We start from the raw sequence: 53237 nt of genomic DNA on the forward strand, positions 1-53237 counted from the left end.
CAGGGTCTCCGTCATCCCGTACCGCTCGATCACCCGGCGCCCCGTCGCCTCCGCGATGCGGGCGTGGTCGGGCAGCGGCAGGGCGGCCGAACCGGCCGAACAGCTCACGCACCCGCCGGCCGGATCGCTCCGCGCGGCCGCGCCCTTCCGCATCCGGTCGCGCCCACCGCTCAGCCGCGCCCCAGCGCGTCACGTACCGCTTCCTCCGAGCGTCCCACCACCGCGGACCCGTCGTCCGCCGTGATGATCGGGCGCTGGATGAGCTTCGGGTGCTGCGAGAGCGCCGCGACCCAGCGGTCACGGGAAGCGGCGTCCCGGGGCCAGTCGGCGATGCCCAGCTCCTTGGCGACGGCCTCGCCCGTGCGCGTGATGTCCCATGGCTCCAGGCCCAGACGTTCGAGGACGGCGCGGATCTCGTCCTCGGTCGGTACGTCCTCCAGGTAGCGGCGCACGGTGTACTCGGCGCCCTCCGCGTCGAGCAGGTCCACGGCGCTGCGGCACTTGGAACAGGCGGGGTTGATCCAGATCTCCATGAGCTCCACGGTACCGCTCGTGGGCCCCTCAAACGCCGTCTGGCCAGGGGAAATTGTCAGTGCCCGCCGGTAGAATGAACAGTAGTTCGGGATGGTCCCGCCACCGCGCCAGGAGGTTGCCGATGGCCGTAGCCACACTCACGACGAAGCCCCTGACCCCGCCCAGCAAGAAGCCGCTCCCGGCCGGACAGCCGCGCGAGTGGTACGTGTCCCACAACCGCCGGCTGAAGGCCATGCGCCTCGCGATCGCCCTGCTCGACTCCGGCGTCTACCACCCGGCGACCGCCGACAACCGGCGGATCCGGTCGACGGCGGAGCGCATCGGCGTCCATGTCCCGTCCGACACGACATGCCGGATGGTCAGGGCCCTGATCCGCTACGGGCGCTGAGCCGGCCGGTTCACGAGGAGGCGGGGTGCCGGGGATCCGGCGCCCCGTTCCCGTACCGTTCCACCAGCACCGGGTCCCCGACCGACAGCGTGCCCTCGCGCACCACGGCCGCCTTCGCGCCGAAGCTCACCTTGTTGTCGTAGGCGGGCTCCCGTCGGTACGTGGCGAGCGTGCGCACCGGTTCGGGGCCGGCCCGCAGTCCCGTGCGCTGGTCCACCAGCGGCACGGAGCAGCGCAACGCCCGTACGGAGTGGGCGAGTCGCACCCCGCCGGCCTCCAACCGCCGCATGACGTCCTCGTCGTGGGGCTCCGCGCACCCGTCCAGCACGATGTTGGCGCGGAAGCGGTCCATCGGCACCGGCTCCCCGCCGGCGGCCACGATCCGCGCGTTCAGCCCGTCCAGCGACGCCTGGGACACGACGAGGACGGCATGGGCGTCCGCGAAGGCGACCTTGCCCGGCGTCTCGCCCCACCCGTCCCGGTCGAACCCACTGGGCACCCGCACCAGCCGCGACTTGGCGCCGAGCACCTGGGAGAACCACTCGGCGGCGTCCTCACCCTGGTCGGGGCAGTGCCCGACCGGCTTGTCGAACAGGCTCACCGGCCGCGGCTCCCCCTCGGGATCGACCGCCACGACCACGCTCTCGATCCCGTGGGCGCTCAGCCGCATCGTCCGCCCGCCGTCGAGGAGTTCCGGCCGGACCGCGGCCATGGCCGGGGTCCTGCGCTGACTCCGGAACGACCCGTCGACGGCGTCGACGACCATGAACGTCCGGTCGTGCTCCAGCCCCATGGCGCCGACCCGAGCCGACCCCACGGCCGTGCCGGCACAGCCCTTGACCGGGTAGTACGTCAGCGACTGCACGGTGATCCCCATGTCACCCGATCGTAGCCGCGTACGCCCCCGCGGCCCGCCGCTCACAGGCGGGCCTCCAGCCGCTCCTTAGCGGCCGGCCACTCGTCGGCCAGCATCGAGAAGTACACGCTGTCGCGCCACGTCCCGTCCGGCCGCCGCCGGTGCCGCCGCAGCACACCCTCCCGCTGCGCCCCGAGGCGCGCGATGGCCTCCTGCGAGCGCCGGTTCATGTGGTCGGTCTTCAACTGGACGCGCCCCATGCCGAGTTCCTCGAAGGCATGGCCCAGCAACAGCAGCTTCGCCTCGCTGTTCACGGCGGTCCGCCAGTGCGCCCGCCCGTACCAGGTCCAGCCGATCTCCAGGCGTTCGTCCCGCACGTCGACGTCCGAGAACGTGGTCCAGCCGACGGCCCGCCCGGACCCGAGGTGGATCACGGCGAACGGCACGTACCTGCCCCGCTCCGCCTCTGCCAGCAGCTCGCGGAGTGTGTCACCGAGTTCGGCCTCGCTCTGCGGGGCCGGCCCGCCCTGCCAGCGCCAGACCTCTTCGTCCTTCCCGCCGGCGGCGAAAAGATCGGGGAGATGGCCCTCCGTGAGCGGTTCGAGGCGCACATGGCGGCCGGTGAGCGTGACGGGGGAGGGTGCCTTGGCGGTCATGCCCAGAACTTAGACCGATCCTGCACTAGAAGCAACCATATTATGCACTAGTGCATAAGTCGGTGATGGCTGTCATTCGCCGTTGCGGAAGGGTGACCCTCCTGCCACAGGCGCGGAACCGGAACCTGGCCGCGAACGACCGCCGGCCGCGCCTTCCCGTGAGGGAAGAGCGCGGCCGGCGGCCCCTGAAACCCGGGACCTCTCCCACCGGTGCGACCGGTGGAGATGATCTTTAGAGGTCGAAGTAGAGCTCGAACTCGTGCGGGTGCGGACGCAGCTGGATCGGCGCGATCTCGTTCGTGCGCTTGTAGTCGATCCACGTCTCGATCAGGTCGGACGTGAAGACACCGCCGGCGAGCAGGTACTCGTTGTCCGCCTCGAGGGCGTCCAGCACGGCCGGGAGGGAGGTCGGGACCTGCGGGACGCCCGCGTGCTCCTCGGGAGCCAGCTCGTAGAGGTCCTTGTCGATCGGCTCGGCCGGCTCGATCTTGTTCTTGACGCCGTCGAGGCCCGCGAGCAGCAGCGCGGAGAACGCCAGGTACGGGTTGGACGACGGGTCCGGCGCGCGGAATTCGACGCGCTTGGCCTTCGGGTTCGAGCCCGTGATCGGGATACGCATCGCGGCGGAACGGTTGCGCTGCGAGTAGACCAGGTTGACCGGGGCCTCGAAGCCGGGGACCAGGCGGTGGTAGGAGTTCACCGTCGGGTTGGTGAAGGCCAGCAGCGACGGGGCGTGCTTGAGGATGCCGCCGATGTAGTACCGGGCGGTGTCGGACAGGCCCGCGTAGCCCTGCTCGTCGTAGAACAGCGGGGCGCCGCCCTGCCACAGCGACTGGTGGACGTGCATGCCGGAGCCGTTGTCACCGAAGATCGGCTTGGGCATGAAGGTCGCGGTCTTGCCGTTGCGCCAGGCGACGTTCTTCACGATGTACTTGAAGAGCATCAGGTCGTCGGCCGCGGCGAGCAGCGTGTTGAACTTGTAGTTGATCTCGGCCTGGCCGGCGGTGCCGACCTCGTGGTGCTGGCGCTCGACCTGGAGGCCGTTCTTGTCCAGCTCCAGGGAGATCTCCGCGCGCAGGTCGGCGAAGTGGTCGACCGGCGGGGCCGGGAAGTAGCCGCCCTTGTAGCGGACCTTGTAACCACGGTTGTTCTCGATGGCGCCGGTGTTCCAGGCGCCCGCCTCGGAGTCGATGTGGTAGAAGGACTCGTTCGCCGAGGTCTGGAAGCGCACGTTGTCGAACACGTAGAACTCGGCCTCGGGGCCGAAGTACGCGGTGTCGGCGATGCCGGTGGAGGCGAGGTACGCCTCGGCCTTCTTGGCCACGTTCCGCGGGTCACGGCTGTACTGCTCGCCGGTGATCGGGTCGTGGATGAAGAAGTTGATGTTGACCGTCTTGTCGCGGCGGAAGGGGTCGACACGGGCCGTCGACAGGTCGGCACGCAGCGCCATGTCGGACTCGTGGATCGCCTGGAAGCCGCGGATCGACGAGCCGTCGAAGGCGAGCTCCTCGGCCGGGTCGAACGCCGCTGCCGGGATCGTGAAGTGCTGCATCACGCCAGGCAGGTCGCAGAACCGGACATCGATGAACTTGACGTCCTCGTCCGCGATGAACTTCTTGACGTCATCGGCGTTCTGGAACATCCAACTCCTCCTACTCCCACCCGGGAGGGGCGGGGTTGCAGCTCGTCCGTGCGGCCAGTGCGGTGGCACACGCTGGTATCGACCGTAGGCGGACGGGATTTCTCCAGCATGACCCATTTGTTTCGACGAAGTTAACCGGACGAGGGTCACAGTGCGGGAACGGCCCCGGGCGCATGAGGGTGAAACGGGGCCCAGTACCGTGGACGGGTGGACAACAGGCAAGCAATCGGATCGTGGCTTTCCGGGCCCCGCGCGGCCGCGGAGGACATGGGTGTCGACTTCGGGTACCGGGGTCAGCGGCTGGGCCTGCCGGAGCACGGCCCGGGCTCCGTCGCCCCCCTCGGGCGCCGCTTCGGGGCCCTCTTCATCGACTGGGGACTCTGTTTCCTGATCGCATACGGACTGTTCGCGGGCGGTGACCAGCAGGCCGCCGGAAACTGGGCCCTCGGCATCTTCCTCGTCCTCGGCGTCCTGACGGTGGGCACCGTCGGCTTCACGCCGGGTAAGCGCCTCCTCGGGCTGCGGGTCGCCTCCGAGAACGGCGGACGCCTCGCCTTCGGATGGGCCGTGGTCCGGACGCTGCTGCTCTGCCTCGCGATCCCCGCGCTCGTCTGGGACCGCGACGGCCGCGGCCTTCACGACCGGCTCTCCCGCGCGGTGCAGGTGCGGCTCTAACCGTCCGCGGGCTGCTGCGTCCGGTTCACTCGGGCCACGGCCCGGACGTCAGGCACGGCCCCCCGGCTGACACGCACCCGGACGCCAGCCGCAAGGGCCCGCGGCACACGAGGCACCGGCCACGGCCGACGTGAGGCAGCCACGGGCGGGACGCCCCGCCACCGCCGGCCCGCAGCCGGCACCGGGCATCCGCAACGGTGGCACCAGGCACCCGCCGGGCAGACCAGCGGCACCGGCCCCGCCGGCCCTCGCGCACCAGCCCCGTCCGGCACTGCGCCTCGTGCAGCGTCACCGTCGGCCCCTGGCCGCGGACAACCGCCAGAACCGGTCACGGGGGCACCAGCCCCCGCCGGGCACCCGCCAGACACGCGGGGGCACCAGCACCAGGCAGCCGGGCTTGGCCGACAGGGACCGGTACCAGGCACGCGGGCACCTGCCCCGTCGGCAACCGCTGGCACCAGGCCCTGGGCAACCGCCATGACCGGGTATCCGGGCACCGGCTCCGCCGGCACCCGTGCACGAGCCCGCTGGGCACCGGCACCGCGCACGCGGGCATCGGCTCTGCCAGCACCCGCGCACGAGCCCCGCTGGGCACCGGTACCGGCCGGGCGGCGGTCCCGCCGGTACCCGCACCGCGGGTACCGGCCCCGCCGCACCAGGCCCCGGCCACCGCCGGCACCAGCGCCGCGCACCGGCATCAGGGCTGCCGACCTGGGCCCGGCGCCGTCGGCACCCGTCGGCACGGTGCACCGGCACCGGCAACCCCGGGCACCAGCGCCGTCGGCACCCGTCGGCACGGTGCACCGGCACCGGCAACCCCGGGCACCAGCGCCACCGACCTGGGCCCGCCGCCTGCCCCCGTCGGCAGGGTTCACCGGCACCAGGCCAGTCAGGCCCGGCCGACAAGGACCGGCACCGGCGCAGACGTGAGGCGGGGCCCGGACGTCGTCCGGGCCCCGCCTCACGTGTGTCGGTACAGCGCGCGTCAGCGCGTCAGCGCATCTTTCCGCCGCGCGGCATCCGCATGCCCTTGGGCATCGGGCCCTTCGGCAGCGGCATGTTGCTCATCAGGTCGCCCATCGCCCGCAGCCGGTCGTTGGCCGCCGTCACCTGCGGGCCGGTGAGCACCCGCGGAAGCTTGAGCATCGTGGTGCGCACCTTCTTCAGCGGCACCTGGCCCTCGCCGTTGCCGACCAGGATGTCGTGCACGGGGACGTCCACGACGATGCGGTTCATCTTCTTCTTCTCGGCCGCGAGCAGTGCCTTCAGCCGGTTCGGGTTGCCCTCGGCCACCAGCACGATGCCGGCCTTGCCGACGGCCCGGTGCACCACGTCCTGGTTGCGGTTCATCGCCACGGCCGGGGTGGTGGTCCAGCCGCGTCCCACGTTCTGCAGGACCGCGGCCGCCGCCCCCGGCTGGCCTTCCATCTGTCCGAAGGCCGCGCGCTCGGCACGCCGCCCGAAGATGATCGCCATCGCCAGGAAAGCCAGCACGAAGCCGAGGATCCCCAGATAGACCGGGTGACCGATCAGGAAGCCGATCCCGAGGAAGACACCGAAGGTGACGATTCCCACACCCGCGACGACAAGACCGACCTTCGGGTCGGCCTTCCGGGTCATCTTGTACGTCAGGGCGATCTGCTTCAGTCGCCCCGGGTTCGCAGCAGCGTCAGCGCTGTCTGAATTTGCCTTCCTCGCCATACCCGAAGTTTACGTGGCCTATGACGTGCGGGTCGCCACGGCCTCCAGTACGTGCTGAGCCTCCACCCGGTCCTTGGCGCGGCGGCGGTCCTCGAGGACCGCGGTCCAGGCGTTGCGGCGGGCGGTGCGCTGGCCGGCGCCGAGGATGAGGGACTCCATGGCGCGCAGTGCGCCGGTGACGGACGGGATCGGGTTGGCACTGACGTGGCGTGCCGGCACGGCCTGCATGGTGGCGATTCCCCCTCGGGGTGAACGGCGGTGAGTGGGAGCTGTGCGTGAGTCGAGCGTCACTGACTGGTGTTACCAGGGCATGACCGGCCGGTCAAACGCTGATGAAGGGCGGATTCGCGGGTCGTGGAGATCCGGGAACGAGAACGCGGCCCGTACCCCGCCCCCGACCTGCGGGGAGGGTGCGGACCGCGTCCAATCGGCCATTACCGGCCGGTAATCACTTGTGCCTGAATTCACACAGCCTGGGCGGCGTCGACATCGGCAGTGGCGGTGCCACGGGCCTCCATCGCCTGCTGGAACAGACGGCCGGCCCGGTACGAGGAACGGACCAGCGGGCCCGACATCACGCCGGAGAAGCCGATCTCGTCGGCCTCCTCCTTGAGCTCCACGAACTCGTGCGGCTTCACCCAGCGCTCCACCGGGTGGTGGCGCACCGACGGGCGCAGGTACTGGGTGATCGTGATCAGCTCGCACCCGGCGTCGTGCAGGTGCTGGAGCGCCTCGCTGACCTCTTCGCGGGTCTCGCCCATGCCGAGGATCAGGTTCGACTTGGTCACCAGCCCCGCTTCACGGGCACGCGTGATGACTTCGAGCGAACGCTCGTAGCGGAAGCCGGGGCGGATCCGCTTGAAGATGCGCGGCACGGTCTCGACGTTGTGAGCGAGCACCTCGGGACGCGAGGAGAAGACCTCGGCCAGCTGCTCGGGCACCGCGTTGAAGTCGGGGATCAGCAGCTCGACCTTGGTGTGGCCGCCTTCGCGGTCCGCGGTCATCGCGTGGATCTGGCGCACGGTCTCCGCGTACAGCCAGGCGCCGCCGTCGTCGAGGTCGTCGCGGGCGACGCCGGTGATGGTGGCGTAGTTCAGGTCCATCGTGACGACGGACTCGCCGACGCGGCGCGGCTCGTCACGGTCGAGGGCCTGCGGCTTGCCGGTGTCGATCTGGCAGAAGTCGCAGCGCCGGGTGCACTGGTCACCACCGATGAGGAAGGTGGCCTCGCGGTCCTCCCAGCACTCGAAGATGTTGGGACAGCCCGCCTCCTGGCAGACCGTGTGCAGCCCCTCGCTCTTGACCAGTTTCTGCAGCTGGTTGTACTCGGGGCCCATCTTCGCCCGGGTCTTGATCCACTCGGGCTTGCGCTCGATGGGGGTCTGGCTGTTGCGGACCTCCAGGCGCAGCATCTTGCGTCCGTCGGGTGCGACTGCGGACACGACCGGCTCCCTACAGCTTCGATTCTTCGGCGAACACCAGGGTACGCCCGTTAAAAGTGCGGCCTTACGTTCGGCCAACCTGTGGCCACAGGACCGCATTCCCGCCCGCCTTCCGGGCCGGGGTGCCCGGCCCCGCGGGACGGGGCCGGTTCTCCGGCTCAGACGGGCGTCTTCTCCGCCTCGGGCGCCGTCGAGGGCACCGCGTCACGCACGATCTCCCGGGGCCGCGGCTCCGCGTTCTCCAGCACCTCCCGCAGGTGCCGCTCCAGGACGGGCAGCACCTCGGCGATGGTGATGTCGCGGCCCAGCTCGTTCGCGAGCGAGGCCACTCCCGCGTCCCGGATGCCGCACGGCACGATCTTGTCGAACCAGGTGTTGTCCGGGTTCACGTTCAGGGCGAAGCCGTGCATCGACACGCCCTTGGCGATACGGATGCCGATCGCCGCGAGCTTGCGGTCCTCGCGGCGCTGGCCGGCGTTGGAGGGCGCGTACTCGGGGCCGTTGAGCCGCGGGTCGAACTCCTCGTCCGTCAGCCGCGGGTCGAAGTCCAGCGAGAGGCCGCCGACGGCCGGGCGCTGCTCCACAGGGTCGCCCAGCACCCAGACACCGCTGCGGCCCTCGACCCGGCTGGTCCCGACGCCGAACTCGGCGCAGGTGCGGATCAGCGCGTCCTCGAGACGGCGTACGTGCGCGATGACGTCCACGGGGCGCGGCAGCTTGAGGATCGGGTAGCCCACCAGCTGGCCGGGGCCGTGCCAGGTGATCTTCCCGCCGCGGTCCACGTCGACGACGGGGGTGCCGTCCAGCGGCCGCTCACTGTCCTCGGTGCGCCGACCCGCGGTGTAGACGGGCGGGTGCTCCAGCAGCAGGCATGTGTCGGGGATCTCGTCGGCGAAGCGGGCGGCGTGGACGTCACGCTGCTTCTGCCATGCCTCCTGGTACTCGACGGCTTCGTCGCCGAATCCCAGTCGGACGAACCGCAGGTCACTCACGGCTGTGCCTCCCTCGAACCTCCGCCCGGTGATGACCGGACCCAGCCACTGTACGGCGGGCGGGAACCGGGCGGCCGGGCAGGGCGGACCGTCAGCTCCCCGGTCCGGTGAGCCGTCAATCCTCACACGATCGGATGAATCTGGGGCGAAGGTGGCGGAACAGCTGTGGATGGCCGCTAAATTCGCGCCGTTCCTCCCCCAGGGCTTCTCCCCCCAGAGCTACGCCTGGGGGGACCCCCAGGAGGTACCCCCATGGGCTGCTCCCGGCCCGGAAGGCAGGAGACGCCACAACCGATGACGGAACGGACCACCCCGCGCACCCCCAACCGGCAGCTCGCCGCGCTCATCGCGGAGGCCGGATTCTCCCACGCCGGCCTCGCCCGCCGGGTGGATCAGCTGGGCCTCGAGCACGGCCTCGACCTTCGCTACGACAAGACCTCCGTGACCCGCTGGCTGCGGGGGCAGCAACCGCGCGGAACGACGCCCGCGCTGATCGCGGAGGTGTTCACCCGCAGACTCGGCCGCCGGCTGTCCGCCCAGGACCTGGGGCTCGACGCCTGCGCCCCCGTCTACGCGGGGCTGGAGTTCGCCGCCACCCCGGAGGAGGCCGTGGACATCGTCAGCGGCCTGTGGCGCAAGGACTCCGGCAGCCACGCGGAGCTTCGCAAGATCGCTTTCACACCGGCCGGACTGGTCGTGCCCAGCCGGGACTGGCTGATCGGCGGCGCCGACGAGCGCGTGGGCCGGGGCGAGGCGCACCCGGGCTCAGGCCGGGTGCCCCAGCAGGGACCGAGGGTGGCCGTTCCACGGCAGCGCGCCGCCGGCGACCGGGGGCCCGGGCAGAAGGTCTCCGGTGGTGACATCGCGGCGCTGCGCGCCGTCGGCGAACTCTTCCGCGCCCTCGACCACGCCTACGGCGGCGGCCACGCCCGGCAGGCTCTGGTGCGCTACCTGGAGCACGAGGCCGAGCCGATGCTGCGCGGCACGTACGGCGAGACGACCGGGCGGCGCCTGTTCGCCGCGGCCGCCGACCTCACCAGGCTGGCCGGCTGGACCTCGTACGACATCGCGGCCCACGGACTCGCCCAGCGGTACTTCGTCCAGGCGCTGCGGCTCTCCCAGGCGGCGGGGGACCGGGCGTACGGGTCGTACGTGCTCGTCACCATGAGCCGGCAGGCCGTCTACCTCGGACACGGCCGGGAGGCCGTGCAGCTGACCAGGGTCGCCCAGCAGGGGGTGGGGCCGTCGGCCCCACCACCGGTCCAGGCGCTGCTGCACTGCGCGGAGGCCCGCGGGCACGCGGTGCTCGGCGAGACGCGGGCGTGCACCGCCGCGCTCGTGCGGGCGGAGCGCGCCCTGGAGGCCGCCCGGCCCGGGGACGACGTGCCGCACTGGGCGCGCACCTTCGACGAGGCACAGCTGGCGGACGAGTTCAGCCACTGCCACCGCGACCTGCGGCAGTACCGCAGCGCCGTGCAGCACGCGGAACGCTCCCTCCAGCTGCGCGCCCCCGCGTTCGCCCGCAGCCGGCTCTTCTGCCGGGTCGTCCTGGCCTCCGCCCGGCTCGGTCTGGGCGAGCTGGACCAGGCGTGCGCGCTGGGCGCGGAGGCGGCGCTCCAGGCGTCCGAGATGCGGTCGGTGCGGGCCACGGAGTACGTCCGCGAGTTCGAACGCCGGCTGGAGCCGTATCGCGACGCGGCACCGGTCCGGACCTACCGCGACCGGGTGGCCGCCCTGGGCTGACCTCGGCCGGCGGGCGGGGTGGCGGCCCCGCCCGCCGGCGTTCTCGCGACTCCGTGGGGCCTCAGGCCGCCGCGGTCAGCGCCGTGGCCGCACACCCCGGCCGGATCCCGAAGTCGCTCAGCACCGCGTCCGCCGCCCGCCGCCCGGAGAACAGGGCACCCTGCACCGTGCCCGTGTCGCGGTGGTCGCCGCAGACGTAGAGACCGGACAGCACCCGCACCGGGCGGCGCAGATCGTGCGGCGCCGGCATCGCGGGCACCGCCTCGGGGTCGTGGTGGACGGCGAGGAGCTCCCAGTCGTCCGTCGCCCTGCCGTACAGATTCGCCAGCTGCCGCCGCACCCGGCGGTCCAGGTCGTCCGGCGGTGTACCGAGCAGCGTCGAGGAGATCAGCACCCGGCCGTCGGAGGCGCGCGACGGATCGACCTCGCTCATCACCGCCGTGTGCGACACCGGCCCGCTCCGGTCGGCCGCCAGCACCAGCGACGGCTCCCCGAGCGGGGACTCGGGCGCCGTGTGGTGCACCACCGTCATCGGACGGAACGAGGGCACCCGAAGCCCCGGCAGCAGTCCGGCCGCCGCTCGCGCTCCCGTCGCCAGCAGCACGGAGCGGCAGCGGATCTCGCCGAGCTCCTCGGTGGTCACGGACGTCGTCGCGACATCGGTCACCCGCACGCCGGTCCGTACGGCCCCGGACGGCAGCCCCGCCGCCATCAGCTCCGGCAACGTCGCCGCGCCGCCCGCCGGCACGCACAGACGGCCGCGCGCGTAACCGCGCAGCACGAGGTCCGCGCAACGACTGGAGGTGCCGGTCAGCTCCGGGTCGCCCAGCAGCGCCGACAGCAGCGGACGCAGGAAGCCGTCCACCGTGCGTGCGGGCAGGCCGCGCCCGTACAGCGCCTCGGCGGCGGACCGTTCAGGGCGGGCGAGGAGACGGTCGACGGGTGTCGCGGCGAGCCGCGCCAGGGACGCGCCCAGCCGTGCCTGGTCGAGCTGGCGGGGCCGAGGGGCGCTCGCGAGGGCGCGCGCGACGGAGAATGCGACCCCCGCGCTCTGGGCGGTGTGGGGCGATGCCCGTCCCGCACCCCGCCTCGCGTGGGCGGAGCCCCACCGCCCGGTGGTCCCCACCTCGCCGGTCCGCTGCAGCCGGCCCCCGCTGTGGACCAGCACACCGGGCGAGAACATCCGCAGGTCGGCGTCCTGGAGCACCGCGGTGCGGCGCAGCTCCGGGAACGCGGTACTGAGCAACTGGCCTGTCCGGTCGAGCCGGAAGCCGTCGAGCTGCGTGGTGGCCATCCTGCCGCCCACCACCGGGGCGGCCTCCAGGACGCTGACCGTGACACCCGCACTGGTCAGCCGGTGGGCCGCCGACAGTCCGGCGATCCCGGCCCCGACGATGACGACATCCGCATCATGAGCGGTGCTGAGCACGTGCCCCTCCCCGAGGTCGGCGCGGCTGGTGGGGAGCTCATGCCCCCAACAGGCCCGAGGAATACCCGAGTTCTGTTCGAGACTAAAGAGGTACGCGGCCGCCTGAGGTAGCGCACATCGCGGAGCACCGGAGCGCGGGGGCGCACACCGCGCTCCCCGCCCGCCGGACACGGTCTAGCGCAGCGCCGCCCGGATCGCGTCGTCGATGCGCGGGAAGGCGAACGGGAACCCCGACCCCAGCAGGACACCCGGCAGCACCCGCCCGCTGTTCAGCACGTCCTCCGCCAGCCCGCCGAGTACCACCCGCAGGGCCGGCGCCGGCACCGCGAACGGCGTCGGACGGCGCAGCACCCGGCCCATCGCCGCTGTCGCCTCCCGGTTGGTCACCGGCTCGGGGGCCGTCAGGTTCACCGGGCCGGACAGGGACTCGGAGTCGATGATGTGCCGCAGCGCCGCCACCGCGTCGTGCAGCGCGATGAAGCTCCAGTACTGCCGGCCCCCACCCAGCCGTCCGCCCAGCCCCGCCTTGAAGAGCGGGAACATCCGGCCCCAGGCACCCCCGTGCCGCGCCACCACAAGTCCCGTACGCGCCAGGGCCGTTCGCACACCCGCCTCCTGCGCCGGGGCCGTGGCCTCCTCCCACTCCACGCACACACCGGGCAGGAACCCCTCCCCGGGCGGCGCGCCCTCGTCCACGGGACGGCCACCCGTGTCGCCGTAGTAGCCGACCGCGCTGCCGCTCACCAGTACCCGCGGCGGCACGTCCAGGGAGGCCACGGCCTCCGCGATCGCCGCCGTGCCGAGGACACGGCTGTCGCGGATCTCCTTGCGGTAGGCGTCCGTCCAGCGGTGGTCGCCCACCCCGGCCCCCGCGAGGTGCACCACGGCCTGGCAGCCGACCAGGCCGGCCACGTCCACGTACTGCCGAGCGGGATCCCAGTGGACCTCGTCCCCGGCGCTCGCCGGACGCCGCACCAGACGCACCACCTCGTGCCCGTCCGCGCGCAAGGACCTCACCAGTGCCCCGCCGATGAGCCCGGAGGCGCCGGTGACGGCAATTCGGGTTCTCTGCATGGGCCCATCCTGCCCCGGTGGTCCGACATGGCACAGTGGCCCCATGCCCGAGTCGCACATACGCCCCGCACGACCTGACGACGACGCGGAGCTGGGGGAGCTGGACCGCGCCGCCTGGTCGCCGCTGCATGCCGTGACCCCCCGGCCGCAGCCGCCGTACGACTCGTTCTTCGACGCCAACCACCGCCCGGAGCAGTTCCTCGTCGCCGAGGACGGTCATGGGGCGATCCTCGGCTACATCCGGCTGGCCCCGCCGACCCCGCTCGCCTGCAACCGGCACGTCCGCCAGATCCAGGGCCTCGCCGTGGACGGGCGGGCCCGCGGCCGCGGTGTCGGGCGGGCGCTGCTGCGGGCGGCGTGCGACGAGGCCCGGCGGCAGGGAGCCGTGCGCATCACCCTGCGGGTGCTCGCCCACAACGCGCCGGCGCGAGCGCTGTACGAGGCGGAGGGCTTCGTGGTCGAGGGGATACTGCCCGGCGAGTTCCACCTCGACGGCCGCTTTGTGGACGACGTGCTGATGGGCCGCGCCCTCACGGCGTAGGCCGCGCCCGCCGGGGCCCACGGACCGTCAGCCGCTGCCGAACCGCTCCCACAACCGCGGGAAGCGCTCGGCGAGCACCGCGTCGTCGTCGAGGTCGAAGGGCGTGCCGGCCGGCTCCGCCGACTGCACCGGGATCCCCAGGTCGGGCGCGTCGGCCCCGGTCAGCTGCTCGTACGCCTCGTCGGCGGCGTAGCCCAGTTCCTCGCCGTCGCCGTCGACGTCCTCGTCGAAATCGTCCAGCAGCTCGGCCAGGGCGTCCGGCTCGTGCACCGCGCTCTCGAAGATCTCCCGGCCCTGGCCGATGAGCCAGCAGCGGAAGTAGTCGAAGGCGTCGTCGCTCGCCCCGTCGAGCAGGACGGCCGCCGCGCCCCACAGGTCCCAGTGGTAGGCGCGGTTGTAGCGGGCCTCGAAGTGCCGTGCGAAATCCAGCACGGAGTCGGGGTCGAGCTGCAGCAGCCGTTCGACGAGCAGCTCCGCGTGTTCCTCGGGGTCGCCCTCGGCGGCCTCGCGGGTGCTGTCGATGATCTCCCAGAACTCCGTCTCGTCCATCACGGGACAAGCATCGTGGTTGGCGGGGGCCGTCGCACGCGGAGCATGCCGAAACGCGGCTGTTTCGCAATACGGGGCTCCCGGTCGGCCCAAGCCCGACAGAAGGTGTCCGGTTTCCGTGCGACGGTCGGCTCATGACGACGAAGAACAAGCCGCTCGGCGGCAGGATCGTGCTGGTCGCGGGCGCCACTCGTGGCGCGGGCCGTGCCATGGCCGTGGAACTGGGCGCCGCGGGCGCGACCGTGTATGTGACCGGCCGGACCACCCGCACCAGCGTCAGCGAGGTCGGTCGCCCCACGGAGACCGTCGAGGAGACCGCCGAACTGGTCACGGCGGCCGGCGGCGAGGGCATCGCGGTGCCCACCGACCACCTCGACCCGGAGCAGGTGAGAGCACTGGTCCGGCGCGTCGAACGCGACCACGGACGGTTGGACGTCCTCGTCAACGACCTCTGGGGCGGAAACTTCCTGCTCGACTTCGACACCCGGATGTGGGACGTCGACCTGGAGCGCGGACTGCGGATGCTGGACCTGGGCGTGAAGAGCCACATCATCACCAGCAGCATCGCGCTGCCCCTGCTGGTCCGGGAGCCGGGCGGCCTGGTCGTGGAGGTCACCGACGGCACCGCGGAGACCAACAAGGGGTTCCGGGAGAACTTCTACTACGACCTCGCCAAGAACGGCCCCATCCGGATGGCCTTCACCCTCGGAGAGGAGCTGAAGAGCGTCGGCTGCACCGCCGTGGCCGTCACCCCGGGCTTCATCCGCTCCGAGGAGATGCTCGACATCTTCGGCCTCACGGAGGAGAACTGGCGCGACGGCGTCGACAAGCAGAAGCACTGGGCCCTGTCCGAGTCGCCCGTGTACCTGGCCAGAGGCGTCACGGCGCTCGTCGCCGACCCCGGGCGGTCCCGCTGGAACGGCCTGTCCCTCGACAGCGGCCGGCTGGCCAGGGAGTACGGCGTGACCGACGCGGACGGCAGCCGGCCGGACGTCTGGGGATACATGCTGGCCGAACAGGCGGGCGGCACACCGGCGGTGGAGGACTACCGGTAGAGGTCCCGCAGCGCGGCCGCCGCCCCGGCGAAGCGGTCCCGGAGCTCCGGCGGCCCGAGGACCTCCACCTCGGGCCCCAGGGACAGCAGTTGGCCGTACGCCACGTCCAGCGACTCCACGGGCAGCGTCAGCGTCACCCGCCCCCGGGCGTCCGGCGGACCGGCCGCCGCCAGCGCCTCCTCGGCGGCGGCGCGGTCCGTCACGTACGGCAGCCGGCGCGCGCCGTCCCCGGTCACGCGGACGACGGCCTCCGCGCGGAGGATCGACCGGGCGAACTGAGCGGCCCGCTCCTGCCAGAAGGCGGCCAGATCGAAGTCCTCGTCCCGTTCGAACCGCTCCTCGTCCGCCTCCACCGACGAGAACCGGTCGATGCGGTAGACCCGCAGCGTGCCGTCCGCCCGCGCGCACAGGTACCAGACGCCCGCCTTCAGCACGAGCCCGTACGGTTCCAGCCGCCGTTCCACCTCGGTGTCCCCGCGGCGGTACGCGGCCCGTACACGGCGGTCGTCCCACACGGCCTCCGCGAGGACCGGCAGCAGTTCAGGGGTCTTCGGCTCCTGGTACCAGCCGGGGGCGTCGAGGTGGAAGCGCCGGGCCGCGGATTCGGGCGCGTTCCGCAGTGAGGGGAGCAGCGCCGCGGACACCTTCAAGCGTGCCGCGGACGCCGCGTCCTCGAGCCCCATGTCGCGCAGCGCGCCCGGCAGCCCGGACAGGAACAGGGCCTCCGCCTCGTCGCGCCCCAGACCGGTGAGCCGGGTGCGGTACCCGCCGATCAGCCGGTACCCGCCGGCCCGGCCGCGGTCCGCGTAGACCGGGACTCCGGCTTCCGACAGGGCGAGCGCGTCGCGGGTGACCGTGCGCTCCGAGACCTCCAGCTCCCGTGCGAGCTCGGCGCCGGTCATGGAGGGCCGCGACTGGAGCAGCAGGACCATCTTGATCAGCCGGGCAGCGCGCATGCCCCCATCATCGCGCAGCGGGTGCCAGCGGTACCTGGAGCTCCGTCACCCACTTCTCCTTGTCCGGCGGACACTCCAGGTACACCTCACGGGCGTAGCCGGCCGAGCGGTGGCCGCCGGCGTCGATCCAGCGGGCCAGGTTCTGCTCGGTGGGCATGATCGTGTCCATCGGGCCGCGGTGCACGATCGTCGCCGCCCGCTCCACGGCGGGGAGTTCGGTGATCTCGAAGTCCGGCCCAGGCTGTGTCTCCGCGGAGACCGAGCAGCCGGCGTGCACCACGATGCCGTCGCCGTCCGGCGCGTCCTCGTAGTAGGCGATGCCGGGTCCGGCCGGGGTGACGCCTGCCGCCTTCAGCCGGGTGAACAGCTCGTCGTACAGCGGGCTGATCACCGGGCCGATGTGCTCGGGCGCGTAGCTGGCGGCGACGGCGGACAGTTCGGCGACGCGGACCGCCGGGGTGCTCTTGATCATGACGTCCTGCATGGGCATACGACCCTCGCTCTCGATCGACCGGAGCCTCGCCTCGACCTGCGCCAGCCTGGCGGCCGCCGCGGCCATCGCCTCCCGCAGCTCCGCCTCGCGCAGCTTGAGCATCCCGCGCAGCTCCTCCGTGGTCACCTTCTCGTCGAGGATCTGCCGCACCTGCTGAAGCGTGAAGCCGAGGTCCTTGAGGGCGATGACGCGGTTGAGTGTGGCGAGCTGGGCCGCGGAGTAGTAGCGGTAGCCGCTGAAAGGGTCGGTGTGCTCGGGACGCAGCAGCCCGACCGCGTCGTAGTGACGCAGCATGCGGGCCGACACACGGCCGTGCCTGGCGAAGTCTCCGATGGTGAACATGACGTCTCCCAGTGCACGGCTTCACACGGTGTCAAGGTCAAGCATCGGACACGGAAGGCCCCCGCGGGCAGCTGCCCGCGGGGGCCTTCACGAACGAGCGGGCCTACAGGCCGTAGCGCTCGCGCGCCTCCTTGATGGCAGAGGCGGGGACCTCACCGCGCTTCGCCAGCTGGGCCAGTGCGGCGACCGTGATGGACTGCGCGTCGACACCGAAGTGGCGGCGGGCCGCGTCACGGGTGTCCGACAGGCCGAAGCCGTCGGTGCCGAGCGAGGACCAGTCCTGCTCCACCCACTGGCTGATCTGGTCCGGCACCTGCCGCATCCAGTCGGAGACCGCGAGCACCGGGCCGGGCGCGCCCTCCAGGGCCTGGGTGACGTACGGGGTGCGCTGCTCGCCGCGGAGCAGGGCCGCGTCGGCCTCGAGCGCGTCGCGGCGCAGCTCGCCCCACGAGGTCGCGGACCAGACGTCGGCGGCCACGCTCCAGTCGTCCGCCAGGAGCCGCTGGGCCTCGAGCGCCCAGTGGATCGCCGTACCGGAGGCGAGCAGCTGGAGCCGCGGGGCGTCCGCGCCGGCAGCGCCCTCCTTGAAGCGGTACAGGCCCTTGACGATGCCCTCCTCGACGCCCTCCGGCATGGCGGGCTGCGGCTTGGGCTCGTTGTAGACCGTGAGGTAGTAGAAGACGTCCTCAGGGTTCTCGCCGTACATCCGGCGCAGACCGTCCTTGACGATCACCGCGATCTCGTACGCGAACGCCGGGTCGTAGTTGAGCGACGCCGGGTTGGTGGCGGCGATCAGGTGCGAGTGGCCGTCCGCGTGCTGCAGGCCCTCACCGGTCAGCGTGGTGCGGCCCGCGGTGGCGCCGACGATGAAGCCCTTGCCGAGCTGGTCGGCGAGCTGCCACATCTGGTCGCCGGTCCGCTGCCAGCCGAACATCGAGTAGAAGATGTAGAACGGGATCATCGTCTCGCCGTGCGTCGAGTACGACGTGGCGGCGGCGATGAAGTCGGCCATGGCGCCGGCCTCCGTGATCCCCTCGTTGAGGATCTGGCCGTCCTTGGCCTCCTTGTAGTACATCAGCTGGTCGCGGTCGACCGGCTCGTACGTCTGGCCCATGGGCGAGTAGATGCCGGCGGACGGGAACAGCGACTCCATACCGAAGGTACGGGCCTCGTCGGGGACGATCGGCACCCAGCGGCGGCCGGTCTGCTTGTCCCGCATCAGGTCCTTGACCAGGCGGACGAAGGCCATGGTCGTGGCCATCTCCTGCTTGCCGGAGCCCTTGTGCAGCGCCTTGAAGGCGCGCTCCTCCGGCTGGGGCAGGGGCGCGGAGGCGTGCATCCGGCGGGCCGGGGCGGGGCCGCCGAGGGCCGCGCGGCGCTCCTGGAGGTAGCGGACCTCGGGGGAGTCGGCGCCGGGGTGGCCGTAGGGCACCACACCGCTGTCGAAGGCGCTGTCCGCGATCGGGAGCCCGAGCAGGTCACGCATGCCCTTGAACTCGTCGATCGTCAGCTTCTTCATCTGGTGGTTGGCGTTCTTGGACTCGAAGCCCTTGCCGAGGGTGTGGCCCTTCACCGTCTGCGCGAGGATCACGGTCGGCGCGCCCTTGTGGGCGAGCGCGGCACGGTACGCCGCGTACACCTTGCGGGCCTCGTGGCCGCCGCGGGAGGTGTGGAAGCACTCGGCGATCTTGGCGTCGGTGAGGATCTTCCCGAGCTCGACGAGCGCGGGCTCCGCGCCGAAGAAGTGCTCACGGATGTAGGCCACGTCGCGGGTCGCGTACGTCTGGAACTGCGCGTCCGGGACCTCGCGGAGCCGGCGCACCAGGGCGCCCGTGGTGTCGAGCTGGAACACCTCGTCCCAGGCCGAACCCCACAGTGACTTGACGACGTTCCAGCCGGCGCCGCGGAACTGGGCCTCCAGCTCCTGCACGATCTTGAAGTTGGCGCGGACCGGGCCGTCGAGACGCTGCAGGTTGCAGTTGATCACGAAGGTCAGGTTGTCGAGCTGCTCGCGGGAGGCGAGGGCGAGTGCCGCGGTCGACTCGGGCTCGTCCATCTCGCCGTCACCGAGGAACGCCCAGACGTGGGAGTTCGAGGTGTCCTTGATGCCGCGGCCCTGGAGGTAGCGGTTGAACCGCGCCTGGTAGATCGCGGACAGCGGGCCGAGGCCCATGGAGACGGTGGGGAACTCCCACAGCCAGGGCAGCCGGCGCGGGTGCGGGTACGAGGGGAGGCCCTTGCCGCCGGCTTCCTGGCGGAAGTTGTCGAGGTGGTCCTCGGTGAGCCGGCCGTCGAGGAACGCGCGGGCGTAGATGCCGGGGGAGGCGTGGCCCTGGATGTAGAGCTGATCGCCGGAGCCGTCCCCCTCCTTGCCGCGGAAGAAGTGGTTGAAGCCGGTCTCGTAGAGCCAGGCCGCGGAGGCGAAGGTGGCGATGTGGCCGCCGACGCCGTGCTTGGAGCCGCGGGTCACCATGGCCGCGGCGTTCCAGCGGTTCCAGGCGGTGATACGGGCTTCCATCGCCTCGTCGCCGTCGAAGGCGGGCTCGGCGGAGGTCGGGATGGTGTTGACGTAGTCCGTCTCCAGCAGGCGGGGCAGGGCCACACCGGCCTTCTCGGCGTGCTGGAGCGTGCGGCGCATCAGATACGCGGCGCGGTGCGGGCCTGCGTGCTCCGCGACGGCGTCGAGGGACGCCGCCCACTCGGCGGTTTCCTCGGCGTCGCGGTCCGGGAGCTGGTCGAGCTCGCTCGGAAGCTTGCCTACGGGGTCGGTCATGATCGCCGCCTTCCGGACAGGAGGGGGGTTGAGATAAGGGGGTGCCGTGTCTGGCAGGACAGGGCGACGGGTCTGGTGGACCCGGGGACGACTGTAAGTCTCTGATCGATGATCGATCAAAGCCTGGGGTGAAATTGGCATCGGGTGCCTCAAAAGTGGGCACGCTGTGCCGCGACGAAAGGGTCTAATCGGGCGCGTGAGTGCACGTTCGAGCGGGCCCGCCGCCAGCCGTGCGGCAACGGGGAGAAGGTCCGCCCGCCGGCTGTCGCATGCGAAGAGCTACGGGCGAGGGACCGGCTGTGACCCGACTACGCGTGCGGGGACCGGCTGTGACCCGGCTACGCGCGCGGGGCGCAGCCGAGGACGTGAGCCTTCACCAGCGAGCCGATCTCCGGATCACGCCTGCGGAAGGCCTCCACCAGGTCCTGGTGCTCCTCCGCGTACGACTTCTGCACCGTGCCCAGCCAGCGGATCGACAGGGCCGTGAAGACCTCGATCCCCAGACCCTCCCAGGTGTGCAGGAGGACGCCGTTGCCCGCCGCCCTGACCAGCTCCCGGTGGAAGGCCACCGTGTGGCGCACCTGCCCCGCCGAGTCCCCGCTGCGGTCCGCCTCGTACAGCGCCGCCACGTGCGGCTCCAGCGTCGTGCAGTCCTCCGCGAGGCGCACCGCGGCCAGTTCGGCCGCGATCTGCTCCAGGCCCGCTCGCACCGGGTAGCTCTCCTCCAGGTCCGCGGCGGTCAGATTCCGCACCCGTACGCCCTTGTTGGGCGCCGACTCGATCAGCCGCAGTGACTCCAGCTCGCGCAGCGCCTCACGCACCGGCGTCTGGGAGACCTCGAGTTCGGTGGCGATCCGGCGCTCGACGATGCGTTCCCCCGGCTTCCAGCGCCCGCTGACGATCCCCTCCACGATGTGCTCGCGGATCTGATCGCGCAGCGAGTGGACGACGGGGATGGTCATGGAGCGCTCCTTAAAGCCGCGTCGACCTGTGGCCCTTAGACAATACGGCTGCGCCCCCGCCCGGAAGTACTCCCGGGCGGGGGCGCAGCAGGTGAGGCTGGTTACAGCGGTGCCGCTCAGAGGCCGAGCTCGACCTCGAACTCACCGGCCTCCAGGATCTGCTTGACGGCCGTCAGGTAGCGGGCGGCGTCGGCGCCGTCCACCAGACGGTGGTCGTAGGAGAGCGCGACGTACGTCATGTCGCGGATCGCGATCGTCTCGCCGAGGTCCGGGTGGTTCACGACCACCGGGCGGCGGACCGTGGCACCGATGCCCAGGATGGCGACCTGGTTCGGCGGCACGATGATCGTGTCGAACAGCGCACCGCGCGAGCCGGTGTTGCTGATGGTGAAGGTCGCGCCGGCGAGGTCGTCCGGCGTGATCTTGCTGGCGCGCACGGCTCCGGCGAGCTCGGCGGTCTTCTTGGCGATACCGGCGAGGTTCAGGTCGCCCGCACCCTTGATGACCGGCGTCATCAGCCCCTTCTCGGAGTCCACGGCGATGCCGATGTTCTCCGAGTCGAAGTACGTGATGGTGCCCTCGGCCTCGTTGATCCGGGCGTTGATGACCGGGTGGGCCTTCAGGGCCTGGGCGGCGGCCTTCACGAAGAACGGCATCGGGGAGAGCTTGACGCCCTCACGGGCCGCGAACGCGTCCTTCGCACGGGCACGCAGCTTCATCAGCTTGGTGATGTCGACCTCGACGACCGAGGTCAGCTGCGCCTGGTCGTGCAGCGCCTTCATCATGTTGTCGCCGATGACCTTGCGCATGCGGGTCATCTTGACCGTCTGACCGCGCAGCGGGGACGCCTCGAGCTTCGGAGCCTTGGCAGCGGCCGGGGCGGCAGCGGCGGCGGGCGCCTGCGCGGCGGCCTTGGCGGCCTCCGCGGCGGCGATGACGTCCTGCTTGCGGATACGGCCACCGACGCCGGTGCCCTTGACCGAACCGAGGTCGACGCCGTTCTCGGCGGCGAGCTTACGGACCAGAGGGGTCACGTACGCGTCGCTCGCCTCGACGGCGGCGGGCGCGGCCGGGGCAGCGGGAGCCACCGGCGCCTGGGCCTGTGCCGGCGCGGGGGCCGGAGCGGCCGGAGCGGCCGGAGCCGGTGCCGGGGCGGCCGCGGGGGCCGGAGCCGGCGCGGGGGCCGGTGCGGCGGGCGCGGGAGCCGGGGCAGGAGCCGCCGGCGCGGGGGCGGCGGCCGGAGCCGCACCCTTCGCACCGATGACGGCCAGCTTGGCGCCGACCTCCGCCGTCTCGTCCTCCGCGACCACGATCTCCAGCAGCACGCCGGAGGCCGGGGCCGGGATCTCGGTGTCGACCTTGTCGGTGGAGACCTCGAGCAGCGGCTCGTCCTCCGTGACCTCCTCGCCGACCTCCTTCAGCCAGCGGGTCACGGTGCCCTCGGTGACGCTCTCGCCGAGCGCCGGAAGGACGACGTCGGTGCCCTCGGCGGAGCCACCGCCGGCGGCGGCCTCCGCGGTCGGGGCGGGAGCCGGGGCGGCAGCCTCGGTGGACGGCGCGGCCTGCGGCGCCTCATAGGCGGGCGCGGGCGCCTCGGCCGGAGCCGGGGCGGGAGCCTCGGCCTCGGCGGCGGCCGGTGCCGGGGCGGCAGCGGGGGCGCCGCTGCCGTCGTCGATGACGGCCAGCTCGGCGCCGACCTCAACGGTCTCGTCCTCGGCGACCTTGATGGACGCCAGGACACCGGAGGCAGGGGCGGGGATCTCGGTGTCGACCTTGTCGGTCGACACCTCGAGCAGCGGCTCGTCGGCCTCGACGCGCTCTCCCTCGGCCTTCAGCCAGCGGGTGACAGTGCCCTCGGTGACGCTCTCACCGAGCGCCGGAAGGGTTACGGAAACCGCCATGGTTTCAGTTGCTCCTTAACGATGTGCGGAAGTGGTCTGTCGCGCCCGTAACTGACTAGTCGTGGGAGTGCAGCGGCTTGCCGGCCAGGGCCAGGTGGGCCTCGCCGAGGGCCTCGTTCTGCGTCGGGTGCGCGTGGATGAGCTGCGCGACCTCGGCCGGCAGAGCCTCCCAGTTGTAGATCAGCTGAGCTTCACCGACCTGCTCGCCCATACGGTCACCGACCATGTGGACGCCGACCACGGCACCGTCCTTGACCTGGACGAGCTTGATCTCGCCCGCAGTCTTCAGGATCTTGCTCTTGCCGTTGCCCGCGAGGTTGTACTTCAGGGCGACGACCTTGTCCGCACCGTAGATCTCCTTGGCCTTGGCCTCGGTGATGCCGACGGAGGCGACCTCCGGGTGGCAGTACGTCACCCGCGGCACGCCGTCGTAGTCGATCGGGACGGTCTTCAGACCGGCCAGCCGCTCCGCCACCAGGATGCCCTCGGCGAAGCCGACGTGCGCGAGCTGGAGGGTCGGGACCAGGTCACCGACCGCGGAGATGGTGGGCACGTTGGTCTGCATGTACTCGTCGACCAGGACGTAGCCGCGGTCCATCGCGACGCCCTGCTCCTCGTAGCCGAGGCCCTGGGAGACCGGGCCACGGCCGATGGCGACCAGGAGGACCTCGGCCTCGAAGGTCTTGCCGTCGGCGAGGGTGACGCGCACGCCGTCCTGGGTGTACTCGGCCTTCTCGAAGAAGGTGCCCAGGTTGAACTTGATGCCGCGCTTGCGGAAGGCGCGCTCGAGCAGCTTCGAGCTGTTCTCGTCCTCGACCGGCACGAGGTGCTTGAGACCCTCGACGACGGTGACGTCGGTGCCGAACGACTTCCACGCGGAGGCGAACTCGACGCCGATGACGCCGCCGCCCAGGATGATCGCGGACTTCGGAACGCGGTCCAGGACCAGCGCGTGGTCCGAGGAGATGATGCGGTTGCCGTCGATGTCCAGGCCCGGCAGGGACTTCGGCACGGAGCCGGTCGCCAGGAGGACGTGGCGGCCCTGCACGCGGCGGCCGTTCACGTCGACGGAGGTGGGGGAGGACAGCCGGCCCTCACCCTCGATGTAGGTCACCTTGCGGGAGGCGACCAGACCCTGCAGACCCTTGTAGAGGCCCGAGACGACCTCGTCCTTGTACTTGTGAACGCCGGCGATGTCGATGCCCTCGAAAGAGGTCTTGACACCGAACTGGTCGGCCTCACGAGCCTGGTCCGCGATCTCGCCGGCGTGCAGCAGAGCCTTCGTGGGGATGCAGCCGTTGTGCAGGCAGGTGCCGCCGAGCTTGTTCTTTTCGATCAGTGCGACGTCCAGGCCCAGCTGAGCTCCGCGCAGCGCCGCAGCGTAACCGCCGCTACCACCGCCGAGGATCACTAGGTCGAAAACGGTGCTGGCGTCGTTCGCCACGTCACGTCCTCCATGCATGTGCGCCGTTCGCCGGGCCCCCGTCTCGGGAGATGACCGGCCGGTCGGCTGGTGTTCGGCCGCTGTCTCTTCGGCCCTGTGGTGGGGGCCCTGTCCTGCCGAGAACCCATCTTCGCACTTGTTGACGGACGGCGGGACGCGGGGCCGGAGCTTGAGATGGTGAGCTTGAGCGCTTTTCCCCGTTACCGGGGCGTAGTGGGGGCGGGCCGAAGGCGCGGGGGAGGGGTGGGGAACAGGCGCCGCGCGGCGGCACCCGCGGCCCCACCCGCCCCCTGCCGATCCGGTCCGCTAGCCCAGGTCGCCCGCGGCGGTCCGCTCCGCCAGTTTCACCAGCGTGCGGATCGACGACCCGGTGCCGCCCTTCGGCGTGTAGCCGAACGGGGCGCCCTCGTGGAACGCGGGGCCCGCGATGTCCAGGTGCGCCCAGGTGATGCCCTCGCCCACGAACTCCTTCAGGAACAGGCCGGCAACCAGGCCGCCGCCCATGCGCTCACCCATGTTCGCGATGTCGGCGGTCGGCGAGTCCATGCCCTTGCGCAGCTCCGCGGGGAGCGGCATCGGCCAGGACGCCTCGCCGACCTCCTCGGCGATCTCGTGGATCGAGGTACGGAACGCGTCGTCGTTCGCCATGATGCCGAACGTGCGGTTGCCGAGCGCCAGCACCATCGCACCGGTCAGGGTCGCCACGTCGACGATCGCGTCCGGGTTCTCCTCGGACGCCCTCGTCAGCGCGTCCGCGAGCACCAGACGGCCCTCGGCGTCGGTGTTGAGCACCTCGACCGTCTTGCCGCTGTACATGCGCAGCACGTCGCCGGGGCGGGTGGCCGAGCCGGACGGCATGTTCTCGGCGAGGGCCAGCCAGCCGGTGACGTTGACGGCGAGGCCCAGCCGGGCCGCCGCGACGACAGCGGCGAACACGGCGGCCGCGCCGCTCATGTCGCACTTCATCGTCTCGTTGTGGCCGGCCGGCTTCAGGGAGATGCCGCCCGAGTCGTAGGTGATGCCCTTGCCGACGAGCGCGAGCGTCTTGGCGCCCTTGGAGTGCGTATAGGAGAGCTTGACCAGGCGCGGCGGGTTCTGGGAGCCCTGGCCGACGCCGAGGATGCCGCCGTAGCCGCCCTTGGCGAGCGCCTTCTCGTCGAGCACCTGCACCTTGACGCCGTGCTCCTTGCCGGCGGCCGTGGCCACGGCGGCGAAGGCCTCGGGGGTGAGGTCGTTCGGCGGGGTGTTGATCAGGTCGCGGGCGCGGTTGATCTCCTCGGTGAGCGCGACCGCGCGCTCGGCGGCGGCCTTGAACGCCTTGTCACGCGGCTTGGCACCCAGCAGGGCGACCTCGGCCAGCGGCTTCTTCGCGCCGTTCTCGTCGGCCGCCCCCTGGTACGCGGTGAAGGCGTACGCGCCGAGCAGCGCACCCTCGGCGATGGCCTCGGCGTCCTCCACGGACTCTATGGGCAGCGCGAAGGCGGCCTTCTTGGCGCCGGACAGCGCACGTGCCGCGGCACCGGCCGCGCGGCGCAGCGCCTCGGAGCCGTACGCCTCGCCGTCCTCGGGGGCCGCGCCCAGACCGACGGCCAGCACGACCGGGGCCTTCAGGCCGGACGGCGCGGGGAGCTTGGTGACCTCGCCCTCGCCACCGCCGGCGCCGAGGGTCTCCAGGACGGAGGCGAGCTTGCCGTCGAACGCCTTGTCCACGGCCTCGGCGCCCGGCGCGACCACCGGGCCCTTGGCGCCCTTCGCCACGCCGACGACGAGGGCGTCGGCGCGCAGCGTCGCAGCGCCTGCAGTGCTGAGAGTGAGAGCAGTCACGGTGGTGAAATCTCGCTTCCGTTGAGTTCCGAGGGTGCGGCGAGGGCGGATCGACACCCCACACCGGACAAGAGCCTACGCGCGGCCATATGTATCGCTCACGGCGGCGGCGGTTCACTCGTGCGTGGTGTCTCTTTCATGTTCGGCCCGGAGGTTGTCACCGCTCGGCCACACTCACCACATTCGGGCGACGAGGCGTGGGGCCCCGTCGCGTCATCGGCACAGAACTTCCTTGCGTCTGCCAGGCGTTGGGGAAGCGTGCGAGGGGGGAGTCACATGGAGCAGCAGCGTGCGCACGAGGCGGGACGCCGGTCCGGGACCGGGTCCGGCGGCGCCGGCGACCCGGCCGGCGGCGAGGCCGCCCTCGGCCGCCGCCTCGAGGCGCAAACGTTCGGCGGGGACGTGGCGGCCTTCGCCGCTGACCGCCGCGGGCGTGCCGCCGGGCCCGCCCGCGTCCGCCGGGCCGGCACGGGTGCCCGCGGGAGCGGCGGAGGGCCCGAGGGCCCCGGGAAGCGGCGCGCACGGGTGGCCCGCCCGCGCCCCGGACGCGCGGCGGGCGGCCGCTTCCTCGTCGCCGCGACCGCCGCCGTCACGCTGGCGGGGATCCTGCCCGCCGCACAGGCGGCCGCCGCGCCGGTGCCCCGCATCGACCTCGTGGTGCTCGTCGTCGACGACGGGAGCGCGGCCGTCGACGCGATCGTCTCCGAACTGGCGGGCACCGGAGTACCCCACCGGACGCTGGACCTGAACGACCCGGCCCGCCCGCGGGTCGACGGGTCCTTCCTCAGCGACACCGTGGACGGCCGCCCGCGCGCCAGGTTCCAGGGCGTCGTCGTGCCCGACGAGGACCCGTTCGGCGCGGACACCGCCGCCGGGGCCGCGGAGAACGCCGCCCTCTTCGCGTACGAGCGGACCTTCGGGATCCGCCAGGTCGACGCCTACACCTGGTCGCACCCGGGCGTCGGGCTGGAGTACGTCGACAACGGCGGCTACGCCGGCGTGCTCGACGGCGCGCGCAGCGCGGTCACCGCCGCCGGGCGGGCCGGAGTGTTCGGCTACCTCGACGGGCCCGTCACCTTCGAGGACAACTCGCCGCTCGTCGCCGAGAGCTACGGCTACGCCGGCCGCCCCCGCGAAGGCTTCACCAGCCTCCTCGACGCGCCCGTCGGCGACGGCTCCTCACGCGCGAGCCTGATCGGCGAGTACACGCACGACGGCCGCCGCGAGCTGGTCGTGACCTTCGCGTACAACCGGCACCAGCGGCAGTTCCGGGTCCTCGCGCGCGGCATCGTCGAATGGCTCACCCAGGGCGTCCACCTCGGGCAGAGCCGCAACTACTTCTCCGTCCACATCGACGACGTCTTCGCGCCCGACGCCCGCTGGGACACCGCCCGCGACTGCACCCCCGGCGACATCGACTGCCCGGGCGGCGGCGACGGGGGCGGTGCGCCGATCCGGATGACCGCGGCCGACGCCGCGCACGCGGCCGCCTGGCAGCGCAGCGCCGGCTTCACCCTCGACATGGTCCACAACGCGGGCGCCGGCGAGGAGTGGAAGGCGGAGCACGGAGGCAGCGATCCGCTCACCGACCGGCTGCTCGCCGACAAGGCGCAGTACCGCTGGATCAACCACACCTACACGCATCCGTTCCTCGGCTGTGTGCAGGACGCGTCCACCGTGCCCTGGGAGTGCGCGACCGACACCGCGGGCAGCACCCGCTGGGTCGGCCGCGCCGAGATCTCCGCACAGATCCGCGACAACCACGACTGGGCCGTGCGCAAGGGCCTCCCCGTCGACCGCACCGAACTCGTCACCGGCGAGCACTCCGGCCTGAAGACCCTGCCGCAGCAGCCGGTGGACAACCCGAACCTCGCCGGCGCCCTCGCCGACAACGGGGTGAAGTGGATCGCGAGCGACAACTCCCGGGAGCCGCGGCAGCGTCCGGTCGGCGCCGCGCAGACCGTGCCACGGCACCCCATGAACGTGTACTACAACGTCGGCACCGCGGCCGAGATGACCGACGAGTACAACTGGATCTACACGGCCGCCGGCGACGGCGGCAGCGGGGTCTGCGAGTCCAACCCCGCCTCCACCTGCCTGCCGGAGCCGCTCGACACCGCGACCGGCTACGCCTCGTACATCGTCCCGCAGGAGGCCCGCACCGCCCTCGGACACGTCGTCGCCAACGATCCCCGCCCGCACTACGCGCACCAGTCCAACCTCGCCGAGGAACGCCTCCTGTACCCCGTGCTCGACACGGTGCTGGCCGACTACCGCGCCCTGTTCGCCGACAGCGCCCCGGTCGTCAACCCCCGCCAGCGGGAGGCGGGTACGGAACTCCAGCGGCGCGCCGCGTGGGATCGGGCGCTCGCGGACGGCAGGGTCACCGCCTACCGCATCGGCGGCACGGTCACCGTGAAGGCGCCCTCCGGTGTCGCCGCACCCGTCACCGCGCCGGAAGGCACCCGTAAGCAACGGCTGCTGACCACCACGGTGTTCGGCTCCGCCTACGCCGGGACGCGCTCCGAGTGGGCCACGCCCGAACTGCTCCAGTCGGCGATCACGCTCAGGCTGCCGTCCTGACCCGACGGCACGAACCGGACCGCCGACCACGTCCTGGGGGGACACCATCCATGCCGAGCTGCGGCCGACATGTCACCATGCTCACCGAAGGCACCTATCCGCACGCCCACGGCGGCGTCTCCACCTGGTGCGACCAGCTGTTGCGCGGAATGCCGGAGGTCGACTTCCAGGTCGTCTCCCTCACCGGCGGCGGACGCGAGCCGGTCACCTGGGAGATGCCGCGGAACGTGTACCGGCACACGGTGTTCCCGCTGTGGGGGCCGGAGCCGGTCCGCCGCCGGCCGCCCCGGCGGGAACGTGAGCGCTTCCTCGGCGTCTACGAACGCCTCCTGCTGTCGATTCTCGACCCGTCGGCGGGCTGCGACTTCGGCGAGGCGCTGGACGGCCTCGCCGGCTACGCCCGCGCCGGGCAGCTGACGGCGGCGCTCCGCTCCGAGTCCGCGCTGCGGTCCCTGATGTGGACGTGGGCCATGCCGCACCTGGAGCTGTCCGCGGCCCGGCCCACCGTGCACGACGCCCTCACGGCCCTCGATCTGCTGGAGCACACCCTCCGGCCGCTCGCCGCACCGATACCCGACGACTCGATCGCCCACGCCGTCAGCGGCGGCCTCGCCACCCTGCCGGCGCTGGCCGCCCAGCACTTCGACGGTGTGCCGTTCCTGCTCACCGAGCACGGCATCTACCTCCGCGAGCGCTACCTCTGGTACCGCGGCGAGGCACAGCGGGCGCCGGTGAAGGCGCTGATGCTGGGCTTCTACCGCGAACTCAGCTCGCTCGGCTACCGTCGCGCCGACCTCATCACCCCGTGCAACCAGTACAACCGGCGGTGGGAGAAACGGGGCGGCGCACCCGACGACCGCGTCCGCACCGTCTACAACGGGGTCGACCCGCACGCCTTCCCCGACACCGGCCCGGAACCGGAGGTGCCGACGATCGCCTGGGCCGGCCGCATCGACCCCATCAAGGACCTCCGCACGCTGATCCGGGCCTACGCGATGGTGCGCGCCGAACTCCCCGACGTACGGCTCCGGCTGTTCGGCGGTGTCCCCGCAGGCGGTGAGGCCTACCGCACCCGGATGGAGAAACTCGCCGCCGAACTGGGGGTCGTGGACGGCATCAGCTGGGAGGGGCGGATCAGCGATGTGGCGCGTGCCTACGCGTCGGGGAGCGTGGTGCTGCTCTCCTCGATCAGCGAAGGGTTCCCCTTCTCGCTCATCGAGGCGATGTCCTGCGGCCGTGCCACCGTGTCCACCGATGTCGGCGGGGTCAGGGAGGCGGTCGGCGACACCGGTCTCGTCGTGCCGCCGCGTGAGCCCGCGCTGATGGCGGAGGCCACGCTCGGCCTGCTGCGGGACGCAGGACGGCGGGCAGAGCTCGGCCGGCTCGCCCGGCAGCGGGTCGTCGACCGGTTCACGCTCCGGCGCTCGGTGGACGCGTTCCGCCGGATCTACCTCGAACTGGCCGGGTTCCCGGAGCCGGTGACGACTCCGTTCACAAAGGCCGCGGACGCAGCAGGGGTGGCGTTCGCGGAGACCCCAGAGGCGGCACTGCGGTGAGCGGAGCGCCACCCACGGCCCCGGCGGACCCGCTCGGTGAACTCGCCCACCGCATGGACGGCGTGATCGCCCACGCCGTCCACGCCGACGAGATCGCCGCCGTCCTCGAATCGGACGGCATGACGGACGACCACATCCGCCGCACGTACGGCCGCGCCGACTCGTTCGCGCTCGCGGAGGCGCTGTACGAAAGGGTCCCGCGCCGCTACCCGGAGCCTTCGCCACCCGCCGCCGACCCGTGGTGGACCGGGCTCCTCGGCTGCCTGCTGCGCGGCCTCGTCTTCGCCCTCCCGGGCCTCGCGTACGCGCTGGCCGCCCCGCTGCTCGAGGACGCGTCCCTCGCACCGCTGCTGGCCGGCGCGCTCACCGGCTGGGCCTGGAACCAGGCGCTGTCCCACCGGGCCCACTCCTGGCCGGCACTGGGCGACCGGCCCGCCGCCCTCCGCTGCCTGCGCACGGGCACCGCGGCGGGCGCCCTGCTGAGCACCGCGGCCGCCGTCGTGTGCGCCGGGCCGGGCCAGTGGCACGTCGCCGTGTTCGCGTCGGCGCAGGCGCTGTACGGGTCGGCGGCGACGGCCCTGCTCGTGCTGGGCCGCGAACGCGCGCTGCTGTACGCGCTCCTGCCGACGGCCGGGGGCACGGCCGTGACCGTTCTCCATGACCTGCCGCCGTGGTCCCGGACCGCGCTCCTGCTGGCTTCCCTCGCGGCGGCCACGGTCCTGGCGGTGCACGCCACGCGCACCGAGCCCGCCGTGACCGGGCCGGACCGTGCCCGTCGACCGCTCCGACAGGCGCGGGCCCGGCCGCCGCACCGGCCACGGGTCCTCGCGTCCCTGCCGTACGGGGTGTTCGGACTCGGGGCCGGAACTCTGGTGCTGTACACCGCCCTCGGGGACGTGCTCGCGGGCCGTACGGGCGCGGCCGTCGCCGCGCCCGCCGCCGTGGCGCTGACCTTGAGCATGGGCCCCGCCGAACGGCTGCTCCGCCGTTTCCGCGACGGGACCGTCGCCGGGCTGCGCGCGAGCACCACACGCGGGGAGTTCCGCCGGTGCACCGCCGCCGTCCTCGCGGAGTGTCTCTGCGGATACCTGGCGATCCTGTTCGTCCTCGCGGTGGCCGGGACCGTGCTGTGGCCCGGTGCTCCCGCGCTCGGCGGGGTGCGGTCGGCCACCCTGCTGCTCGTCGGCGCGGTGCTGTGGACCGGGTTGCTGCTCCAGTCGTCCGGAGCGGCGAACCAGGCCGCGGCGGTCTGCGCCGGGGCCGCCGCCGTGCAGACCCTCGCGCTGCTCACCGGCACCGGCGGCCCCGCGATCGTCGGGTTGTGCGTGGCCGCCGTGTCGGCCTCGGTGCTCGCCGTACTCGTCTGTGTTCTGCTGGGCCGTGCCACCGCCCACCGCCTCTGACCCAGGAAGCGCCCGTGAAAAGCCTGTTGGTGCCGTTCTACGAGCACCCCGCCGACCGGCCGGACGCCTGGGACGCCGTCGTCGCGGCCGCGTCCCGCCTCTACGGCGTCGTCCTCAATCCGGCCGACGGGCCCGGCACCGCGCCCGACCCCGGGTTCGCCGCGGTCGCGGGGCGGCTGCGACGCGCGGGGGTGCGCGTACTCGGGTACACCGACACGGACTACGGCCGCCGTCCGCACGCCGACGTCGTGCGGGACCTGCTGCGCCACCGGGACTGGTACGGCGCCGACGGCGCGTTCCTCGACCAGGTCTGCTCCGGGGCCGGCACCCTGGCCCACTACCGGCGGCTGGCGGAGGAGGCCCGTTCGGCGGGCGCGGCCACCGTGGCGCTCAACCACGGCGTGCATCCCGACCCGGGCTACGCGGAGTTCGCCGATCTGCTGGTCACCTTCGAGGGCCCGTGGGACGCGTACCGGGCCGCCGGCATCCCGTCCTGGACCGCGGCCCACCCGCCGGAACGGTTCTGCCATCTCGTCTACGCGGCCCCGCCCGGCGCCCGCGCCGGCGCCGCGGTCCACTGCGTCGTCCCGGGCACCGGCGCCCATCCCTGGGGCACCCTCCCGCACAATCTGGAGCCCGCCCGGTGAAACGTTCGCCCTTCCTTCTCCTCGCTCTCCTGCTGGTCCTGCTCGCGGCGTGCACGAGCGCGCCCGACGACGAGGAGGGCGGACCGACGCTCCCTCCCCGGCCGGCGAGGCCCGCCGGCGAGCGGTGGCTGCCCGGTCCCGGCCTGGCCTGGCAGTGGCAGCTCAGCGGCCGCCTCGATCCGACCGTCGACGTGCCCGTCTACGACATCGACGGCTTCGACCACCCCGCCTCCGCCGTCGCCGACCTGCACCGCCGCGGCCGCAAGGTCATCTGCTACCTCTCCACCGGCGCCTGGGAGGACTTCCGCCCCGACGCCGACCGCTTCCCGAAGTCCCTCCTCGGCCGCGGCAACGGCTGGGAGGGCGAGCGCTGGCTCGACATCCGCCGCACCGACCTCCTCGAACCGCTGATGGCCGAGCGCCTGGACATGTGCAGGGACAAGGGCTTCGACGCGGTGGAGCCGGACAACATGGACGGCTACGCCAACCGCACCGGCTTCCCCCTCACCGCCGGCGACCAGCTCCGTTACAACCGCCTGATCGCCCGTCTCGCCCGGGAGCGCGGCCTGTCCGTCGGCCTCAAGAACGACCTCGACCAGATCCCCGAACTGGTCGGCGACTTCGACTTCGCGGTCAACGAACAGTGCGCGGAGCACGACGAGTGCGCCGCGCTCAGCCCGTTCGTCCGCGCCGGCAAGGCGGTCTTCCACGTCGAGTACGAGCTGCCGACGCGGGAGTTCTGCCCCGCGACGCGGGCGCTCGGGCTCAGCTCGATGCTGAAGAAGTACGACCTGGGGGTGTGGCGCGAGCCCTGCCCCTGACCGGGCGCGTCAGCGGGAGAGCACGTAGCAACTGGCCACCGGGACGCCGCCCTCGCCCCAGCGGTCCTCACCGGGCCAGGTGAACCAGTAGTGGTCCTTCTCGACGGACTCCCGGATCCATCGGCCGGGCGCCGCCGTGAACGCCTGTCCGCACTTCTCGCTCGCCCGGCGCTCCGCCTCCTCGGCGCCGGGGTGGTCGAGGGAGAGCTCGGCGTGGCCGAACACACGGGCGTCATGGGGCTGTTCGCACGGGATCGCGACGACCATGTCCAGGACCCGGGTCCCGGTGTTGAGGTCGGCGCACGCCCCCGGCTTCAGTTCGCCGACGGGCCCGACCGTTTCCTTGGCGGACAGGTTCCGCTCGGACGCCGGCGGCATGACCGGCGGCGAGGCGCCGAAGCCGCGCACCACCAGGGTGGCGTGCAGACCGGTGATCGCGCCGAGGGCGCTGTCCTTCCTGTCGAGCAGGGCGGACAGGTCCGCCTCCGCCCGGGTGATCCGGCCCTGCGCGTCCACTGCCAGGGTGAGCGTGACAGGCGCGTCGGTGACGCTCGGGATGGACCTGACCAGCTCTTCCCGAAGGTCCCGGGAGAACATGCCGAGGGCGTTGAACGCCGTCAGTCTCGCCCGGTAGAGGCGGCCTCCGCCGTCTCCCGCCGACTGCTTCACGTCCTGGGCGCCCGACACGATCTCCAGCAACGTGCCGCCGAAGGCCGCTTCCGCGCCGCGCAGTGCGTCGATCGTGTCACCGCTGCCGGAGGGGTCCGACTCGTCGTAGCGCAGCCAGTAGGCGGCCTCGCCGGCACGGATCCGGATGGTCGCCGGGTCGACGGCGATGCGCGACCGTGCGGGCGAGCGGCCTTCACCGAGCCGGGTGCCGAGGAGCGCGTCCTGGGCCTCCGCGGGCAGGCCCTCGGCGACCTTCCAGGCCAGGGAGCCGGACGCGCGGCCGCCGGGGAAGTCCAGACGCCCCTCGGACGTCTGCGTGGTGTCACCGTGCTCCGACGTGAACGTCAGCGTCTGCGTGAAGCTCGCGGTGGCCGCCGCCTGCGTGGCGAGCAGCGCCTGGCGCGGTTGCTGGTGCAGGGACGCGTCGAAGACAGGGTGCGCGGGGGCCTGCTCCTTCGCGGCACCGCCGGAGCAGGCGGTCAGGAGCACGGCGGCTGCGGCGGCCGTGGCGAGCATCGGAAGACGAGGACGTGTGATCACGTCGTTTGGACCGCCCGTTTTCCGGCGGGGTTGTACGCCCCAGGGTCAAGGAACGGGAAAAGATGTCAGCCCAGCGTCAGCGCCACCAGCGCCACCGTGCCCGCCGTCTCCGCGAGCGCCCCGAACACATCGCCCGTCACCCCGCCGAAGCGCCGGACGCAGTGCCGCAGCACGAGTTGGGCGGCCAGCAGACCGGCCGCCACCGCGAGGACGTGGTGCAGTGCGCCGTACGCGCCGAAGAGCGCGCCCGCCCCGGCAGCGCAGCCGCCCACCACGACGCCCACGGCGAGCGCGGCCCGCAGCGGAACGGCCCCCGCGACCGCCGCCCCGAGGCCCTCGGGGCGGGCCGGCGGAACACCGGGGCGGCAGGCGAGGGTCAGCGCGAGACGGGCGGTGACGGCGGTCAGTACCGCGGCAGTCGCACCGAGCGCCCAGCTCCGCGCGTACAGTTCCGCCAGCGCCGCGACCTGCCCCAGCAGCACGAACAGCAGCGTGATCACGCCGAACGGCCCGATGTCGGACTGCTTCATGATGCGCAGCGCGTCCTCCGCGGGCTTCCCGCTGCCGAGACCGTCGGCCGTGTCCGCGAGCCCGTCGAGATGCAGTCCCCGGGTGAGTACGGCCGGCACCGCGGCGGTGGCCGTGGCGGCGAGCAGCGGCCCCGCGCCGAGCAGCGTCAGCAGCCCGCCGGACGCCGCCGCGAGCAGCCCCACGAGCAGCCCCGCGAGCGGCGCGCACAGCATCCCGGCACGCGCGGCGTCGCGGTCCCAGCGGGTGACGCGGACGGGGAGCACGGTGAGGGTGCCGAAAGCGAAACGTATGCCGTGCGCAGAGGCCGCGGCGGCGGTCCGAGGAGTCATCGCGCGAAGGGTAGCCCGAGCCTCATGGCGGTAAATTGCGCATACTGCGCGAAGCGTTCTAAACAGGAGCGGGTGGCATGGGTCACTGGTTTTACCGCAACATCCTGGAACCCGGGAAGCTGCCGATGCTGCTCGCGCTGGCCTCCTTCGTGCTCACGTTCCTGCTCACGCGTATGGTCACCCGGCTGATCAGGGCGGGCCGGGGGCCGTTCAAGAACGTCACTCCCGGCGGGATGCACATCCACCACGTGGTGCCCGGGATCCTCCTCACCGTGGTCGGCGGCTTCGGTGCCGTGGGCAGCGGCAGACACGGCGTCGGAGCCGCCGTCTGCGCGGTGATCTTCGGGATGGGAGCCGGCCTGGTCCTCGACGAGTTCGCCCTGATCCTCCATCTGGACGACGTCTACTGGACCGAAGAGGGCCGCAAGAGCGTCGAGGTCGTCGTGATGGCCACCGCCCTCGCACTGCTGGTACTCGGCGGCTCCGTACCGCTCGGCGTCGACGGGCTGACGCCGGACGAACGCCAGAACCGCGCCGTCGTGATCCTCACCGTGGTGGGCAACCTGCTCTTCGCCCTGATCGCCCTCCTCAAGGGCAAGGCCAGGATGGGCCTGCTCGGCGTGCTCGTGCCGGTGGTGGCGCTGGTCGGTGCGGTACGGCTCGCCCGCCCCGCCTCGTACTGGGCCCGCAGGTTCTACCGGCGCCGCCCGAAGGCCCGCGCCAGGGCGCGACTGCGTTCGGTCCGCCACGACCGGCGCTGGGCGAAACCGCGCCGGGCGTTCCAGGACCTGATCGGCGGTGCGCCGGACCGGGAGCCGCCCCGCGAGCCGTGACCGCGGAACCCGGTCTCCGGCACCCCCGGCCGCCGTGCGTCACATCGCCCCGGTCTCCTCCGCCGCCTCCGGCTCCGCCGGCTCGGGCTGCCGCTCCGGCAACTCCGCCGCCAGCGCGGCCGCCGCCTGCACCAACGGGAGCGCCAGCAGCGCGCCCGCCCCCTCGCCCACCGTCACGCCGTGGTCCAGCACCGGATTGAGCGCCATCCGGTCCAACGCCTTCGTCTGCGCCGGCTCGCCGCTCACCTGGCCCGCGATCCACCAGTCCGGCGCGCGGAACGCCGCCCGCTGCCCCACCAGCGCACACGCCGCCGACACCACGCCGTCCAGGATCACCGGCATCCGGCGCACCGCGCTCTGCAGCAGGAACCCGGTCGTCGCGGCCAGGTCCGCGCCGCCCACCGCCGCCAGCAGCTCCAGCTGATCGCCCAGCACCGGCCGGGCCCGCCGCAAGGCGTCCCGGATCGCCGCGCACTTGCGCATCCAGGCCAGGTCGTCGATGCCGGCCCCGCCGCGTCCCGTCACCACGGACGCGTCCGTGCCGCACAGCGCCGCGATCAGCGTCGCCGCCGGCGTCGTACCGCCCACGCTCAGGTCGCCGAGGACCACGAGGTCCGTACCCGAGTCGGCCTCCTCGTCGGCGATCGCCATGCCGAGGCGCACCGCCTGCTCCGTCTCCTCGGGAGTGAGCGCGTCCTCGATGTCGATACGGCCGCTGCCGCGGCGCACCCGGTGACGCGACACCTCCTCCGGCAGCAGACCCGGATCGCAGTCCAGACCCGCGTCGACGATCCGCACCGGCACGCCAGCCCGGCGGGCCAGCACGGCCACCGGGCTCGCGCCCTCCAGCACGCCCCGCACCAGCCGGTGCGCAGTGCCCGACTCCCGTGCCGACACGCCCAGTTCCGCGACGCCGTGGTCGCCGGCGAACAGCACGACACGCGGCTGCTCGATCGCCCTGACCGGGACGGACGCCTGCGCGGCGGCGAGCCACTCGCCCAGCTCGTCGAGACGGCCCAGCGCACCCGGCGGCACGGTCAGCCGCTCCCGGCGTTCCTCGGCGTCACGCCGCGTACCGCTGTCCGGGCGCTCGATCAGATCGGAGAAGTCGTCGAGATTCAGCCTGCTCATTCGCCGAACAGTACCGGCACCCGCCGGCGCGCGGACGGTCGGCCGGGGACCGCGTCAGGGCGGCACGGCCCCGCCTCCGACGGACCTCAGCCGCGGAGCACCAGCGCCTGGCCCGCGACCACCAGCAGCACGTGCTCGCACTCGTCCGCGAACGCCGCGTTCAGCCGGCCCAGCTCGTCGCGGAAACGCCGCCCGGACGCCGTGGCAGGGACCACCCCGGAACCCACCTCGTTCGTCACCGCCACGACCGTACGGGTCGTCGCCCGGACCGCCGCGACCAGCGCACCGACCCGCTCCCGCAGTGCCCGCTCACCCTCCGCGGCCCACCGCTCGTCGTCCCAGGCACCGGCCTGGTCCATGGCGTCCGTCAACCACAGCGACAGACAGTCGATCAGCAGCGGCGGCCCCTCCGCCTCCAGCAGCGGCACCAGATCGCACGTCTCGGTCGTACGCCACGAACCCGGCCGGCGCTCACGGTGCGCGTGGACCCGGGCCGCCCACTCCGCGTCGCCGTCCCGGGACCCGCCCGTCGCCACGTACAGCACGTCCGGGAACGCCTCCAGCCGGCGCTCCGCCTCCAGCGACTTCCCCGAACGCGCCCCGCCCGTCACCAGCGTCCGCCGGGGCACGTCCGGCACCGCGTGGTACTCGCCGACGATCAGCGTCGTCCCGTCCGGCACCGCACGGGCCCCCGCGGCCGCCAGACGACGGGTCAGCTCGGGGCCGCCCTGGGCGTCGTGGTCGAGATGTACGGCGACCACGTCCGTCGTCGCCCCGATCGCCCCCGACGCCCGCAGCCGGGCGATCGCGTCCGGACGGCCCACCACATCCGCCACGACCATCTCGTACGCGGCCAGCCCCTCCGCGAGCCCCGCCGGGGCCGCGCCCGGCGGCAGGTACAGCAGCCGGTCGCCGTCCGGGGACGTCACCTCGTAGCCCGTGCCCGGGTGGTCCACCGGCATGGCCCGCACCCGGTGCCCGCTGATCAGCGTCAACTCCCGCCCGTCCGGCACCCTCCCCGCCGTCGGGAGGCCCGCCGGCAGATCCAGGGGCGGACCGTCATGAGGATGCGTCAACAGCACCTGCCGTACGCCCACCAGCGAATGCCCCGCACGCGCCGCGGCGAGCGCGGCGCCCGGCGTCAGGTCCAGAAGCAGCGCCCCGTCCACGAGCAACGCGGTCGCGGCCCGCGCCTCCGGGCCGCGGGCGGTGGCGCACACGGCGCAGGGGCAGTCGGGCCGGGGCAGGCCGGCGGGAGCGCCGGTGCCGAGCAGAGTCAGTTCCACGCCCCTGATCCTGCCGTCTCCCCCGGGGCAGTGCGCGCCCGGCTACGCTGCGGGCAGCAACTGATCAGCTTGCCCTAGGGACGTGGGAGGCGCACATGGCGTGGACGTGGCGGTTCGAGAAGTCCGACGGTACGGAGGTCCAGCCGGCGGTGGAGCCGGAGGAGTTCACGACGCAGGGCGACGCGGAATCCTGGATCGGCGAGCACTGGAAGGAGCTCCAGGAGGGCGGGGCGGACCAGGTCGTCCTCTCGGAGGACGACACGAAGATCTACGGCCCCATGAGCCTCCACGAGTCCTGACCCCCGACACGCGTGACCCGGGCCCGGCACAGGAGCGCAACGCTCCCGGCCGGGCCCGGGGCATGGTCACATCTCGCCCAGCGTGACCGTCACCGCCTGCTCCCGCCCCCCGCGTTCCAGCGTCACGGAGACCTTCTCGCCCGGTCGTTCCGACGCCAGCGCCTCCGCCAGGGACGTGATCGTCGTGATCTCCGCGCCGCCCAGCTTCGTGATGAGGTCGCCCGCCCGGATCCCCGCCTTCGCCGCCGGGCCGTCATCGGCCACGGAGACGACCGCGACGCCCGACGGGCGGTAGTCGTCGTCCAGGAAGGTGCGGCCCGTGATGCCGAGGGCGGCCCGGCCCGAGTCCCTGACCTCGCCGTACTTGATGATCTGGTCCGCGACCCTGCGCACCATCGAGACGGGGATCGCGAAGCCGATACCGGGCGCGGCGGCGCCTTCCAGGCCGGGGTCGGACGCCGCCAGCGTCGGGATGCCGATGACCTCGCTGCTCAGATTGACGAGCGCGCCCCCGCTGTTGCCCGGGTTGATCGCCGCCGACGTCTGCACCATGTTGCCCAGGGTCGCTCCGGTCCCGCCGCCCTCGCTGCTCGCGCTGACCGTGCGGCCCACGGCGGAGACGATCCCCTGGGTGACACTGCTCGACAGCCCGAGCGGTGAACCCATGGCCAGGACGATCTGGCCGACCGCGACCTCGGAGGAGTCCCCGAAGCGGGCGGCCCGCAGGCCCGCGGGGACCGCGTCGAGCTTGATGACGGCGAGGTCCTGCTCGGGGAAGGCGGAGACCAGCCTCGCGGTCAGCGGCTGCTCACCGGTGGCGACGGTGACGCTGAAGCGCTCCGTCCTGCCCACGACATGCGCGTTGGTGACGATGTGGCCCTTGCCGTCGTAGACGATGCCGGAGCCGAGGCTCTCCCCGGCCTCGATCTGGACGACGGAGGGCAGCACGTTCCCGATGACTTCCCGGTAGTCGTCCTCGAGCTCGCTCGCGGCGGCCGGAGCGGCGGCGGCCCGGGTGGAGGACAGGGGCTCGGGCCCGGCGGCCGGCGAGCAGCCAGCGGCGAGGGCGGCCGCGCAGAGAACGGCGGCCGCCGTCACCGGCAGCCCGAGCGTTCGACGGGCCGGGCGGGGAGATGCGTCCATGCCCGGAGTATCCCTACGGCCGCCCGGCCGGTGCCCGCGGTGCGCCGCCGATCAGGGGGCGGCGCCGGAGGTCAGATCCGCCGTACGCCGCACAGGTGCAGCAGCGCCGCCACCCTGCGGTACGGGTCGGTGCGTCCGGCGCGCTCCTCCAGCATCAGCACCTGGTGCAGCTCGTCGGCGGCGGGGAGTTCGACGTCGTTGCCGACGTGATCCGTGAAGATCCGCACCCCGTACCAGGCGTGCAGCGGCGCGGCGATGCCGTCCAGCGTCGCGGTGAGGGCCTCGAGCCGGTCGGCGCGCACCTTCAGTCCGAGGCGGTTGGTGTAGGTGTCCGTGTCGAAGGCGTCCAGCGCCGTCTGCCAGTCCCCGGCCGCTCCGGGCCGCATGGCCAGGGCGTCGCCGTTGCGGACGAGCAGGGACAGCAGCCCTCCCGGCGCCAGCATCCTGGCCAGGCCGGCGAGCAGCCCGTCCGGCTCCTCCACGTACATCAGCACGCCGTGGCAGAGGACCACGTCGAAGCTGCCCGGCAGGAAGTGCACGCCGGTGTCCCGGCCGTCGCCCTCCACGAGCCGGACCCGCTCGCGGATACCGGCGGGCTCGCCCGCCAGTGCCTCACGGGCGGCCTTCAGCATCACGGCGTCCGACTCCAGGCCGGTGACCGTGTGACCGGCGCGTGCCAGGCGCAGGGCCTGGGTGCCCTGGCCCATGCCGACGTCGAGCACCCGCAGCCGCTGGCCGACGGGATAGCGCGACGTGATCTGTTCCTCGAGCTGCCGGGCCACCAGCTCCTGGCGGACGGTGTTGCGCAGGCCGCCGGCGCCGGCCAGCCAGTTCGCGGACGCCTCCGGAGTGAAGCCGCCAGGCTGCGACGAATCGGTGCTCAGGGCCGCTCTCCGCGCTTGACCTGCGGCTTGGGCAGGCGCAGCCGACGCATCTGGAGCGTACGCATCAGGCCGTAGGCCACGGCTCCGCGCTTCGGCTCGTTCGGGAAGCGCTCGCGGAGCTGCTTCTTCAGACGGATCGACAGACCGATCGAGTCGACGACGATCAGCACGATCACGCCGAGCCAGAGCAGCAGCGCGATGTTCTGCAGCTGGCCGACCCGGACCATGCTCAGCACCAGGATCACCACCGCCAGCGGCAGGAAGAACTCCGCGATGCAGAAACGGGAGTCGACGAAGTCGCGGACGAAGCGTCGCACAGGGCCCTTGTCGCGGGCCGGCAGGTAACGCTCGTCGCCGCTGGCGAGAGCCTCCCGCTGCCTGGCCAGGTCGGCACGGCGCGCCTCGCGCTGGCGCTTCATCGCCTCCTTGCGGTCCTGCGGCGCACCACTGGAGGCACGACGGCGCTGGCCCTGTGCCTCACTGCGCTTAGGCGTCGGGCGGCCCTTGGGGGCCTCGGGGTCGCGGGGCTGCTTGGAGAGGTCCGCCGTCACCTTGCCGGTGGGGGCCTTCTCTTCCTTGGAACGGCTACGGAACACAAAACCCAAGGGTACGGGTTGCGGGGCATGGACCCCACCCCGGTGGGGAACGATCCCGCAACGGCGTGCGTCCGTAAGGGACAGAACGGGACGGCGGGCACAGCTCCCCTGACAGCCACCTACTCCTTGCGCCGGATCGGAGCCGTACGCAGTCGTCCTTGGGGATGAGCGCATCCGCGCTCGAACAGTGCGGTAATGGATGCAGGGCCCGTACTGTGGGTCCTGTTGGAGTGCTGAAGCCGTAGTCCGTCAGAAGGGGGCGCGCGAAGCCCATGAGCGGTGTCATGAAGCGTATGGGGATGATCTTCCGCGCGAAGGCGAACAAGGCCCTCGACCGGGCCGAGGATCCGCGCGAGACCCTCGATTACTCGTACCAGAAGCAGCTGGAGCTGCTGCAGAAGGTCCGCCGCGGAGTCGCCGACGTGGCGACCTCGCGCAAGCGCCTCGAGCTGCAGCTGAACCAGCTCCAGGGACAGTCCTCGAAGCTGGAGGACCAGGGCCGCAAGGCGCTGGCCCTCGGCCGTGAGGACCTGGCCCGCGAGGCACTGTCCCGCCGTGCCGCGCTGCAGCAGCAGGTCACCGACCTCGAGACCCAGCACCAGACCCTCCAGGGCGAGGAGGAGAAGCTGACGCTCGCCGCGCAGCGGCTCCAGGCCAAGGTCGACGCCTTCCGCACCAAGAAGGAGACCATCAAGGCCACCTACACCGCGGCGCAGGCGCAGACCCGGATCGCGGAGTCGTTCTCCGGCATCTCGGAGGAGATGAGCGACGTCGGCGTCGCGATCCAGCGCGCCGAGGACAAGACGGCCCAGCTCCAGGCGCGGGCCGGCGCGATCGACGAACTGCTCGCCTCCGGCGCCCTCGACGACCAGTCGGGGCTGGCGAAGGACGACATCCAGGCCGAGCTGGACCGCCTCTCCGGCGGCACGGACGTCGAGCTGGAGCTTCAGCGCATGAAGGCGGAACTGGCCGGCGGCCCGGCGTCGAAGCAGGCGATCGAGGGCGGCGCCGCGGGCTCGCAGGACGCCGCACAGCAGCAGAGCAGCCCGCACAAGTTCGACAAGCAGTGACCGTCTGTCCGGACCAGCACGGAGAGTAAGGACTCGTCATGATCGTACGGATCATGGGGGAGGGCCAGGTGGAGGTGGCGGAGAGCCACCTCGCCGAGCTCGACAAGCTCGACGACGAACTGCTCGCGGAGATGGAGAGCGGCGACGGGGCCGGCTTCCGCCGGACCCTGCACGCGCTGCTCGAGAAGGTCCGGGAGCTGGGGGATCCACTGCCCGACGCCTCTCTGGAACCGTCCGAACTGATCCTCCCCGCGCCGGACGCGACGCTGGAGGAGGTCCGTGAGCTCCTCGGCGAAAGCGGCCTGATCCCGCCGGTGGCATAGCGGCCGGCGCGCGCCCGCACTCCAACACGCGCGCCCCTGCCGTACCGGCTGCGCCTTCTTCTTGAACGGGGATCGCGCCGGTCCGCCTCCGGCCGTGCCCCCGAACCGGAACAGTGCCGCTTCGCGGAACCTCCCCTCCCCGCGCCTTCCCGGAACCGGGCCCTGCCCTGACCCGTACGGGGCGGGCCCGGACCCACGCCTCGAACTCCGGTCCCGCGCAGCGGTCGCGTCCGCCGTGCTCCGCGCCCCCTCTCCCACGCCGTAACGTTGCCTGACGTGACCCCATTCGCCGCCCGGTACGACCGCGTCCGCAACTGGCTGCGCGCGCACCCGCTGGCGCTGGACGGCGCCCTCGCCGTGGCCGCGTTGATCTGCATGGTGGCCGGCTCCTTCGCCGATCCGAACGGGCCGCACGGCCCCACCTTCGGCACCCGCACTCCCGACGCGCGCAGCGCGGTCCTGATACTGGTCGCCGCCTGCGCGCTCGTCTTCCGGCGGCGTGAGCCGATGGGCGTGCTGCTGGTCACCGGCGCGGTGTCCGTCGTCGAACTGGTGGCGGGCGACCCGGCGGCCCCTGTCGCGATGAGCGCCGTGATCGCCCTGTACACCGTCGCCTCCCGTACCGACCGTCCCACCACCTGGCGGGTCGGCCTGCTGACGATGACCGTGCTGACCGCCGCCGCGATGGCCTTCGGCTCGAGCCCCTGGTACACGCAGGAGAACCTGGGCATCTTCGCCTGGACCGGCATGGCGGCCGCCGCCGGTGACGCCGTGCGCAGCCGGCGTGCCTTCGTCGACGCCATCAGGGAGCGGGCGGAACGCGCCGAGCGGACGCGGGAGGAGGAGGCGGGGCGCCGCGTCGCGGAGGAGCGGCTGCGGATCGCCCGCGATCTGCACGACGTCGTCGCGCACCACATCGCGTTGGTCAATGTGCAGGCCGGGGTCGCCGCCCACGTCATGGACAAGCGTCCCGACCAGGCCAAGGAGGCGCTCGCGCACGTACGGGAGGCGAGCCGTTCCGCGCTGAACGAACTGCGTGCCACCGTCGGGCTGCTGCGCCAGTCCGGGGACCCCGAGGCGCCCACCGCACCCGCGCCCGGTCTCGCGGTCCTCGACGAACTGGTCACCACGTTCCGCCAGGCCGGCCTCCCCGTCGAGGTCGCCCGCGCCGACGACGGGGACCCGCCACCGGCGGCCGTCGACCTGGCCGCGTACCGGATCATTCAGGAGGCGCTGACCAATGTGCGGAAGCACGCGGGGAAGGACGCCAAGGCCGAGGTGAGTGTGGTGCGGGTCGGCTCGACGCTGGAGGTGACCGTCATCGACAACGGCCCCGCCGACGCGGCCGGTCCCTCCGACGGCGGCGGTCACGGTCTGCTCGGCATGCGTGAGCGGGTCACCGCCCTCGGCGGCACCCTCACCGCGGGACCCCGCTACGGAGGCGGCTTCCGTGTGCAGGCGATACTGCCGCTCAAGGTGCGGGCCGCCCGCGCGGGGGAGGACAGATGACGATCAGGGTGCTGCTCGCCGACGACCAGACGCTGCTGCGCAGCGCGTTCCGGGTCCTGGTGGACTCCGAGCCGGACATGGAGGTCGTGGGGGAGGCGGCCGACGGTGCGCAGGCGGTGGCGCTCACCCGCTCCGAGCGGGCCGACGTGGTCCTGATGGACATCCGGATGCCCGGTACGGACGGGCTCTCCGCCACCCGCGAGATCAGCGCGGACCCGGAGCTGTCGCGCGTACGGATCGTCATGCTGACGACCTTCGAGGTCGACGAGTACGTCGTGCAGTCGCTGCGGGCGGGCGCCTCCGGCTTCCTCGGCAAGGGCGCGGAGCCGGACGAACTCCTGAACGCCATCCGGGTCGCCGCCGCGGGCGAGGCACTGCTGTCGCCCGCCGCGACCAAGGGGCTCATCGCCACCTTCCTCGCGCAGGGCGGAGGGGCGGACGACGGCCGGCACGCCGGGGACTTCTCCGAGCGGCTTTCGGCGCTCACCGTCCGCGAGCGCGAAGTGCTGGTGCTGGTGGCCGGCGGCCACTCCAACGACGAGATCGCCACCCGGCTCGAGGTCAGCCCGCTCACGGTCAAGACCCACGTGAACCGCGCCATGGCCAAGCTGGGCGCCCGCGACCGCGCCCAGCTGGTGGTCACCGCGTACGAGTCGGGACTGGTACGTCCAAGGGTGGAGTGAGCCGGCGGGCGCGCGTACTCCAGCTGCGGTATGCGCGGCGTGAGGAACGGGACCTGGGGGCTAGGGAACGGCCTCTCCTCGTGGCCGAAGGTATAGGCGGGCCTCTGTGCCCGTCCCCGCGCAAGCCACAGAAGAGAGACCCCATGTCCTGGCTGTCCAGATTCAGCCTGTCGCAACGGGCCCTGATAGGGCTGATGTCCATCGTCGCGATCGTCTTCGGTGCGATCGCCGTCCCGCAGCTCAAGCAGCAGCTCCTGCCGTCCATCGAACTCCCGATGGTCTCGGTGCTCGCCCCCTACCAGGGCGCGTCGCCCGACGTCGTCGAGAAGCAGGTCGTCGAGCCGCTCGAATCGAGCATCAAGGCCGTCGACGGCATCGAGGGCATCACGTCCACGGCCAGCGAGGGCAGCGCCGTCATCATGGCGACCTTCGAGTACGGGGACGGGGGCAAGCAGCTCGTCGCCGACGTCCAGCAGGCCGTGAACCGGGCCCGTGCCCAGCTGCCGGACGAGGTGGACCCGCAGGTCATCGCCGGGTCGACGGACGACATCCCCACCGTCGTGCTCGCCGTCACCTCGGACAAGGACCAGCAGGCCCTCGCCGACCAGCTCGAGCGGACGGTCGTACCGGCGATCGAGGACATCGAGGGCGTGGGCCAGGTCTCGATCGACGGCGTCCAGGACCTCCAGGTCTCCGTCACCCCTGACGACGGCAAGCTCGCCGCCGCGGGCCTGAACACCATGGCGCTCTCCGAGGCGCTCAGGACCGGCGGCGCGACGATGCCCGCCGGGTCGTTCTCCGAGGACGGCAAGAGCCGCACGGTCCAGGTCGGCGGCGGCTTCACCAGCCTGCGGCAGATCGAGGACCTGCGGATCGTGCCCGCGCCGGGCACCAAGGGCAAGCCCGTACGCCTCGGTGACATCGCGACCGTCGAGCAGACGGAGGCGAGCCGCGTCTCCCTGACCCGCACGAACGGCAGGCCCAGCCTCGCCGTGCTGGCCACCATGGACAACGACGGCAGCGCCGTCGCCATCTCGGAAGCGGTCCAGGACAAGCTGCCCGGCCTCCGCGCCGACCTCGGCGCGGGCGCCGAGCTCACCGTCGTCTCCGACCAGGGCCCGGCGGTCTCCAAGTCGATCTCCGGTCTGACCACCGAGGGCGCGCTCGGTCTGGTCTTCGCGGTCATCGTGATCCTGGTCTTCCTCGCGTCGCTGCGCTCGACGCTGGTCACGGCGGTGTCCATCCCGCTGTCCGTCGTCCTCGCGCTGATCGTGCTGTGGACCCGTGACCTGTCGCTCAACATGCTCACCCTCGGCGCGCTGACCATCGCCATCGGCCGGGTCGTCGACGACTCGATCGTGGTCCTGGAGAACATCAAGCGTCACCTCGGCTACGGCGAGGAGCGGCAGAGCGCCATCATCACCGCGGTGAAGGAGGTGGCGGGCGCCGTCACGTCCTCCACGCTGACCACCGTCGCGGTGTTCCTGCCGATCGGTCTCGTCGGCGGCATGGTCGGCGAACTGTTCGGCTCGTTCTCGCTGACCGTCACCGCGGCGCTGCTGGCGTCCCTGCTCGTCTCGCTGACCGTCGTGCCCGTCCTGTCGTACTGGTTCCTGCGCGCCCCCAAGGCCGTGCGGGGCATGGACCCGGAGGACGCCCGGCGCAAGGCGGAGGAGAAGGAGGCGCGGAGCCGGCTCCAGCGGATGTACGTCCCCGTGCTGCGCTTCGCGACCCGCCGCCGGCTGACGAGTGTCGCCCTGGCGGTCGTGGTGCTGTTCGGCACCTTCGGCATGGCCGGACTGCTCAAGACGAACTTCTTCGACCAGGGCGAGCAGGAGGTCATGTCCGTCAAGCAGGAACTGCCGCCCGGTACCAGCCTCGAGGCGGCCGACGCCTCCGCGAAGAAGATCGAGCAGGTCCTCGCGGGCGTCGACGAGATCAAGGACTACCAGGTCACCGTCGGCTCGTCCGGCTTCATGGCCGCCTTCGGCGGCGGCACCGGCGCCAACCAGGCGTCGTACCAGCTGACGCTGAAGGACTCGGCGTCGTACGAGAAGGTCCGCGACCACCTCGACGAGGAACTCGGCAAGCTGGACGGCGTCGGCGACACGACCATCGCCGCCGGTGACGGCTTCGGCAGCCAGGACCTGAGCGTCGTGGTGAAGGCGTCCGACTCCGACACCCTCCAGAAGGCGTCGGAGGCGGTACGGGCGGAGGTCGCGAAGCTCGACGACGTGACCGACGTCCAGAGCGACCTGGCCCAGTCCGTGCCCCGTATCTCCGTCAAGGCCACGCCGAAGGCGGCCGACGCCGGCTTCACCGACGCCACGCTGGGCATGGCCGTCGGCCAGGCCGTCCGCGGCACCCCGTCGGGCAAGGCGATCCTGGCCGACACCGAGCGGGACATCGTCATCACCTCCGCCAAGCCGGCGAAGACGATGGACGAGCTGAAGGCGCTGCCGCTCGGCCCGGTGAAGCTCGGTGACATCGCCGAGGTGAAGCTGGTCCCCGGTCCGGTCTCGATGACCCGGATCGACGGCTCGCGGGCCGCGACGATCACGGCGAAGCCGACCGGTGACAACACCGGCGCGGTGAGCACCGCGCTTCAGTCGAAGATCAACGCCCTGGACCTGCCCGAGGGCGCGACCGCCTCCATCGGCGGCGTGTCGGAGGACCAGGAGGAGGCGTTCCTGAACCTCGGCCTGGCGATGCTGGCGGCGATCGCGATCGTCTTCATGCTGCTGGTGGCGACGTTCCGGTCGCTGATCCAGCCGCTGATCCTGCTGGTCTCCATCCCGTTCGCCGCGACCGGCGCGATCGGCCTGCTGGTCGCGACGGGTACGCCGATGGGCGTTCCGGCGATGATCGGCATGCTGATGCTCATCGGCATCGTGGTCACCAACGCGATCGTGCTGATCGACCTGATCAACCAGTACCGGGCCCAGGGCCTCGGCGTGGTCGAGGCGGTCGTCGAGGGCGGCCGGCACCGGCTGCGCCCGATCCTCATGACGGCCCTGGCGACGATCTTCGCGCTGCTGCCGATGGCGCTCGGCGTCACGGGCGAGGGCGGCTTCATCGCCAAGCCCCTGGCGGTGGTGGTGATCGGCGGTCTGATCACGTCGACGCTGCTGACCCTGCTGCTGGTGCCGACGCTGTACGCGATGGTGGAGCTCCGCAAGGAGCGGCGCCGCGCCAAGCGTGCGGCGAAGCGGGAGGCCGCGAAGCCCGCGGAGACGGACGAGACGGCCCTGGAGCCGTCGAACGCCTAGCTCCGTCTGTTCCTTCACGCACCAGGGCCCCGCAGCCGACCGGCTGCGGGGCCCTGGCCGCTGATCTGTGACCTCATGCGTGAGGGGCGCCCCGCTGCGGCGGGACGCCCCTCGGGCGCGTAAGGCGGCGGCTACGGCAGCGCCAGCATCCGCTCGAGCGCGAGCTTCGCGAAGCTCTCCGTCTCCTTGTCGACCTCGATGCGGTTGACCAGGTTCCCCTCGGCCAGCGACTCCAGGGCCCACACCAGGTGGGGCAGGTCGATGCGGTTCATCGTCGAGCAGAAGCAGACGGTCTTGTCGAGGAAGACGATCTCCTTGCCCTGGTCCGCGTAACGGTTCGCCAGGCGGCGGACGAGGTTCAGCTCCGTGCCGATCGCCCACTTCGAGCCGGCCGGGGCCGCCTCGAGCATGTTGATGATGTACTCCGTCGAGCCCACGTAGTCGGCGGCGGCGACCACCTCGTGCTTGCACTCCGGGTGCACCAGGACGTTGACGCCCGGGATGCGCTCACGCACGTCGTTGACGGAGTCCAGCGAGAACCGGCCGTGCACGGAGCAGTGACCGCGCCACAGGATCATCTTGGCGGCGCGCAGTTCCTCCGCCGTCAGACCGCCGTTCGGCTTGTGCGGGTTGTAGAGCACGCAGTCCTCGAGGGTCATGCCCATGTCCCGGACGGCGGTGTTCCGGCCCAGGTGCTGGTCCGGCAGGAAGAGGACCTTCTCACCCTGCTCGAAGGCCCAGTCCAGCGCGCGCTTGGCGTTCGACGACGTACAGATCGTGCCGCCGTGCTTGCCGGTGAAGGCCTTGATGTCCGCGGAGGAGTTCATGTAGGAGACGGGCACGACCTGCTCGGCGACGCCGGCCTCCGTCAGTACGTCCCAGCACTCGGCGACCTGCTCGGCGGTGGCCATGTCGGCCATCGAGCAGCCGGCCGCGAGGTCGGGCAGCACGACCTTCTGGTCGTCGGAGGTGAGGATGTCGGCGGACTCGGCCATGAAGTGCACACCGCAGAAGACGATGTACTCGGCCTCCGGCCGGGCCGCGGCATCCTTCGCCAGCTTGAACGAGTCACCGGTGACGTCGGCGAACTGGATGACCTCGTCGCGCTGGTAGTGGTGGCCGAGGACGAAGACCTTCTCGCCGAGCTTCTCCTTGGCCGCGCGGGCGCGCTCCACCAGGTCCGGGTCGGACGGCGAGGGCAGGTCGCCCGGGCACTCCACGCCGCGCTCGCTGCGAGGGTCGGCCTCACGGCCGAGCAGCAGCAGTGCGAGCGGAGTCGGCGACACGTCGAGCTCGGGGCTGGTCTGGGCGGTGGTCACGACACGCACCCTTTCTTCGTCTGGCAGAGCGCTTTTCGTCTATTTGACGCTATCTATCATAACCGCTTCACGTCACTTTGACGATGGCCATAGTGTCGATGTGACGCACCCCCCTGTCCGCGGGGTGACGCACACCCCGTCCGCAGGCCGGTGCCGCTCCATGGCCGGGTGTGCGAGCATGAAGGGGAAAGACGAGCGGTCCGGAATGAATCCAGGGCCATGCCGGTTGCACCGTCGGCAAGCAGTCCGCACAACCCGGGAGAGAAGCAGATGTCCGTATCGGACGAGACCACCACCGTGAGCGACGGCATCCTCCTGTCCGACGCCGCCGCGGCCAAGGTCAAGGCCCTGCTGGACCAGGAAGGCCGGGACGACCTGGCGCTGCGCGTCGCGGTTCAGCCCGGCGGCTGCTCCGGCCTGCGTTACCAGCTGTTCTTCGACGAGCGTTCCCTCGACGGTGACGTCGTGAAGGACTTCGACGGTGTCAAGGTCGTCACCGACCGCATGAGCGCCCCCTACCTGGGCGGCGCCTCCATCGACTTCGTCGACACCATCGAGAAGCAGGGCTTCACCATCGACAACCCGAACGCCACGGGTTCCTGCGCCTGCGGAGACTCGTTCAGCTAAGAGTCCGGCTGCTCATGCCGAAGGCGGCGGACCCGGTCCCGGGTCCGCCGCCTTCGGCATGAGCAGGGGCGTCAGCCCTTGCGCGGCAGTGGCTTGCCCGTGTTCGCGTCGACGACCTTCCGGCCGTCCAGCGGCTCGTCCAGCGTCACGGACGCCTTGAGCTCCTTCGCCAGCATGATGCAGACCCGCTCGGGGTCCGGGTTCGTCTCCACGATCCGGACCTTCACCTGGTCACCGCTCTCGGTCGCCTTCGCCTCGTAGTTGCTGCAGACGCCGCCCCAGAAGGTGACGCTCAGGGTCCGCCCCTCGACGCTGTACGAGATCTGAGCGGGGCCCTGGTCGGCCGGGTCCTTCGACGGATCCGGCGGAGCGATGTCACGCGCCGGCGGCTCGGCGCTCTTGAGGAAACGCTCCTCCACCGCGGTGTGCGTCACCGTGAACGGGCTTCCCCCGTCCTTCGCCGCCACCTCGAACAGCCACGACGGCACCAGTGCCTGCCGCCCGTCGACATACTGCGCGGAGAGGCCGAAGACGGCCTTGCCGATCGTCAGCCGCTCCGGCTCCGCGGCGGTGCTGTCGGGCTCGCAGGGCGCGTCCGGCTTGATCTCACCCTCGTGCGGGACCGGGGTGGCGCACCCGCCGATGCCGATGCGTCCGCTGTCCTTGCCCGCCTTGTTCAGCTGATCGACCGCCTCGTCGGCGGAGGTCACCGGATACGTGTCGCTCTTCGCGGGCTTCTTCAGCTGCCCGCTGCCGCCGACCACGGTGCCGTCCGCACCCACCTGGACGCCGGTCGTCCAGCCGTACGTCGGCAGACCGCCCACCACCGGATCGGCGTTCACCACGCGCACCGCGCCCATCAGCTGGCCCGCGTTCAGCGCGGCCTCGCCCTGGCCCACGGCCCGCAGCACGGGCGCCGCGGCCTTCTTCGCCTCGGCCTCGCTCACCGGCTTGCCGCCCTCGCCCGCCGATCCGTCCGAGGGGCAGCCCTTGCCCTTCAGGCAGTTGTCCCCGCCCGGCGCGGCGAAGCGGGCGAACGTCCAGGTCCCCGGGGCGTCCTTGTTCACCTGGAGTGCCGGCCCCTGGCCGTCCTTGGTCGGCCCGATCTTCCAGGCCGGCCCCTCCAGACGCGGTGTCCCCGGCAGGCCGAGCGCCTTCGCCAGCCGGGTCACCTCCGCCTCCGTGACCGCCCCCGTCGCCCGGTGCACGGCCGCACGGCCGGGCCCCTCCGGCAGGTCGCCCTTCGCGCTGTAGACGACGCCGCCTCCGGTCGGGTCGGGCTCACCCGGCGCGATCCCGCTCTCGGTACCGGTCCCACCGAGGTCCAGTGCCGGCGGCGGAGGGTTCTTCGCTCCGGCGGCACCGCTCTTGGCGTCCGCGCCGCCCTCGGAGCCGGCGGTCGCGAAGTACGCACCGCCACCGCCGGCGACCAGCACCGCGGCCGCCACAGAGGCGACGACCAGCGGGGAACGCCGACGGCGGGGACTCTCCTGCGTGTTCTCCGTGCTGCTCACCGCATCGCTCCTTGTCTCGCGCCTCCTGCTGCGGAGGACACGTGTGGGACGGAGCGGGGGAGCGCGTGGTTCCCTTCGCCCTTCCCCGGAGCCGGGACCTCGGCGCCGGAGCGGCTTCGGGGCCGGGGTGGCGTCAGTCGCCGTACTCCGACATCGCGTCCACCAGCCGCGCGGACGCGGACGGCACGACGACACCGTGGATGAGGGACGGGTGAACGGGCGCGGGCGCCGCAGCCGCCGGTACGACCCAGTGTGGTGCCATCCGGGCGCAGTCGCCGCGCAGCTGGGCCAGACTGATCTCGGACTCCCGCGGATCCCGCTGCGGCCGCGGCTCGAGCGCCGCCGTGTACGTGGTCATAGCCGCACCGTATGCACCTGGGAGTCCAGGAAAAAAGACCTACTATCGGGTAGTTTCCGCACGTGGCCGGGTTCGGGGACCGGTAGCGTGGACTGTCACTGCCAGCCCGCCTCAGGAGCGCCTCACCGTGCGTATCGCAGTCACCGGCTCCATCGCCACCGACCATCTCATGACCTTCCCCGGCCGCTTCGCCGACCAGTTGGTCGCGGACCAGCTGCACACGGTCTCCCTCTCCTTCCTCGTCGACACGCTCGACGTGCGCAGAGGCGGTGTCGGGGCGAACATCTGCTTCGGCATGGGTCAGCTCGGCACCGGCCCGATCCTCGTCGGCGCGGCGGGCTCGGACTTCGACGAGTACCGCGCCTGGCTCGACCGCCACGGCGTCGACACGGCGTCCGTCCGCATCTCGGAGGTCCTGCACACCGCCCGCTTCGTGTGCACCACCGACTCCGACCACAACCAGATCGGCTCCTTCTACACCGGGGCGATGAGCGAGGCCCGCCAGATCGAACTCAAGTCGGTGGCGGACCGCGTCGGCGGTCTCGACCTCGTCCTGATCGGCGCGGACGACCCGGAGGCGATGCTGCGGCACACCGAGGAGTGCCGCTCGCGGAGCATCCCGTTCGCCGCCGACTTCTCGCAGCAGATCGCCCGGATGAGCGGCGACGAGATCCGGATACTGCTGGACGGCGCGGCGTACCTCTTCTCCAACGAGTACGAGAAGGGCCTCATCGAGTCGAAGACCGGCTGGACCGACGAGGAGATCCTCGCCAAGGTCGGCCACCGGGTCACCACCCTCGGCTCGCGCGGCGTCCGCATCGAGTCCGCGGACGCGGACCCGATCGAGGTCGGCTGCCCCGACGAGGAGGCCAAGGTCGACCCCACGGGCGTCGGCGACGCGTTCCGCGCGGGTTTCCTCTCCGGCCTCTCCTGGGGGGTGGGCCTGGAGCGCGCGGCGCAGGTGGGCTGCATGCTGGCGACGCTGGTGATCGAGACGCTCGGCACACAGGAGTACACGCTGCGGCGTGCGCACTTCATGGAGCGCTTCACGAAGGCGTACGGGGACGAGGCGGCGTCGGAAGTCCGCGACCACCTGTCCTGACGCGAACGGCCCCGCCCTGCGGCGGGGCCACTCGCCTCCCCGCCCTACGGCCTGGCGGCCGTGGGGCCCCACTTCCCGAAACCGGGCTCCGCCCGGACCCCGTACCGCCCTGCGGACCCCGTACCGCCCTGCGGGCGGCGTACCGCGCTTCGCGCGGTGCCCTCAATGTCCCCCTACGGCCTGGCGGCCGTGGGACGTGCCCCCCGGCGGGGCTGGTTTCGCGTAGCGTAAAACCCCCGG

Annotated in this window: 47 protein-coding genes; 19 read left to right on the plus strand and 28 right to left on the minus strand. The window is 72.2% G+C overall.

The window, feature by feature from the left end; all coding sequences use genetic code 11:
* Positions 1-170: 170 nt before the first annotated feature.
* Positions 171-533: an arsenate reductase family protein gene (locus AB0K36_RS26360; protein ID WP_364599006.1), complete on the minus strand. Its 363-nt coding sequence runs from the start codon at positions 531-533 to the stop codon at positions 171-173.
* Positions 534-655: 122 nt separating this feature from the next.
* On the opposite strand from AB0K36_RS26360, the gene AB0K36_RS26365 reads away from it, so the two are divergent.
* Positions 656-922 (plus strand): hypothetical protein, encoded by a 267-nt coding sequence (locus tag AB0K36_RS26365; protein WP_159692699.1) that lies wholly within the window; start codon positions 656-658, stop codon positions 920-922.
* Between the two features lie 10 nt (positions 923-932).
* Here the strand turns inward: AB0K36_RS26365 and AB0K36_RS26370 are convergent, their stop codons facing one another.
* The 3 genes from AB0K36_RS26370 to glnA all read right to left on the minus strand — a co-directional run bounded on the left by AB0K36_RS26370 (position 933) and on the right by glnA (position 4076).
* Positions 933-1799, minus strand: coding sequence for an MOSC domain-containing protein (locus AB0K36_RS26370; protein ID WP_364599009.1), 867 nt, complete (start codon positions 1797-1799; stop codon positions 933-935).
* A gap of 41 nt (positions 1800-1840) precedes the next feature.
* Positions 1841-2434, minus strand: a complete 594-nt coding sequence (locus AB0K36_RS26375; RefSeq protein WP_364599012.1) for a GNAT family N-acetyltransferase — start codon at positions 2432-2434, stop codon at positions 1841-1843.
* Positions 2435-2666: 232 nt separating this feature from the next.
* On the minus strand, positions 2667-4076 hold the full coding sequence (glnA, locus tag AB0K36_RS26380) for a type I glutamate--ammonia ligase (RefSeq protein ID WP_005318493.1): 1410 nt from the start codon (positions 4074-4076) through the stop codon (positions 2667-2669).
* A 207-nt stretch (positions 4077-4283) separates the two neighbouring features.
* On the opposite strand from glnA, the gene AB0K36_RS26385 reads away from it, so the two are divergent.
* Positions 4284-4751 carry an RDD family protein gene (locus tag AB0K36_RS26385; protein ID WP_364599016.1) on the plus strand — a complete coding sequence of 156 codons (468 nt, stop codon included), beginning with the start codon at positions 4284-4286 and terminating at the stop codon, positions 4749-4751.
* Between the two features lie 993 nt (positions 4752-5744).
* On the opposite strand, the gene AB0K36_RS26390 is transcribed toward AB0K36_RS26385, so the two are convergent.
* From AB0K36_RS26390 to lipB, 4 genes are all read right to left on the minus strand, one after another.
* Positions 5745-6452: a DUF4191 domain-containing protein gene (locus tag AB0K36_RS26390; protein ID WP_159692709.1), complete on the minus strand. Its 708-nt coding sequence runs from the start codon at positions 6450-6452 to the stop codon at positions 5745-5747.
* An 18-nt stretch (positions 6453-6470) separates the two neighbouring features.
* Positions 6471-6680 carry an SCO2195 family GlnR-regulated protein gene (locus tag AB0K36_RS26395; protein WP_005318498.1) on the minus strand — a complete coding sequence of 70 codons (210 nt, stop codon included), beginning with the start codon at positions 6678-6680 and terminating at the stop codon, positions 6471-6473.
* Positions 6681-6916: 236 nt separating this feature from the next.
* On the minus strand, positions 6917-7894 hold the full coding sequence (gene lipA, locus AB0K36_RS26400; protein WP_364599021.1) for a lipoyl synthase: 978 nt from the start codon (positions 7892-7894) through the stop codon (positions 6917-6919).
* Between the two features lie 158 nt (positions 7895-8052).
* Entirely contained in the window at positions 8053-8886 is an 834-nt protein-coding gene (lipB, locus tag AB0K36_RS26405; protein WP_364599024.1) for a lipoyl(octanoyl) transferase LipB, read from the minus strand.
* Between the two features lie 294 nt (positions 8887-9180).
* Between lipB and AB0K36_RS26410 the strand changes: the two genes are divergently transcribed.
* Positions 9181-10629 (plus strand): NsdA family TPR-like regulatory protein, encoded by a 1449-nt coding sequence (locus AB0K36_RS26410; RefSeq protein WP_364599027.1) that lies wholly within the window; start codon positions 9181-9183, stop codon positions 10627-10629.
* Between the two features lie 61 nt (positions 10630-10690).
* Here AB0K36_RS26410 and AB0K36_RS26415 read toward each other — a convergent pair whose 3' ends face one another.
* Together AB0K36_RS26415 and AB0K36_RS26420 are read right to left on the minus strand one after the other, a co-directional pair.
* On the minus strand, positions 10691-12058 hold the full coding sequence (locus tag AB0K36_RS26415; protein WP_364599029.1) for an NAD(P)/FAD-dependent oxidoreductase: 1368 nt from the start codon (positions 12056-12058) through the stop codon (positions 10691-10693).
* Positions 12059-12232: 174 nt separating this feature from the next.
* Positions 12233-13132, minus strand: a complete 900-nt coding sequence (locus AB0K36_RS26420) for a TIGR01777 family oxidoreductase (RefSeq protein WP_364599032.1) — start codon at positions 13130-13132, stop codon at positions 12233-12235.
* Positions 13133-13175: 43 nt separating this feature from the next.
* Here AB0K36_RS26420 and AB0K36_RS26425 point away from each other — a divergent pair, with 43 nt between their 5' ends.
* Entirely contained in the window at positions 13176-13673 is a 498-nt protein-coding gene (locus AB0K36_RS26425; protein ID WP_364599035.1) for a GNAT family N-acetyltransferase, read from the plus strand.
* Between the two features lie 27 nt (positions 13674-13700).
* On the opposite strand, the gene AB0K36_RS26430 is transcribed toward AB0K36_RS26425, so the two are convergent.
* On the minus strand, positions 13701-14222 hold the full coding sequence (locus AB0K36_RS26430) for a DUF4240 domain-containing protein (RefSeq protein ID WP_364599112.1): 522 nt from the start codon (positions 14220-14222) through the stop codon (positions 13701-13703).
* Between the two features lie 134 nt (positions 14223-14356).
* Here AB0K36_RS26430 and AB0K36_RS26435 point away from each other — a divergent pair, with 134 nt between their 5' ends.
* Positions 14357-15277 carry an SDR family oxidoreductase gene (locus AB0K36_RS26435; RefSeq protein ID WP_364599038.1) on the plus strand — a complete coding sequence of 307 codons (921 nt, stop codon included), beginning with the start codon at positions 14357-14359 and terminating at the stop codon, positions 15275-15277.
* Here AB0K36_RS26435 and AB0K36_RS26440 read toward each other — a convergent pair.
* From AB0K36_RS26440 to AB0K36_RS26470, 7 genes are all read right to left on the minus strand, one after another.
* On the minus strand, positions 15268-16233 hold the full coding sequence (locus AB0K36_RS26440) for a helix-turn-helix transcriptional regulator (RefSeq protein WP_364599041.1): 966 nt from the start codon (positions 16231-16233) through the stop codon (positions 15268-15270). The genes AB0K36_RS26435 and AB0K36_RS26440 overlap by 10 nt on opposite strands.
* 7 nt (positions 16234-16240) lie before the next feature.
* Positions 16241-17068: a MerR family transcriptional regulator gene (locus tag AB0K36_RS26445; protein ID WP_364599044.1), complete on the minus strand. Its 828-nt coding sequence runs from the start codon at positions 17066-17068 to the stop codon at positions 16241-16243.
* 103 nt (positions 17069-17171) lie between these two features.
* On the minus strand, positions 17172-19841 hold the full coding sequence (gene aceE, locus AB0K36_RS26450) for a pyruvate dehydrogenase (acetyl-transferring), homodimeric type (RefSeq protein WP_364599047.1): 2670 nt from the start codon (positions 19839-19841) through the stop codon (positions 17172-17174).
* A 338-nt stretch (positions 19842-20179) separates the two neighbouring features.
* A complete protein-coding gene (locus AB0K36_RS26455; RefSeq protein ID WP_189476368.1) occupies positions 20180-20803 on the minus strand; it encodes a GntR family transcriptional regulator in 624 nt (207 codons plus the stop codon).
* A gap of 116 nt (positions 20804-20919) precedes the next feature.
* Positions 20920-22704, minus strand: a complete 1785-nt coding sequence (gene sucB / locus AB0K36_RS26460; RefSeq protein WP_364599050.1) for a 2-oxoglutarate dehydrogenase, E2 component, dihydrolipoamide succinyltransferase — start codon at positions 22702-22704, stop codon at positions 20920-20922.
* 55 nt (positions 22705-22759) lie between these two features.
* Entirely contained in the window at positions 22760-24148 is a 1389-nt protein-coding gene (gene lpdA / locus AB0K36_RS26465; protein WP_037774878.1) for a dihydrolipoyl dehydrogenase, read from the minus strand.
* Between the two features lie 306 nt (positions 24149-24454).
* A complete protein-coding gene (locus AB0K36_RS26470) occupies positions 24455-25972 on the minus strand; it encodes a leucyl aminopeptidase (protein ID WP_364599053.1) in 1518 nt (505 codons plus the stop codon).
* 276 nt (positions 25973-26248) lie between these two features.
* Here AB0K36_RS26470 and AB0K36_RS26475 point away from each other — a divergent pair, with 276 nt between their 5' ends.
* From AB0K36_RS26475 to AB0K36_RS26495, 5 genes are read left to right on the plus strand one after another with little or no spacing between them, the layout of a single operon-like run.
* The gene (locus AB0K36_RS26475; protein ID WP_364599056.1) at positions 26249-28555 is read left to right on the plus strand and encodes a hypothetical protein; all 2307 of its coding nucleotides are present in this window, start codon (positions 26249-26251) and stop codon (positions 28553-28555) included.
* A gap of 50 nt (positions 28556-28605) precedes the next feature.
* Positions 28606-30111 carry a GT4 family glycosyltransferase PelF gene (pelF, locus tag AB0K36_RS26480; RefSeq protein ID WP_364599058.1) on the plus strand — a complete coding sequence of 502 codons (1506 nt, stop codon included), beginning with the start codon at positions 28606-28608 and terminating at the stop codon, positions 30109-30111.
* Entirely contained in the window at positions 30108-31514 is a 1407-nt protein-coding gene (locus tag AB0K36_RS26485; protein ID WP_364599061.1) for a hypothetical protein, read from the plus strand. Before pelF ends, AB0K36_RS26485 begins: the two co-directional genes overlap by 4 nt.
* Before the next feature lie 14 nt (positions 31515-31528).
* Positions 31529-32161, plus strand: a complete 633-nt coding sequence (locus AB0K36_RS26490) for a spherulation-specific family 4 protein (RefSeq protein WP_364599064.1) — start codon at positions 31529-31531, stop codon at positions 32159-32161.
* Positions 32158-32982, plus strand: a complete 825-nt coding sequence (locus AB0K36_RS26495; protein ID WP_364599067.1) for an endo alpha-1,4 polygalactosaminidase — start codon at positions 32158-32160, stop codon at positions 32980-32982. Before AB0K36_RS26490 ends, AB0K36_RS26495 begins: the two co-directional genes overlap by 4 nt.
* Positions 32983-32991: 9 nt before the next feature.
* On the opposite strand, the gene AB0K36_RS26500 is transcribed toward AB0K36_RS26495, so the two are convergent.
* Together AB0K36_RS26500 and cobS are read right to left on the minus strand one after the other, a co-directional pair.
* Entirely contained in the window at positions 32992-34167 is a 1176-nt protein-coding gene (locus AB0K36_RS26500; protein ID WP_364599070.1) for a hypothetical protein, read from the minus strand.
* Between the two features lie 89 nt (positions 34168-34256).
* A complete protein-coding gene (gene cobS, locus AB0K36_RS26505) occupies positions 34257-35051 on the minus strand; it encodes an adenosylcobinamide-GDP ribazoletransferase (RefSeq protein WP_364599073.1) in 795 nt (264 codons plus the stop codon).
* Positions 35052-35128: 77 nt separating this feature from the next.
* Between cobS and AB0K36_RS26510 the strand changes: the two genes are divergently transcribed.
* Complete coding sequence (locus AB0K36_RS26510) at positions 35129-35884, plus strand: hypothetical protein (RefSeq protein WP_364599076.1); 756 nt, start codon at positions 35129-35131, stop codon at positions 35882-35884.
* A gap of 39 nt (positions 35885-35923) precedes the next feature.
* On the opposite strand, the gene cobT is transcribed toward AB0K36_RS26510, so the two are convergent.
* A complete protein-coding gene (gene cobT / locus AB0K36_RS26515; RefSeq protein WP_435877936.1) occupies positions 35924-37006 on the minus strand; it encodes a nicotinate-nucleotide--dimethylbenzimidazole phosphoribosyltransferase in 1083 nt (360 codons plus the stop codon).
* Between the two features lie 95 nt (positions 37007-37101).
* Entirely contained in the window at positions 37102-38301 is a 1200-nt protein-coding gene (locus AB0K36_RS26520; RefSeq protein ID WP_364599082.1) for a bifunctional adenosylcobinamide kinase/adenosylcobinamide-phosphate guanylyltransferase, read from the minus strand.
* Positions 38302-38396: 95 nt separating this feature from the next.
* Here AB0K36_RS26520 and AB0K36_RS26525 point away from each other — a divergent pair, with 95 nt between their 5' ends.
* Positions 38397-38600 carry a hypothetical protein gene (locus tag AB0K36_RS26525; protein ID WP_189476333.1) on the plus strand — a complete coding sequence of 68 codons (204 nt, stop codon included), beginning with the start codon at positions 38397-38399 and terminating at the stop codon, positions 38598-38600.
* Between the two features lie 66 nt (positions 38601-38666).
* Here AB0K36_RS26525 and AB0K36_RS26530 read toward each other — a convergent pair whose 3' ends face one another.
* From AB0K36_RS26530 to AB0K36_RS26540, 3 genes are all read right to left on the minus strand, one after another.
* Complete coding sequence (locus AB0K36_RS26530) at positions 38667-39743, minus strand: S1C family serine protease (protein WP_364599085.1); 1077 nt, start codon at positions 39741-39743, stop codon at positions 38667-38669.
* A gap of 71 nt (positions 39744-39814) precedes the next feature.
* The gene (locus AB0K36_RS26535) at positions 39815-40528 is read right to left on the minus strand and encodes a class I SAM-dependent methyltransferase (RefSeq protein ID WP_435877937.1); all 714 of its coding nucleotides are present in this window, start codon (positions 40526-40528) and stop codon (positions 39815-39817) included.
* A gap of 95 nt (positions 40529-40623) precedes the next feature.
* Positions 40624-41223 (minus strand): DUF3043 domain-containing protein, encoded by a 600-nt coding sequence (locus tag AB0K36_RS26540; protein WP_364599088.1) that lies wholly within the window; start codon positions 41221-41223, stop codon positions 40624-40626.
* Between the two features lie 272 nt (positions 41224-41495).
* Here AB0K36_RS26540 and AB0K36_RS26545 point away from each other — a divergent pair, with 272 nt between their 5' ends.
* The 5 genes from AB0K36_RS26545 (at position 41496) to AB0K36_RS26565 (ending at position 48077) form a co-directional block, all read left to right on the plus strand.
* Positions 41496-42293 carry a PspA/IM30 family protein gene (locus AB0K36_RS26545; protein ID WP_189476324.1) on the plus strand — a complete coding sequence of 266 codons (798 nt, stop codon included), beginning with the start codon at positions 41496-41498 and terminating at the stop codon, positions 42291-42293.
* 38 nt (positions 42294-42331) lie between these two features.
* Entirely contained in the window at positions 42332-42616 is a 285-nt protein-coding gene (gene pspAA / locus AB0K36_RS26550; RefSeq protein ID WP_364599091.1) for a PspA-associated protein PspAA, read from the plus strand.
* Positions 42617-42883: 267 nt separating this feature from the next.
* Positions 42884-44125: a sensor histidine kinase gene (locus AB0K36_RS26555; protein WP_364599094.1), complete on the plus strand. Its 1242-nt coding sequence runs from the start codon at positions 42884-42886 to the stop codon at positions 44123-44125.
* Positions 44122-44808: a response regulator gene (locus tag AB0K36_RS26560; RefSeq protein WP_364599097.1), complete on the plus strand. Its 687-nt coding sequence runs from the start codon at positions 44122-44124 to the stop codon at positions 44806-44808. The genes AB0K36_RS26555 and AB0K36_RS26560 overlap by 4 nt, the downstream gene beginning before the upstream one ends.
* Positions 44809-44951: 143 nt before the next feature.
* On the plus strand, positions 44952-48077 hold the full coding sequence (locus AB0K36_RS26565; protein ID WP_364599100.1) for an efflux RND transporter permease subunit: 3126 nt from the start codon (positions 44952-44954) through the stop codon (positions 48075-48077).
* A gap of 131 nt (positions 48078-48208) precedes the next feature.
* On the opposite strand, the gene nadA is transcribed toward AB0K36_RS26565, so the two are convergent.
* Entirely contained in the window at positions 48209-49396 is a 1188-nt protein-coding gene (nadA, locus tag AB0K36_RS26570) for a quinolinate synthase NadA (RefSeq protein ID WP_364599103.1), read from the minus strand.
* A 270-nt stretch (positions 49397-49666) separates the two neighbouring features.
* Here nadA and AB0K36_RS26575 point away from each other — a divergent pair, with 270 nt between their 5' ends.
* Positions 49667-50023, plus strand: coding sequence for a HesB/IscA family protein (locus AB0K36_RS26575; protein WP_005318559.1), 357 nt, complete (start codon positions 49667-49669; stop codon positions 50021-50023).
* A gap of 71 nt (positions 50024-50094) precedes the next feature.
* Here AB0K36_RS26575 and AB0K36_RS26580 read toward each other — a convergent pair whose 3' ends face one another.
* Positions 50095-51537, minus strand: coding sequence for a hypothetical protein (locus AB0K36_RS26580; RefSeq protein WP_364599106.1), 1443 nt, complete (start codon positions 51535-51537; stop codon positions 50095-50097).
* Between the two features lie 133 nt (positions 51538-51670).
* Entirely contained in the window at positions 51671-51895 is a 225-nt protein-coding gene (locus tag AB0K36_RS26585) for a hypothetical protein (RefSeq protein ID WP_189476302.1), read from the minus strand.
* Between the two features lie 127 nt (positions 51896-52022).
* On the opposite strand from AB0K36_RS26585, the gene AB0K36_RS26590 reads away from it, so the two are divergent.
* Positions 52023-52997 carry a carbohydrate kinase family protein gene (locus AB0K36_RS26590; protein WP_364599109.1) on the plus strand — a complete coding sequence of 325 codons (975 nt, stop codon included), beginning with the start codon at positions 52023-52025 and terminating at the stop codon, positions 52995-52997.
* The last annotated feature ends 240 nt before the right edge of the window (positions 52998-53237 follow it).

The organism is Streptomyces kurssanovii (assembly GCF_040677245.1).
Lineage (GTDB): Bacteria > Actinomycetota > Actinomycetes > Streptomycetales > Streptomycetaceae > Streptomyces > Streptomyces kurssanovii.

Excerpts from the sequence above, each read along its gene's own strand:
- AB0K36_RS26585 (WP_189476302.1), bottom strand. The coding sequence starts at position 51,895 with ATGACCACGTACACGGCGGCGCTCGAGCCGCGGCCGCAGCGGGATCCG.
- AB0K36_RS26390 (WP_159692709.1), bottom strand. The coding sequence starts at position 6,452 with ATGGCGAGGAAGGCAAATTCAGACAGCGCTGACGCTGCTGCGAACCCG.
- AB0K36_RS26545 (WP_189476324.1), top strand. The coding sequence starts at position 41,496 with ATGAGCGGTGTCATGAAGCGTATGGGGATGATCTTCCGCGCGAAGGCG.
- AB0K36_RS26365 (WP_159692699.1), top strand. The coding sequence starts at position 656 with ATGGCCGTAGCCACACTCACGACGAAGCCCCTGACCCCGCCCAGCAAG.
- AB0K36_RS26510 (WP_364599076.1), top strand. The coding sequence starts at position 35,129 with ATGGGTCACTGGTTTTACCGCAACATCCTGGAACCCGGGAAGCTGCCG.
- AB0K36_RS26430 (WP_364599112.1), bottom strand. The coding sequence starts at position 14,222 with ATGGACGAGACGGAGTTCTGGGAGATCATCGACAGCACCCGCGAGGCC.
- glnA (WP_005318493.1), bottom strand. The coding sequence starts at position 4,076 with ATGTTCCAGAACGCCGATGACGTCAAGAAGTTCATCGCGGACGAGGAC.
- AB0K36_RS26455 (WP_189476368.1), bottom strand. The coding sequence starts at position 20,803 with ATGACCATCCCCGTCGTCCACTCGCTGCGCGATCAGATCCGCGAGCAC.
- AB0K36_RS26575 (WP_005318559.1), top strand. The coding sequence starts at position 49,667 with ATGTCCGTATCGGACGAGACCACCACCGTGAGCGACGGCATCCTCCTG.
- AB0K36_RS26445 (WP_364599044.1), bottom strand. The coding sequence starts at position 17,068 with ATGTTCACCATCGGAGACTTCGCCAGGCACGGCCGTGTGTCGGCCCGC.
- AB0K36_RS26530 (WP_364599085.1), bottom strand. The coding sequence starts at position 39,743 with ATGGACGCATCTCCCCGCCCGGCCCGTCGAACGCTCGGGCTGCCGGTG.
- pspAA (WP_364599091.1), top strand. The coding sequence starts at position 42,332 with ATGATCGTACGGATCATGGGGGAGGGCCAGGTGGAGGTGGCGGAGAGC.
- AB0K36_RS26525 (WP_189476333.1), top strand. The coding sequence starts at position 38,397 with ATGGCGTGGACGTGGCGGTTCGAGAAGTCCGACGGTACGGAGGTCCAG.
- AB0K36_RS26425 (WP_364599035.1), top strand. The coding sequence starts at position 13,176 with ATGCCCGAGTCGCACATACGCCCCGCACGACCTGACGACGACGCGGAG.
- AB0K36_RS26370 (WP_364599009.1), bottom strand. The coding sequence starts at position 1,799 with ATGGGGATCACCGTGCAGTCGCTGACGTACTACCCGGTCAAGGGCTGT.
- AB0K36_RS26435 (WP_364599038.1), top strand. The coding sequence starts at position 14,357 with ATGACGACGAAGAACAAGCCGCTCGGCGGCAGGATCGTGCTGGTCGCG.
- AB0K36_RS26360 (WP_364599006.1), bottom strand. The coding sequence starts at position 533 with ATGGAGATCTGGATCAACCCCGCCTGTTCCAAGTGCCGCAGCGCCGTG.
- pelF (WP_364599058.1), top strand. The coding sequence starts at position 28,606 with ATGCCGAGCTGCGGCCGACATGTCACCATGCTCACCGAAGGCACCTAT.
- AB0K36_RS26410 (WP_364599027.1), top strand. The coding sequence starts at position 9,181 with ATGACGGAACGGACCACCCCGCGCACCCCCAACCGGCAGCTCGCCGCG.
- AB0K36_RS26565 (WP_364599100.1), top strand. The coding sequence starts at position 44,952 with ATGTCCTGGCTGTCCAGATTCAGCCTGTCGCAACGGGCCCTGATAGGG.
- AB0K36_RS26395 (WP_005318498.1), bottom strand. The coding sequence starts at position 6,680 with ATGCAGGCCGTGCCGGCACGCCACGTCAGTGCCAACCCGATCCCGTCC.
- AB0K36_RS26475 (WP_364599056.1), top strand. The coding sequence starts at position 26,249 with ATGGAGCAGCAGCGTGCGCACGAGGCGGGACGCCGGTCCGGGACCGGG.
- cobS (WP_364599073.1), bottom strand. The coding sequence starts at position 35,051 with ATGACTCCTCGGACCGCCGCCGCGGCCTCTGCGCACGGCATACGTTTC.
- AB0K36_RS26560 (WP_364599097.1), top strand. The coding sequence starts at position 44,122 with ATGACGATCAGGGTGCTGCTCGCCGACGACCAGACGCTGCTGCGCAGC.
- sucB (WP_364599050.1), bottom strand. The coding sequence starts at position 22,704 with ATGGCGGTTTCCGTAACCCTTCCGGCGCTCGGTGAGAGCGTCACCGAG.
- AB0K36_RS26420 (WP_364599032.1), bottom strand. The coding sequence starts at position 13,132 with ATGCAGAGAACCCGAATTGCCGTCACCGGCGCCTCCGGGCTCATCGGC.
- AB0K36_RS26440 (WP_364599041.1), bottom strand. The coding sequence starts at position 16,233 with ATGCGCGCTGCCCGGCTGATCAAGATGGTCCTGCTGCTCCAGTCGCGG.
- AB0K36_RS26500 (WP_364599070.1), bottom strand. The coding sequence starts at position 34,167 with ATGCTCGCCACGGCCGCCGCAGCCGCCGTGCTCCTGACCGCCTGCTCC.
- aceE (WP_364599047.1), bottom strand. The coding sequence starts at position 19,841 with ATGACCGACCCCGTAGGCAAGCTTCCGAGCGAGCTCGACCAGCTCCCG.
- AB0K36_RS26375 (WP_364599012.1), bottom strand. The coding sequence starts at position 2,434 with ATGACCGCCAAGGCACCCTCCCCCGTCACGCTCACCGGCCGCCATGTG.